This window comes from Nocardioides sp. zg-1230 (assembly GCF_013155335.1).
GTDB lineage: Bacteria > Actinomycetota > Actinomycetes > Propionibacteriales > Nocardioidaceae > Nocardioides.
In genome coordinates, this window is record NZ_JABJQZ010000005.1 from 454,665 (window position 1) to 511,526 (window position 56,862).

At 70.6% G+C, this 56,862-nt stretch carries 54 protein-coding genes and 1 pseudogene (1 of these 55 cut by a window edge); 32 read left to right on the top strand and 23 right to left on the bottom strand.

Translation table 11 applies throughout. The features are described 5' to 3' along the window. The 3 genes from HOO61_RS17975 to HOO61_RS17985 all read right to left on the bottom strand — a co-directional run. Positions 1-76, bottom strand: partial view of a helix-turn-helix transcriptional regulator gene (locus tag HOO61_RS17975; protein WP_172260913.1) — the start only. 557 nt of this gene lie to the left of the window's left edge; only the first 76 of its 633 coding nucleotides appear in the window; the start codon lies at positions 74-76; the stop codon falls past the left edge of the window. Between the two features lie 465 nt (positions 77-541). Further along, positions 542-874, bottom strand: coding sequence for a DUF4235 domain-containing protein (locus HOO61_RS17980; protein ID WP_172260915.1), 333 nt, complete (start codon positions 872-874; stop codon positions 542-544). A 9-nt stretch (positions 875-883) separates the two neighbouring features. Beyond that, on the bottom strand, positions 884-1,342 hold the full coding sequence (locus tag HOO61_RS17985) for a DUF3093 domain-containing protein (RefSeq protein ID WP_172260917.1): 459 nt from the start codon (positions 1,340-1,342) through the stop codon (positions 884-886). A 27-nt stretch (positions 1,343-1,369) separates the two neighbouring features. Between HOO61_RS17985 and dut the strand changes: the two genes are divergently transcribed. From dut to HOO61_RS18005, 4 genes are read left to right on the top strand one after another with little or no spacing between them, the layout of a single operon-like run. After that, positions 1,370-1,840 (top strand): dUTP diphosphatase, encoded by a 471-nt coding sequence (gene dut, locus HOO61_RS17990; RefSeq protein ID WP_367650237.1) that lies wholly within the window; start codon positions 1,370-1,372, stop codon positions 1,838-1,840. A gap of 46 nt (positions 1,841-1,886) precedes the next feature. Beyond that, positions 1,887-2,543: a DUF3710 domain-containing protein gene (locus tag HOO61_RS17995; protein ID WP_172260919.1), complete on the top strand. Its 657-nt coding sequence runs from the start codon at positions 1,887-1,889 to the stop codon at positions 2,541-2,543. A gap of 3 nt (positions 2,544-2,546) precedes the next feature. Further along, a complete protein-coding gene (locus HOO61_RS18000; RefSeq protein WP_172260921.1) occupies positions 2,547-2,909 on the top strand; it encodes an OB-fold nucleic acid binding domain-containing protein in 363 nt (120 codons plus the stop codon). Further along, a complete protein-coding gene (locus tag HOO61_RS18005) occupies positions 2,906-3,634 on the top strand; it encodes a DUF3159 domain-containing protein (RefSeq protein ID WP_367650238.1) in 729 nt (242 codons plus the stop codon). Before HOO61_RS18000 ends, HOO61_RS18005 begins: the two co-directional genes overlap by 4 nt. A 25-nt stretch (positions 3,635-3,659) precedes the next feature. On the opposite strand, the gene HOO61_RS18010 is transcribed toward HOO61_RS18005, so the two are convergent. Together HOO61_RS18010 and HOO61_RS18015 are read right to left on the bottom strand one after the other, a co-directional pair. Further along, positions 3,660-4,331 (bottom strand): TrkA family potassium uptake protein, encoded by a 672-nt coding sequence (locus HOO61_RS18010; RefSeq protein WP_172260923.1) that lies wholly within the window; start codon positions 4,329-4,331, stop codon positions 3,660-3,662. Positions 4,332-4,345: 14 nt separating this feature from the next. Further along, positions 4,346-5,008 (bottom strand): TrkA family potassium uptake protein, encoded by a 663-nt coding sequence (locus HOO61_RS18015; protein WP_172260925.1) that lies wholly within the window; start codon positions 5,006-5,008, stop codon positions 4,346-4,348. 55 nt (positions 5,009-5,063) lie between these two features. On the opposite strand from HOO61_RS18015, the gene HOO61_RS18020 reads away from it, so the two are divergent. Further along, complete coding sequence (locus tag HOO61_RS18020; protein WP_367650239.1) at positions 5,064-7,106, top strand: APC family permease; 2,043 nt, start codon at positions 5,064-5,066, stop codon at positions 7,104-7,106. Further along, the gene (locus tag HOO61_RS18025) at positions 7,103-8,329 is read left to right on the top strand and encodes a class I SAM-dependent RNA methyltransferase (protein ID WP_172260929.1); all 1,227 of its coding nucleotides are present in this window, start codon (positions 7,103-7,105) and stop codon (positions 8,327-8,329) included. The genes HOO61_RS18020 and HOO61_RS18025 overlap by 4 nt, the downstream gene beginning before the upstream one ends. A gap of 394 nt (positions 8,330-8,723) precedes the next feature. On the opposite strand, the gene HOO61_RS18030 is transcribed toward HOO61_RS18025, so the two are convergent. Both HOO61_RS18030 and HOO61_RS18035 read right to left on the bottom strand, forming a co-directional pair. Then, the gene (locus HOO61_RS18030) at positions 8,724-12,149 is read right to left on the bottom strand and encodes a heavy metal translocating P-type ATPase (RefSeq protein WP_172260931.1); all 3,426 of its coding nucleotides are present in this window, start codon (positions 12,147-12,149) and stop codon (positions 8,724-8,726) included. Positions 12,150-12,212: 63 nt separating this feature from the next. After that, positions 12,213-12,443 (bottom strand): heavy-metal-associated domain-containing protein, encoded by a 231-nt coding sequence (locus HOO61_RS18035; RefSeq protein WP_172260933.1) that lies wholly within the window; start codon positions 12,441-12,443, stop codon positions 12,213-12,215. A gap of 221 nt (positions 12,444-12,664) precedes the next feature. Between HOO61_RS18035 and HOO61_RS18040 the strand changes: the two genes are divergently transcribed. Next, positions 12,665-13,780: an ATP-binding protein gene (locus tag HOO61_RS18040; protein WP_172260935.1), complete on the top strand. Its 1,116-nt coding sequence runs from the start codon at positions 12,665-12,667 to the stop codon at positions 13,778-13,780. A gap of 274 nt (positions 13,781-14,054) precedes the next feature. Here HOO61_RS18040 and HOO61_RS18045 read toward each other — a convergent pair whose 3' ends face one another. Beyond that, the gene (locus tag HOO61_RS18045) at positions 14,055-14,882 is read right to left on the bottom strand and encodes a hypothetical protein (RefSeq protein ID WP_172260937.1); all 828 of its coding nucleotides are present in this window, start codon (positions 14,880-14,882) and stop codon (positions 14,055-14,057) included. Here HOO61_RS18045 and HOO61_RS18050 point away from each other — a divergent pair. The 6 genes and pseudogenes from HOO61_RS18050 to HOO61_RS18070 all read left to right on the top strand — a co-directional run bounded on the left by HOO61_RS18050 (position 14,881) and on the right by HOO61_RS18070 (position 19,691). After that, positions 14,881-15,471, top strand: coding sequence for a helix-turn-helix transcriptional regulator (locus HOO61_RS18050; protein WP_172260939.1), 591 nt, complete (start codon positions 14,881-14,883; stop codon positions 15,469-15,471). The genes HOO61_RS18045 and HOO61_RS18050 overlap by 2 nt on opposite strands. A gap of 137 nt (positions 15,472-15,608) precedes the next feature. Next, entirely contained in the window at positions 15,609-16,241 is a 633-nt protein-coding gene (locus HOO61_RS18055; RefSeq protein ID WP_172261088.1) for a DJ-1/PfpI family protein, read from the top strand. A gap of 170 nt (positions 16,242-16,411) precedes the next feature. Continuing rightward, positions 16,412-17,620 (top strand): FAD-dependent oxidoreductase, encoded by a 1,209-nt coding sequence (locus tag HOO61_RS18060; protein ID WP_172260941.1) that lies wholly within the window; start codon positions 16,412-16,414, stop codon positions 17,618-17,620. Positions 17,621-17,885: 265 nt separating this feature from the next. Further along, positions 17,886-18,419: pseudogene (locus tag HOO61_RS25000) on the top strand (MFS transporter); the annotation flags it as partial. Between the two features lie 172 nt (positions 18,420-18,591). Beyond that, a complete protein-coding gene (locus tag HOO61_RS24285; RefSeq protein ID WP_253942532.1) occupies positions 18,592-19,233 on the top strand; it encodes a hypothetical protein in 642 nt (213 codons plus the stop codon). Positions 19,234-19,514: 281 nt separating this feature from the next. Next, the gene (locus tag HOO61_RS18070) at positions 19,515-19,691 is read left to right on the top strand and encodes a hypothetical protein (RefSeq protein WP_172260945.1); all 177 of its coding nucleotides are present in this window, start codon (positions 19,515-19,517) and stop codon (positions 19,689-19,691) included. Positions 19,692-20,190: 499 nt separating this feature from the next. On the opposite strand, the gene HOO61_RS25005 is transcribed toward HOO61_RS18070, so the two are convergent. The 4 genes from HOO61_RS25005 to HOO61_RS18085 form a co-directional block, all read right to left on the bottom strand. Continuing rightward, positions 20,191-20,508, bottom strand: coding sequence for an isochorismatase family protein (locus tag HOO61_RS25005; protein WP_367650245.1), 318 nt, complete (start codon positions 20,506-20,508; stop codon positions 20,191-20,193). Beyond that, the gene (locus tag HOO61_RS23800; protein ID WP_216659054.1) at positions 20,463-20,780 is read right to left on the bottom strand and encodes an isochorismatase family protein; all 318 of its coding nucleotides are present in this window, start codon (positions 20,778-20,780) and stop codon (positions 20,463-20,465) included. Before HOO61_RS23800 ends, HOO61_RS25005 begins: the two co-directional genes overlap by 46 nt. Positions 20,781-20,842: 62 nt before the next feature. After that, a complete protein-coding gene (locus HOO61_RS18080) occupies positions 20,843-21,766 on the bottom strand; it encodes an alpha/beta fold hydrolase (protein WP_216659055.1) in 924 nt (307 codons plus the stop codon). Between the two features lie 29 nt (positions 21,767-21,795). Then, positions 21,796-22,158 (bottom strand): hypothetical protein, encoded by a 363-nt coding sequence (locus HOO61_RS18085; RefSeq protein ID WP_216659056.1) that lies wholly within the window; start codon positions 22,156-22,158, stop codon positions 21,796-21,798. Between the two features lie 71 nt (positions 22,159-22,229). Between HOO61_RS18085 and HOO61_RS18090 the strand changes: the two genes are divergently transcribed. The 4 genes from HOO61_RS18090 to HOO61_RS18105 all read left to right on the top strand — a co-directional run bounded on the left by HOO61_RS18090 (position 22,230) and on the right by HOO61_RS18105 (position 25,381). Then, a complete protein-coding gene (locus HOO61_RS18090) occupies positions 22,230-22,826 on the top strand; it encodes a helix-turn-helix domain-containing protein (protein ID WP_172261090.1) in 597 nt (198 codons plus the stop codon). After that, the gene (locus tag HOO61_RS18095; RefSeq protein ID WP_172260949.1) at positions 22,826-23,704 is read left to right on the top strand and encodes a CPBP family glutamic-type intramembrane protease; all 879 of its coding nucleotides are present in this window, start codon (positions 22,826-22,828) and stop codon (positions 23,702-23,704) included. The genes HOO61_RS18090 and HOO61_RS18095 overlap by 1 nt, the downstream gene beginning before the upstream one ends. Before the next feature lie 32 nt (positions 23,705-23,736). Continuing rightward, positions 23,737-24,693, top strand: coding sequence for a CPBP family intramembrane glutamic endopeptidase (locus HOO61_RS25010; RefSeq protein WP_172260951.1), 957 nt, complete (start codon positions 23,737-23,739; stop codon positions 24,691-24,693). A gap of 172 nt (positions 24,694-24,865) precedes the next feature. After that, positions 24,866-25,381: a GNAT family N-acetyltransferase gene (locus HOO61_RS18105; protein WP_172260953.1), complete on the top strand. Its 516-nt coding sequence runs from the start codon at positions 24,866-24,868 to the stop codon at positions 25,379-25,381. Between the two features lie 177 nt (positions 25,382-25,558). Here the strand turns inward: HOO61_RS18105 and HOO61_RS18110 are convergent, their stop codons facing one another. From HOO61_RS18110 to HOO61_RS18145, 8 genes are all read right to left on the bottom strand, one after another. Continuing rightward, positions 25,559-26,101: a cysteine hydrolase family protein gene (locus HOO61_RS18110; protein ID WP_216659058.1), complete on the bottom strand. Its 543-nt coding sequence runs from the start codon at positions 26,099-26,101 to the stop codon at positions 25,559-25,561. A 359-nt stretch (positions 26,102-26,460) separates the two neighbouring features. After that, positions 26,461-29,202: an AAA family ATPase gene (locus tag HOO61_RS18115; RefSeq protein ID WP_367650240.1), complete on the bottom strand. Its 2,742-nt coding sequence runs from the start codon at positions 29,200-29,202 to the stop codon at positions 26,461-26,463. 91 nt (positions 29,203-29,293) lie between these two features. Beyond that, positions 29,294-29,524: a hypothetical protein gene (locus tag HOO61_RS18120; RefSeq protein ID WP_172260959.1), complete on the bottom strand. Its 231-nt coding sequence runs from the start codon at positions 29,522-29,524 to the stop codon at positions 29,294-29,296. Further along, positions 29,524-30,912, bottom strand: coding sequence for an alpha/beta fold hydrolase (locus tag HOO61_RS18125; protein ID WP_172260961.1), 1,389 nt, complete (start codon positions 30,910-30,912; stop codon positions 29,524-29,526). The genes HOO61_RS18120 and HOO61_RS18125 overlap by 1 nt, the downstream gene beginning before the upstream one ends. Then, a complete protein-coding gene (locus HOO61_RS18130; RefSeq protein WP_172260963.1) occupies positions 30,909-31,406 on the bottom strand; it encodes a GNAT family N-acetyltransferase in 498 nt (165 codons plus the stop codon). Before HOO61_RS18130 ends, HOO61_RS18125 begins: the two co-directional genes overlap by 4 nt. A 181-nt stretch (positions 31,407-31,587) precedes the next feature. Beyond that, entirely contained in the window at positions 31,588-34,119 is a 2,532-nt protein-coding gene (locus tag HOO61_RS18135; protein WP_172260965.1) for an ABC transporter permease, read from the bottom strand. Between the two features lie 3 nt (positions 34,120-34,122). Then, positions 34,123-34,983 carry an ABC transporter ATP-binding protein gene (locus HOO61_RS18140; RefSeq protein ID WP_172260967.1) on the bottom strand — a complete coding sequence of 287 codons (861 nt, stop codon included), beginning with the start codon at positions 34,981-34,983 and terminating at the stop codon, positions 34,123-34,125. A 125-nt stretch (positions 34,984-35,108) separates the two neighbouring features. After that, complete coding sequence (locus HOO61_RS18145; RefSeq protein WP_172260969.1) at positions 35,109-36,608, bottom strand: MFS transporter; 1,500 nt, start codon at positions 36,606-36,608, stop codon at positions 35,109-35,111. 286 nt (positions 36,609-36,894) lie between these two features. Between HOO61_RS18145 and HOO61_RS18150 the strand changes: the two genes are divergently transcribed. The 8 genes from HOO61_RS18150 (at position 36,895) to HOO61_RS25015 (ending at position 48,118) form a co-directional block, all read left to right on the top strand. Continuing rightward, the gene (locus tag HOO61_RS18150) at positions 36,895-38,325 is read left to right on the top strand and encodes an MFS transporter (protein ID WP_301539079.1); all 1,431 of its coding nucleotides are present in this window, start codon (positions 36,895-36,897) and stop codon (positions 38,323-38,325) included. Positions 38,326-38,402: 77 nt separating this feature from the next. Beyond that, positions 38,403-40,712, top strand: a complete 2,310-nt coding sequence (locus HOO61_RS18155; protein ID WP_172260973.1) for a UvrD-helicase domain-containing protein — start codon at positions 38,403-38,405, stop codon at positions 40,710-40,712. Positions 40,713-40,873: 161 nt separating this feature from the next. After that, positions 40,874-41,548 (top strand): N-acetyltransferase, encoded by a 675-nt coding sequence (locus HOO61_RS18160; RefSeq protein WP_172260975.1) that lies wholly within the window; start codon positions 40,874-40,876, stop codon positions 41,546-41,548. A 346-nt stretch (positions 41,549-41,894) separates the two neighbouring features. Continuing rightward, entirely contained in the window at positions 41,895-43,409 is a 1,515-nt protein-coding gene (locus HOO61_RS18165; protein WP_172260977.1) for a hypothetical protein, read from the top strand. Positions 43,410-43,427: 18 nt separating this feature from the next. After that, positions 43,428-43,784 (top strand): hypothetical protein, encoded by a 357-nt coding sequence (locus HOO61_RS18170; protein ID WP_172260979.1) that lies wholly within the window; start codon positions 43,428-43,430, stop codon positions 43,782-43,784. A gap of 250 nt (positions 43,785-44,034) precedes the next feature. Beyond that, positions 44,035-46,869: an aconitate hydratase gene (locus HOO61_RS18175; protein WP_172260981.1), complete on the top strand. Its 2,835-nt coding sequence runs from the start codon at positions 44,035-44,037 to the stop codon at positions 46,867-46,869. Continuing rightward, entirely contained in the window at positions 46,866-47,462 is a 597-nt protein-coding gene (locus HOO61_RS18180; protein WP_172260983.1) for a hypothetical protein, read from the top strand. Before HOO61_RS18175 ends, HOO61_RS18180 begins: the two co-directional genes overlap by 4 nt. Before the next feature lie 17 nt (positions 47,463-47,479). Continuing rightward, positions 47,480-48,118, top strand: coding sequence for a DUF3105 domain-containing protein (locus tag HOO61_RS25015; protein ID WP_172260985.1), 639 nt, complete (start codon positions 47,480-47,482; stop codon positions 48,116-48,118). Between the two features lie 16 nt (positions 48,119-48,134). On the opposite strand, the gene HOO61_RS18190 is transcribed toward HOO61_RS25015, so the two are convergent. Next, positions 48,135-48,971, bottom strand: a complete 837-nt coding sequence (locus HOO61_RS18190) for an alpha/beta fold hydrolase (protein ID WP_172260987.1) — start codon at positions 48,969-48,971, stop codon at positions 48,135-48,137. Positions 48,972-49,119: 148 nt separating this feature from the next. Between HOO61_RS18190 and HOO61_RS18195 the strand changes: the two genes are divergently transcribed. From HOO61_RS18195 to dxs, 7 genes are read left to right on the top strand one after another with little or no spacing between them, the layout of a single operon-like run. Further along, positions 49,120-49,425: an MTH1187 family thiamine-binding protein gene (locus tag HOO61_RS18195; RefSeq protein WP_172260989.1), complete on the top strand. Its 306-nt coding sequence runs from the start codon at positions 49,120-49,122 to the stop codon at positions 49,423-49,425. Then, positions 49,415-49,819, top strand: a complete 405-nt coding sequence (locus HOO61_RS18200; protein ID WP_172260991.1) for a YjbQ family protein — start codon at positions 49,415-49,417, stop codon at positions 49,817-49,819. Before HOO61_RS18195 ends, HOO61_RS18200 begins: the two co-directional genes overlap by 11 nt. A gap of 3 nt (positions 49,820-49,822) precedes the next feature. Beyond that, the gene (locus tag HOO61_RS18205; RefSeq protein WP_216659059.1) at positions 49,823-50,407 is read left to right on the top strand and encodes a GNAT family N-acetyltransferase; all 585 of its coding nucleotides are present in this window, start codon (positions 49,823-49,825) and stop codon (positions 50,405-50,407) included. A 34-nt stretch (positions 50,408-50,441) separates the two neighbouring features. Continuing rightward, positions 50,442-50,858 (top strand): hypothetical protein, encoded by a 417-nt coding sequence (locus HOO61_RS18210; RefSeq protein ID WP_216659060.1) that lies wholly within the window; start codon positions 50,442-50,444, stop codon positions 50,856-50,858. A 20-nt stretch (positions 50,859-50,878) separates the two neighbouring features. Further along, positions 50,879-52,156 carry an NUDIX domain-containing protein gene (locus tag HOO61_RS24300; RefSeq protein ID WP_253942534.1) on the top strand — a complete coding sequence of 426 codons (1,278 nt, stop codon included), beginning with the start codon at positions 50,879-50,881 and terminating at the stop codon, positions 52,154-52,156. Then, positions 52,153-53,094 carry an SMP-30/gluconolactonase/LRE family protein gene (locus HOO61_RS18230; RefSeq protein ID WP_172260993.1) on the top strand — a complete coding sequence of 314 codons (942 nt, stop codon included), beginning with the start codon at positions 52,153-52,155 and terminating at the stop codon, positions 53,092-53,094. The genes HOO61_RS24300 and HOO61_RS18230 overlap by 4 nt, the downstream gene beginning before the upstream one ends. Positions 53,095-53,110: 16 nt before the next feature. After that, complete coding sequence (gene dxs / locus HOO61_RS18235) at positions 53,111-55,015, top strand: 1-deoxy-D-xylulose-5-phosphate synthase (protein ID WP_172260995.1); 1,905 nt, start codon at positions 53,111-53,113, stop codon at positions 55,013-55,015. 20 nt (positions 55,016-55,035) lie between these two features. Here dxs and HOO61_RS18240 read toward each other — a convergent pair whose 3' ends face one another. Beyond that, positions 55,036-55,164 (bottom strand): methionine/alanine import family NSS transporter small subunit, encoded by a 129-nt coding sequence (locus HOO61_RS18240; RefSeq protein WP_172260997.1) that lies wholly within the window; start codon positions 55,162-55,164, stop codon positions 55,036-55,038. Then, positions 55,164-56,711: a sodium-dependent transporter gene (locus HOO61_RS18245; protein WP_367650241.1), complete on the bottom strand. Its 1,548-nt coding sequence runs from the start codon at positions 56,709-56,711 to the stop codon at positions 55,164-55,166. The genes HOO61_RS18240 and HOO61_RS18245 overlap by 1 nt, the downstream gene beginning before the upstream one ends. Between the last annotated feature and the right edge of the window lie 151 nt (positions 56,712-56,862).

The window sequence follows — 56,862 nt, forward strand, 5'->3', positions numbered from 1 at the left end:
GCCACTCGAGCTCCGCCTCGCTCAGGTCCGCCGGCCTGGCCACCCCCGTCGTCGCCCCCGTCGTCGTACCGCTCATGTCCTGTCCTCCCGTGCTCGCCTGTCTGTCGTACGACGAGCGAACCGCGGGGTCCCGACAGCCGCAGCAGCTCCTCCACAGCGGGACCTCACCGGGCCCCGGACACCCACCCCGTGGACGTTTGGTGGCAGATCTCGCGCCGGGCGCTGCTCGAACCCCCCACCCGCACCATGGCCAGTGAGTCGGTGGACGAATCACTGGCCATTTACCGGGCTCACCGGTGGGCAGGCGCCCCTGAGTCACCCAGCGACTCACGGGACAGCGTCCACCGAGGCGCCGTCGGCAGCGTCGGTGAGTCGCTGGGCGACTCACTGGCCATGGTCGGCGAGGTGCGCTGCAGGGACCGTCTGAGGCGCGCGAACGGGGAGACCGGCCTGTCGGGGACGCCCCGCGACCTGGCCCCCGACCTCCGGCGGGGCCAGCGCCGGGGACGGGTGGGCTCTGTGGAGCTGTGAGTCGTCCGGGTCAGGACTGGGCTGCGGGGGCCTTGTCGGCGTCCTGGTCGTCCTTCTTGAGCTGCGGGGGGAGGTGGCCGGTCGACTTGGCGTAGTAGTGCGCCGCGCGGCGGGTGGCGAGCATGCGCGCGACGCCGATCAGGGTGCCGCTGACGGCGGCCCACATGACGGCCTCGCCGATGCTGACGTCGGGGTCGGCCGGGTTGGCGGGCGGGTTCTTCCCGGTGGCCGCGCGCCAGGAGGAGTTGAGGCCCTTCTTGGCCACGGCTGCAGCGCCGAGGGCGGCGACGAGGGAAAACGCTGAGTAGAACTTGCTGGAGCTGTCCGCTGTGGAAGAGGCCATGGACGCACCCTATCCAGCAGCCTGGCGCGTCCGCCCCGCCTCCAGGGCTGAGACGAGGGCGTCGGGTCGTCGCGAGCTGACCAGCCAGTAGGGCGTCGGGTCGGCGGGGTCGGCGATGTCCACCCGCACGCCACGCTTGAGGTACGGGCGCAGCAAGAGGTACGCCCTCGCGTCGGCGTCCACGCCCGCCTGACGGCGTACGCCGTCCGCGTCGAGCGCGGTCGCAGGACCGACGAGCTCCAGGGGGATGTGCGCGCGACCGGCGCGAAAGGTCGTCCCGTCCACGGACACGCGCGGTCGGCCGTAGCTGACGAACAGCGCCACCAGGACGGCCATCGCCACCGCAGTGACCGACCACGCCACGGTCTCGGGCGTGGCGGCGAGCACGGCCAGCCACAGCGACGCCACGAACATCGTGCCCTGCACCCACCAGCGCAGCGGAACGGTGAGGCGTTCGGCGTAGTCCACGGCGCAGAGCCTATAGATTCACTCCTCGTGCCCGACCACGACCCAGCCCCCGACCTGGACGTCGCCGTCGTCCGCCTCGACGCTGACCTCCCGCTCCCGTCGTACGCGCACCCGGGCGACGCCGGCGCCGACCTGCACACCACGGTCGACGTCGACCTGGCACCCGGCGAGCGGGCCCTGGTGCCCACGGGCATCTCGATCGCGCTGCCGGACGGCTACGTCGCGCTCGTGCACCCGCGCTCGGGTCTCGCGGCCCGCCACGGCCTGTCCATCGTCAACACCCCCGGCACGATCGACGCGGGCTACCGCGGGGAGGTCAAGGTGCTCCTGATCAACCACGACCCGGTCGAGTCCGTGACGCTCCGCCGCGGCGACCGGATCGCCCAGCTCGTCGTGCAGCGGTTCGAGCGGGCGCGGTTCGTCGAGGTGGGGGTGCTGCCCGAGTCGATCCGGGGCGCCGGGGGCTACGGTTCTACAGGTACCGGTTCGCGTCCTTGAACCGGAAACGCGTTCGCAGGAGCGCGCTGATCGAAGGAGTGCTGACGTGAAGTTCCGCCGCAAGGCAGACACGACCCCGGCGACGGCGGACACCTCCGCGGAGGACACCGCGAGCGCCGCGGACGACACCGCTGGCGCCACCGCGCGTCCTGCCGCGGGCACCGGCCCCTTCGACGTGTCCCAGGTCGAGGGCGACGGCATCGAGCGGGCCGACCTCGGCTCGGTCCTGGTGCCCGCGATCGCCGAGCGCGAGCTCCGGCTGCAGGTCGACGAGCAGAGCGGCCAGGTCCGCGCGGTCATGCTCGCCGGCTCCGACGGAGCCTGCGAGTTCCAGGCCTTCGCCGCCCCGCGCAACGGTGACCTGTGGTCCGAGGTCCGGCCGCAGATCGCGGAGGACATGGCGCGACGCGGAGGTCAGGCCACCGAGCGCGAGGGCCGCTGGGGCACCGAGCTGGTGTGCCAGATGCCGGTCCGACGCCCCGACGGGACCACCGCCACACAGCCCTCCCGCATCATCGGCGTCAACGGCGACCGCTGGATGCTGCGCGCCTCGTTCCTCGGCAAGCCGGCCGTAGACCCCGACGCCACGACCGAGTGGGAGGACGCGCTCGCGCAGATCGTCGTACGCCGCGGCGACCAGGCGATGCCGGTCGGTGAGCCGCTGCCGGTCACGCTGCCGGACGACGCCCGCCGGGTCAGGTGAACCGTGGGCGAGAAGAGCCGGCTGCGTCAGGCGCTCTCCCGCTGGGCCGACAGCTCGGAGGCCCACCAGCGCGACCTGCGCCAGTCCCACGCCACGGACGAGGCCCTGGCCATCGCCGACGCCCCGGAGCGTGAGCACGTCGTCGTCAACGGCGTGCTGCGCACGGTCACGCTCCGCCCGCGCGGCGGCGTCCCGGCCCTCGAGGCCGAGCTGGACGACGGCTCGGGCGTCATCACCGTGGTGTGGCTCGGCCGGCGCCGCATCACCGGCGTCGACCCCGGCCGGTCGGTGACCGTCGCCGGCTGCATCGGCCGCCAGGGCGGCGTACCGATCATGTTCAACCCGCGATACGAGCTGCGCCCGTGACCGACCCCACCAGTGAGCACGCGAGGCACGTCGCCCCCACCACCGACACGGTCGAGGCGGTGGTGCGCGGCCAGCTCGCCAAGGCGCTCGGCGGCCGTCGGGGGATGGCCGAGGCCGCGGTGCCGACCATCCTGTTCACCGTCACCTGGCTGACGATGCGCGACCTCAACCTCGCGCTGTCGATCAGCATCGGGGCGGCGCTCGTCCTGCTGGCGATCCGGCTGGTGCAGCGCTCGACGGTCCAGTTCGTCGTCAACGCCCTCTTCGGGATCGGCATCGGCTGGTACTTCGTGTACCGCGCCGCCGAGTCCGGCGGGTCGGAGCAGGAGCAGGCGCTCGCCTACTTCCTGCCGGGCCTGCTCTACAACGGCGGGTACGCCGTCGTGCTGGCGTTCACCTGCCTCATCGGCTGGCCGCTGGTCGGCTTCATGGTCGGCAGCATCACGGGGGACCCCACCGCTTGGCACTCCGACAAACAGGTCGTGAGGCTGTGCAACCGGCTCACCTGGCTGCTCGTCGCCCCGTGCCTGCTCCGCGTGGCGATCCAGGGCCCGATCTGGCTGGCCGGCAACTCCGGCTCGATGGACCCGGACGCGGCGGTGGCTGCGCTCGGCGTGCTCAAGATCGCGCTGGGGTGGCCACTGCAGCTCGCCGCGCTCGCCTCGATGATCTGGCTGCTCTCCCGCAACAGGACCCCGGTCGCGGAGGACCCCGCGACCGCCTGAGACGACCCCTTGCAGCCTCGGGCGCTCAGCGGTGGTGCTGGATGGGGGAGAGCAGCTGCTCCAGCTCGGACTCGACCTCGGCCGGCACCACGAACAGCAGTTCGTCCCCGGACTCCAGCGGCTGCTCGGCCTCGGGCGTGTAGACCTGACCGTCGCGCAGGATCGTCACGAGGGCACAGTTCTCGGGGAACGGCACCAGGCCGGCGGGCGTGCCGACGTAGGGGGAGTCGGCCGACAGGGTGAGCTCGACCAGGTTGGCGTTGCCCTGGCGGAAGGTGAACAGGCGCACCAGGTCGCCGATCGACACCGCCTCCTCGACGAGCGCCGACATGATGCGCGGCGTCGAGACGTTGACGTCGACGCCCCAGGCCTCGGTGAAGAGCCACTCGTTGTTGGGGTGGTTGACCCGCCCGACGGTGCGGGGGACCCCGAACTCCGTCTTGGCGAGGAGCGAGGTGACCAGGTTGGCCTTGTCGTCACCGGTCGCGGCGATGACCACGTCGCACTTGCCCAGCTGCGCCTCGGCGAGCGAGGAGAGCTCGCACGAGTCGGCGAGGAGCCACTCGGCGTTGGGGACGCGCTCGGGACGGATGGCTGACGGGTTCTTGTCGATGAGCAGGATCTGGTGACCGTTCTCGATCAGCTCCCGGGCGATCGATCGACCCACGGCTCCGGCTCCGGCGATGGCGACGCGCATGTCTCAGGTGTCCTTCAGTCGTCTTCGGGGCCGGCCTCGAGCACGGCGTACGCATGGGCGGCGTTCTCCTCGCGGATCACGATGTGGAGCATGTCGCCCTCCTGCAGCACGGTCTCGCGGGTGGGGAGCATGCCCTCGCCGAGCCGGTCGATCCAGGCGATGCGGCTGCGTGACTGCATCTGGAACTCGACGGTCCGGTTGCCGATCCAGACCTCGGGGACCGGGATGTGGTCGACCCGGATCGTCCCCGACGGGTCGCGGAAGTCGGGCTCGGCGCCGGCGGGCAGGATGCGGCGCAGGACCTGGTCGGCCGTCCACTTCACCGTCGCCACCGTGGTGATGCCGAGGCGCTGGTAGACCTCGGCGCGGCCGGGGTCGTAGATGCGGGCGACGACCTGCTGGAGGCCGAACGTCTCCCGGGCGACGCGCGCGGCGATGATGTTGGAGTTGTCACCGCTGGAGACCGCGGCGAAGGCGTCGGCGCGACGGATCCCGGCCTTCTCCAGCACCTGCTGGTCGAAGCCGTAGCCCGTGATCTTGTCACCGTTGAACTCCGGGCCCAGACGGCGGAAGGCGTCGGGCTCGCTGTCGATGACGGACACGGTGTGGTTGCGGTCCTCGAGGCTACGGGCGAGCGTCGAACCGACGCGGCCACAACCCATGATCACGACGTGCACGCCAGAACCGTATCCCAGCAAGGATCTGGATCGCTGCGGGTCTAGGCTCGCGCCCGTGAGTGTCGGCGACGTGTCCAAGCGGATCCTGCTGGGCCGCAAGCTGCGCAGCAGCCAGCTGGGGGAGACGCTCCTCCCCAAGCGGATCGCGCTGCCGGTCTTCGCCAGCGACGCGCTGTCCTCGGTGGCCTACGCCCCGGACGAGGTGTTCATCATGCTCGCCGTCGCCGGCGCGTCGACGTACGTCTGGTCGTGGAAGATCGGCCTCGCCGTCGCGGTGGTGATGCTCACCGTGATCGCCAGCTACCGCCAGACCGTGCACGCCTACCCCTCCGGCGGCGGCGACTACGAGGTCGCCACGGTCAACCTCGGCCGCAACGCCGGCGTCACCGTCGCGAGCGCGCTGCTGGTCGACTACGTGCTCACCGTCGCCGTGTCGATCTCGTCGGCCTCGCAGTACGCCGCCGGGGCGATCCCGCCGCTGATCGGGCACGAGGCGACGGTCGGCGTCATCGCCGTGGCCCTGTTGACGGCGATGAACCTGCGCGGAGTCCGCGAGTCGGGCGCGTTCTTCGCCGTGCCCACCTACCTCTTCATGGTCGCGATCCTCGGCATGTGCGCCTACGGGCTGCTGCGCCTGGTGGCCGGCGACCTCCCGGACGCGGAGAGCGCGAACCTCGTCATCGAGCCGCAGCCCGGGTGGGAGGAGCCGCTGACCCAGATCGGCCTGATGTTCCTGCTGGCGCGGGCGTTCTCCTCGGGCTGTGCCGCCCTGACCGGCGTCGAGGCCATCAGCAACGGCGTGCCTGCCTTCCGCAAGCCCAAGAGCCGCAACGCCGCCACGACGCTGCTCATGCTCGGCCTGATCGCGATCACGATGATGATGAGCGTCATCGTCCTGGCCAAGCAGATGATGATCCGCTACGTCGACCCGCACGAGCTGGACCGCCTCCGCACGTCGTCGGGTGGTGCGGTGCCGGAGGGCTACGACCAGCACCCCGTGATCTCGCAGATCGCGGCGGGGGTCTTCGACCACTTCCCGCCGGGCTTCTACTTCGTCGTCACCGTCACCGGCATCATCCTCGTGCTCGCGGCCAACACCGCCTTCAACGGCTTCCCGGTCCTCGGCTCGATCCTCGCCCACGACGGACTGGCGCCCCGGTCGCTCGGCTCGCGCGGCGACCGGCTCGCCTACAGCAACGGCATCGTCTTCCTCGCGGCCCTCTCGATGCTGCTGATCTGGGTCTTCGACGCCGAGACCACCAAGCTGATCCAGCTCTACATCGTCGGCGTCTTCGTCTCCTTCAACCTCAGCCAGCTCGGGATGATCCGGCACTGGACGCGCCACCTGCGCACCGAGCGCGACCCGGCCGTACGTCGCCGGATGATGCGCTCGCGGGCCATCAACACCTTCGGTCTCGGGATGACCGCGGTCGTCCTGGTCATCGTCCTGATCACCAAGTTCCTCGCCGGCGCCTGGATCACGATCCTGGCGATGGGCTTCTTCTTCCTGGTCATGCAGGCCATCGGGCGCCACTACGCGCGCGTGGAGCTCGAGCTCGCGGCCGACGAGCAGGACAAGGTCATGCCGACCCGGGTGCACGCCATCGTGCTCGCGTCCAAGCTGCACAAGCCGACGCTGCGCGCGCTCGCCTTCGCCCGCGCCACCCGGCCCAACGTGCTCGAGGCCATCTACGTCAGCGTCGACGCCAAGGCCACGAGCCGGCTGCTGGAGGAGTGGGACGAGCGGCACCTCGACATCCCGCTCAAGGTGCTGCACTCGCCCTACCGCGAGGTCGTGCGGCCGATTGTGGAGTACACCCAGGAGATCCGCCGGGCCAGCCCGCGCGGCGTCGTGGCGGTCTACATCCCGGAGTACGTCGTCGGACGCTGGTGGGAGCAGCTCCTGCACAACCAGACGGCGCTGCGGCTCAAGGGAAGGCTGCTGTTCACCCCGGGCGTCATGGTCATCTCGGTGCCCTACCAGCTGCGGTCCTCGCAGGCGGCCGAGGAGCGGCGCCGCGACGACGTACGGGTGCACGCCGGCGACCTGCGCCGCGGCCGCGTCGCCTCGCGCGGCGATCGGCAGGACGAGAGATGAGCCGCCACAACAGAGCCCGCCGCGCCCGCGGCCGCTCGCGGGTGGGGGAGCGCTTCGAGGTCGAGGTGGGGCCCGTCGCCCACGGCGGGCACTTCGTCGCCCGGCTCGCCGATCCCGAGTCCCGGGTCGTGTTCGTCCGGCATGCCCTGCCCGGGGAACGGGTGGTCGTCGAGATCACCGAGGGCACCGACGGCGACCGCTTCTGGCGCGCTGACGCCGTGCGCGTCGACGCGCTTTCAGGCGACCGCGTCGAGGCGCCGTGCCCCTACGCCGGTCCCGGGCTGTGCGGTGGCTGCGACTTCCAGCACGTCGCCCTCCCGGCGCAGCGTGACCTCAAGGCAGCGGTGGTGCGCGAGCAGCTCGTCCGGCTCGGTCGCCTCGACCCGGCGTCCGAGCTCGTCAGCGGCCTCCGCGTCAAGGCGGTACCCGTTCCCGGACGACCCGACGACGGCCTGCGGTGGCGCACGCGGCAGCGGTACGCCGTCCTGCCGGACGGCCGGCCCGCCATGCGGGTGCACCGCTCCCACGACCTCGTGCCGGTCGACGACTGCCTCATCGCCGCCGAGGAGGCGCGTCCCCGCCCGGACGCGCGGCCGGGACGTCATGGCGAGTGGTCACCCGGCGAGCCGGACGCCCTCACCTCCACCCACGACGTCACGGTCGGCTCCAGCACGCACCCTTTCTCCGTCGCGTCCGACGGCTTCTGGCAGGTCCACCCCGAGGCGCCGCGCGTCCTGGTCGAGGCGGTGCTCGACCTCCTCGACCCGCGACCCGGTGAGCGGGCGCTCGACCTCTATGCCGGCGTCGGCCTGTTCGGCCGGTTCGTCGGGGAGCGGACCGGCGCGCGGGTCGTCGCGGTCGAGGCCGATCGCGCGGCGTGCCAGCACGCGCGCGGCAACCTGTCGGCGCTGAAGGGCGCCGTCGTCGAGTGCGGCCCGACCGACCGGGTGCTGCGCTCGGGCCTCGACGAGCCGTTCGACCTCGTCGTCCTCGACCCGCCCCGCGAGGGCGCCAAGCGTGCCGTCGTGGAGCAGGTCGTCGACCGACGCCCCCGCGCGGTGGCGTACGTCGCCTGCGACCCGGCCGCGCTCGGGCGTGACGTCGCGATCTTCGCCGAGCACGACTACGAGCTCACGGCGATCCGCGCCTTCGACCTCTTCCCGATGACTTCACATGTTGAGGTTGTGGCGCAACTTGTGAAATGCGGTTCTGAGGTGCGGTGATGCGATGCGGGTCCTCGGCGTCGGACCCTCCGAATGAAGCATCCCGGAGTGTCCGGCGAGCCCGGACACCGTGTCCGGAGCACCGGGTCCGGCTCCGTACTGGTTGTATGCGTGATCGTGTTCATGTGGATCACCGCCTTGTTGGATATGACCGCCTCGCATCTTGCTTGCCCCCGACTGTCCTGCCGCTGTCCATCACGACCGGCATCGGTACGTACAAGTCCACCGACAACGGGGCGACCTGGCGCTGGTCGCGGGCAAAGGGACCACTGAAGCGCGCCCAGTGCCCGTGGGGTGGGCAGAGAGATGGCTCGCTCAAGGACTGGGTTGAGTTGAAGCCTTCGCGGTCCGGGGACCGCGAGCAACCTTCCCGCACGCGCGAGGAGAGGCCCGGTCAGTGGGGATCAGGGTCGCCTTCGCTGTGCGGTGCGTCGGTGTGGATGACGAACGGGACGGTGATGACATGGTCGTCGGCGAGCCGGAACTGGGCGAACAGCCGGTAGGCGCCGGGCTCCTCGAACCGGACGTGTAGCCCCAGGTCGGGACCGAACTGGGTGCCGGGGACGGCGAGAACCGGCCGGCCCTGGTCGTCGACGGTTTCCGCGTGCCGGTGCGAGAACCGTGTGCCGTCGGCGGAGATGACCGCGACGTGCCCAGCGGCGCCGAGGTAGGGCTGGAGGTCGTCGGCCGGCTCACCGGTGGTCGCGTCGGTGAACTCGAAGTGCAGGTCACTCACGTCGACGAGGACGGCGTCGCCGTGCAGGTCGACTCGAACTCCCGCCTCCACCTGAGTGCGGACGTCATCGGTCGGCACCCGCACCGGTGCCGGGGCAGTACCGGCGACCTGCAGCGGGCTCGTGGCGAGCACGTCAGTCATCTGGCCTTGCTGCCGGAACTCGATGTGCGCGGTGTAGTCGCCCCCGGTCGGGAACTCAGCGGTCACGGCGAACACTCCCGGCGTGCCGGTCGGCTCGGGGTGGATGTGCGCGAACGTGCCGAGGTCGGCCCGCGTCAGGATGAGGTGCATCCACACCTGGTGGGTGCGGACCAGGTCCTCGATCGGCTCGCCGGTCTCGGTGTCGCGCACCGACACGGTCAGCGTGGTCGGCTGGCCGGGCACGATCGGGGACGGACCGTCGACGGTCACGCTCAGGCCGGCGTCGTTGGGCGTGATCGGCTCGACTTCGGTCTCCTCCATGACTGACATGGCGGGCCGCATGGGCATGCCCATTCCTTCGGACCAGGCGAGCAGCCCGTTCATGCCGCGCTCGGCGGCGTCGGTGCGGGACGCGGCGGTGAACCCGGCGCCCAGGGCGAGTGCGAGGACGGCGACGGTGGCCAGGTAGGCCCACTGGCTGGCCCGGGCGCGCAGGGGCGGGTGCTCGAGCTCGGCCACGGTGGCGGGCGGGGTGAAGCGGCGCAGCCGCAGCGCGTTGGTGACCACGCTGACCGAGCTCATGGCCATCGCGGCCGAGGCCAGCACCGGGTCCAGGAGCAGGTCGTGCCACCAGTACAGGGCGCCGCCCGCGACGGGGATGAGCAGCACGTTGTACGCGAATGCCCAGGCCAGGCCCTGCTTGATGGTGGCGACAGTGCGCCGGGACAACGCGATGGCGGAGACGATGGTGCGCAGGTCCCCGCCGACCAGCGTGATGTCGGAGGCGGCGATGGCGACGTCGGTGCCGGTGCCGATCGCGATGCCAAGGTCGGCTTGGGCGAGGGCCGGGGCGTCGTTGATTCCGTCCCCGACCATGGCGGTGGTGTGCCCGGCGGCCTGGAGGGAGGCGACCCGGTGGGCCTTGTCTGCGGGGAGCACTTCGGCCATCACGTGGTCGATGCCGACCTGGGTGGCGATGGCGTGGGCGGTGCCGGTGTTGTCGCCGGTGACCATCCACACCTCGAGGCCTAGCGCTTTGAGCTGGGCGATCGCGTCGGCCGACTCCGGCTTGATCGGGTCGGCGACCACGAACAGGCCGGCCAGCTGCCCGTCGACGGCGGCGTACATCGGGGTGCCGCCCTGAGCAGCGGCCTCCGCAGCGGTCTCGGCCAGCGGCGCGGTGTCGATCTGCTGGGCCCCCATGTGGGTCTGGTTGCCGACCAGGACCTGCGGCTCGCCCTCGGTGGTCCGCAGTGTCGCGATGATGCCATGCCCGGGGACGGCCTCGAACGACGTCGTACGGATGCGCCCGTCGTGCGATCCGTGGTGGGTGGCGTGGGCGGTGATGGCGGCGGCGACGGGGTGCTCGCTGCCGGTTTCGGCTTCGCCGACCAGGGCGATGAGTTCGTCGCGGCGGTGCGCCCACGAGGTGGTGGTGTGCACGGCGGTCAGGTCGGGGCGGCCTCGGGTGATGGTGCCCGTCTTGTCCAGGACCACGGCGGTGACTCGGCGGGTGGTCTCCAGCGCTTCGCCGTCTCCGATGAGGATGCCGAGCTCGGCGGCCTTGCCGGTGCCAACCATGACCGCCGTCGGGGTGGCCAGACCGAGCGCGCAGGGGCACGCGATGATGAGGATCGCGACGGTGGTGTTGATGGCCAGGGTGAGGGACCCACCGGTCCCGGTTCCGGCCAGCGTGGCCCAGAGGACGAAGTTCGCGGCGGCGACCAGCAGGACCGCGGGGACGAACCAGGCGGCCGCTGTGTCGGCGAGCCTCTGCATGGGGACCTTCGAGCCCTGGGCGTTCTCGACCAGGTGGACGATCTGCGCGAGGGTGCCGTCGGCGCCGGTGGCCGTGACCTCCACCAAGAGGCTGCCGGTGCCGTTGAGGGTCGCGCCGATGACCGTGTCGCCGGCGGTCTTCGTGACGGGCACGGACTCCCCGGTGAGCATCGATTCGTCGACGCTGGAGGTGCCCTCGACAACCGTGCCGTCGAGGGGGATCTTTTCTCCGGGTCGGACCCGGACGACCGCCCCGACCCCCACCTCGTCCAACGGCAGGTCGGTCTCGGTGAGGTGTCCGTCGGGGTGGCGGGTGACGATCCGGGCGGTGGTGGGGACGAGCCCGACGAGCGCCTTGATGGAGGCGGCGGTGCGCTTCTTGGCGCGCAGTTCGAGCCAGCGGCCCATCAGGACGAGCGCGACAATGACCAGGGCCGTTTCGAAGTACACGTGCAGGGGCAGGCCCCACTTCTCGGCGAGGCCGGGCCACAACGTGACGAACGCGGAGTAGCCGTAGGCGACGCCCGTTCCGAGCGCGACGAGGGTGTTCATGCTGGTGCCGCGGTGCTTGGCCACGGCCCAGGCGGCCTTGTAGATGTCTGCGCCGGCCCAGGCCTGCACGACCGTGGCGACCACGAAGATGGCGGGCATGAGCCAGTCCATGGTGTCCAGGTGGATCGGCACGTACATGATCGCCATCAGCCCCAGGCCAGTGGTGAGCGCGACCTGCCAGCGCCTCTTCAGTGCGGCGATCTCGTGGTCGCGGCGCCGGTCGAGTTCGTCGACCTGGTCACCCGCTGCACCGGACTCGGGTCGCGTCGCAGGGGCGCTCTGGGAGGCGGGGGAAGCGTTCGTGTCGGCGGAGGCCGAGGCGTTGGCGGTGGGTCGCGGGGTGCCGGTGTAGCCGGCCTTCACGACCGCCTCGGTCATCGTCTGGGTGGACGTGGTCTGCGGTTGGTAGGTGACCACCGCGGTCTCGTTCGCCAGGTTGACCGTGGCCGTGACCACCCCGTCGACCCTTTTGAGGGCCTTCTCGACGCGGCCCACGCAGGAGGCGCAGGTCATTCCGCCGATGTCGAGGGTGCACTCGACGGTGGTGTTCTCGCTGCCCGGGGCCGGGGTGTTGGTCCCAGGGTGGGCGCTGTTGGGGGTGGTCACGGTCATGGTGTGCTCCGTTTGTGGCGGGGGATGCGGTGAGCTGCGAGGCCCTCGGAAGGGCGTGATGCGTCAGGAGACGAGCTGGTAGCCGGCCTCGTCGATCGCGTGGGCGACCTGCTGCGGGTCCAGGGGCTGGTCGTGGGTGACCGTGACCTCACCGGTGGGCAGGCTGACCTGGACGGTCTGGACGCCGGGCAGGGCGTCGAGTTCACGGCCGACGGCCATGGCGCAGTGGTCGCAGGTCATGCCGGCTACCTGAAGGCTGGTCGTGGTGCGGGTGTCGGGGCTGGAGGTCGTCATGCGCGTGTCCTGTCTGTGCGGGGCTCCGCCCGGGTGGCGAAGTGACAGCACTGATGCTGCGCCGGCGGGTGATGGGGTCGCACCGGCTGAATCACCGGGTTCGTCACCGGGTTCCTCGTCCGTCGCGCCGGTGACGCGGCGGGCCTCTGCGTCGACGCCGGTGGCGGCCGATGCCACGTTCGGTCCGGCGCGATGTCGCGCGATGGAGGTAACCTCGCGCCGTGCGGATCCACGGGCGGGGGGTCGAGCAGGCGCAGATCGGTGCCCTGCTTGAGTCGGCACGTGCGGGGACCGGCGGCGTGCTGGTCGTGCGCGGCGAGCCGGGCGTCGGGAAGTCCGCACTGCTGGCCGACGCCGTCGCCCCTCTGCTGGTCGACCCGAGCGTAACGGTGCTCCGCACCCAGGGCATTGAGTCCGAGGCGCCGCTACCGTTTGCCGCGCTGCAGCGGCTGTTGCGGCCGCTGATGCGCCGGCATGCGGATGACATCGCGGCGCCGCAGGCCCACGCGCTGCGGGTGGCGTTCGGGGAGGAGGTCCACGATCAGGACGGCTCTCCGAGCGCGGCCGATGGTGACCGGTTCCGGGTGTTCCTGGGCACTCTGAACCTCGTCTCGGCCGCGGCCGAGACGCAACCGGTCGTCGCCGTCATCGACGACGCCCACTGGCTGGACGAGGCGTCAGCCGCGGCCCTGCTGTTCGCGGCCCGGCGTCTGAACATGGAGCGCGTCGCGCTGCTGTTCGGAGCCCGAGACGGGGACGTGCGCACCTTCGACGCCGGAGACCTGCCCACTCTCCTGCTGGGCGGCCTCGATCGGACGGCAGTGGGCGACCTGCTCGCCGACCGGTCTGGGGGTGTCGTATCCCCGGAGGTGTCCGCGCAACTGCTCGCCGCGACGGGCGGGAACCCGTTGGCGCTCGTGGAGCTGCCCGAGGTTCTCACGGCCGGCCAGCTCGAAGGCAGCGCGCCGCTGCCTGGGCGGCTGCCGGTCACGGGCGGCGTCGAGCGGGTGTTCGCCGAGCGCGCCGAGCGTCTCGGCTCGGACGCGCAGCGTCTGCTTCTGATCGCGGCCACCGACGACTCGACCGAGATCGCGGTCATCCGCGCCGCGGCCCGTGCGCTGGGCGTGGACCCTGACGCCCTGGACGAGGTCGAGCGGTCCGGGCTGGTCACCGTGACGGACGGGGTGCTGGAGATGCGGCATCCCCTGGTGCGTTCGGCCATCTACACCGGCGCCACCACGGTCGCGCGTCGGGCCACACACCAGGCTGGCCGACGCGCTGACACCCGACCCGGTTGCCGCGTCCCAGGCTTCAACGGCGGTGTCGGGACGTGCTGATCCCGACCGGCGCGCTTGGCACCGCGCCGCCGCCGCGGACGAACCTGACGAGTCCGTGGTCGCTGACCTCGACGAGGCCGCCGCACGCGCACACCGCCGCGGTGCGCACGAAGCCGCCGCCCGGGCCTACGAACGCGCCAGCGAGCTCACCACCGACACGGAGGGTCGAGCCCGCCGGCTCTACCTCGCTGCCCGGTGCGCCTGGCTGACCGGACAACCCGTCCGGGCTCGCGGCCTCAGCGAGGCGGCGCTCGTCCACGTCACCGACCCCGGGTTACGTGCCGACATCGCGAGGCTTCGCGCGCGGGTGGAGTGGAACACCGGGTCCGTCCAGCTCGGCCACCGGATGATCCTGCAGGCCGCCGCAGAGGTCGCTAGCCATGACCCGGCCCGGGCCCGGGAGATGGCGATGTTCGCTGCCGCGATCGCCGCGTTCGGTGGGGACTCCGGCATCGACGTCCGGCCTCTCGACTTCGCCAACCCACCCGGCCCCGGGGCCCCCGCTCGCGAGCAGGCATTCGCCGACCTGTTGATCGGGCTCGACCACGTCGTGCACGACCGATGGAACGACGCCGCAACGGTCATGGAGCGGCTGTTCGCCACCGCCGAGGTCCTCGACGCTGATGACCAGGACCTGCTGCCCAACCTGGGCATCGCCGCGTTGCACGTGGGCGACGACGCTGCCGCCTCCGAGTACCACCGCCGGCTGCTGTCGCGAGCCCGGGACACCGGCGCGATGGTGATGGTGCTGTACGCCCAGACCCGACTCGCGCTGACCGACGTCGCCACCGGAGCCTGGTCGTCGGCCGAAGCACGTTGCGCCGAGGCCGTCGCTCTGGGTGAGGAAACCGGCCAGCCAGTTCTTGCGACGATGCCGAAGGCGTTGCAGCTCCTCATTGCCGCACGACGCGCCTCGGGGGCCTACGAGCCGCTGCTGGTGGAGGTCGAGGCAGCGCTGGGCGCGCAGGCCGTCGGCATCCTGGACGGGATCTGCCGCGATCTGGTGAGGTGGGCGAAAGGGCTCCACGCGTTGGGTTCCGGCGCCAAGCCCACCGCCGCGTTCCACCAGTTCGGTCAGATCTCGCGACATCACCAAGCGCATGGCCGGCGTCGACCGGGTCGAAACGGCGGTGGCCGCGGGTCAGGACGCGGCCGCGCGTTTGTGGGTCGAGGATCTCGCCACGTTCGCCGACGCGACCGGTCAAGCGTGGGCCCGTGCTGCTGCGGCTCATGCGCTCGCCCTCGTGGACCCCGACAGGGCCGAGGAGCACTTCGAGGCCGCGTTGGCGGCGCACCCGAACTCCGGCGGGCGGGTGTTCGACCGGGCCCGAACCCATCTCGCCTACGGCGAGTGGCTACGCCGCAACCGCCGACGCGTCGACGCCCGCGAGCAGCTTCGCGTCGCGCTGGCCACGTTCGAGGACCTCGACGCCAAGTCCTGGGCGGACCGCGCGGCCGCCGAACTCCGAGCATCGGGGGAAACCGCTCGCAAACGCGACGACTTCGAGCCACTCAAACTCACCGCGCAGGAACTCGCCGTCGCCACCCAGGTTCAACAGGGCCTGTCCAACCGTGAAGTCGCCGCGCAACTATTCCTCTCCCCGCGGACGGTGGACTTTCACCTGCGGAACGTGTTCGTCAAGACCGGCGTCACGTCCCGGGTCGAGCTTGCTCAGCTCGCCCTCACCTGACGATCCGGACACGCGGTCCCGCAGAACCCGGCGATTTCACCGGCGCGACCCGGTCACGTCGGTTCGTAGCGTTTGTCGTCCCAGCCACCGCATCCCGCGGCGGCCGTCAAGGCGAGGAGCCTGCCGTGCAGACCACGATGAGCGTCGCGATCTTGCTGTTCGACCGGGTCACTGCCCTTGATGCGGTTGGGCCCTACGAGGTTCTCTCGCGTCTGCCGGGCAGCCGCGTCACTTTCGCCGGCGAGCGTCTCGGCCCGGTTCGTACCGACACCGGCCACCTCGCGTTGCACGTCGACGCCACCCTCAAGGACGTCGAGACCGCCGACGTCCTCGTCATCCCGGGCGGCATCGGGCAGCAGGCTCACATGGCTGCTGGGGCGGTCCACGACTGGGTGCGCCACCTCGACACCACCACGACCTGGACGACGTCGGTGTGCACCGGGTCGCTCATCCTGGCCGCAGCCGGCCTCCTGCGAGACCGATCGGCGACCAGCCACTGGATGCGTCGCGGGGATCTTGCCCACTACGGCGCCACTCCGACCGACATGCGGGTGGTGTTCGACGGTAAGTACGTCACCGCCGCTGGCGTATCAGCCGGTATCGACATGGCCCTCACGCTGGCAGACAAGATCGCCGGCTGCCGCGCCACTGAAGCCATCCAGTGCGGCATCGAGTACGACCCGCATCCGCCCTACGACGCCGGCCACCCCGACAAGGTCGATCCCGGCATCGTCGCTGGCCTGCAGACCCTCAAGAACGTCCTCTTCTAGCTTCCACCAGCACCACAACCCCACCCGCACCCCGGCCCCAGCCCCAGCCCCAGCCGAGGTTCCCCACAGTCGGGTCCGCGGGCCGCAGGGACCCCCCAGGCGTGCCCCCGACGCCGCACCCGCGGCCCGCGGACCCTTTCCACCCTTCGTCTCGAACCAGGAGCCGCACCGTGACCACACCCGCCGCCCCGCACACGCCGGACAACAACCCTGGCCACGCGGAGACACCCGTCGACGCTCGGAAAGAGCAGGACGCGCTCGATGTCATCGTCATCGGAGCGGGCCAGGCGGGCCTCGCCGTCGCATGGCACCTGACCCAGCAGCACGCCCGGTTCGTTGTACTCGACGCGGCCCCGCAACTCGGCCACTCCTGGCGCACCCGATGGGACTCGCTGCGACTCTTCTCCCCGGCCCAGTACGACTCACTGCCGGGCATGGACTTCCCCGCCGCTCGGGACACCTACCCCGGCAAGGACGACGTCGCCGACTACCTCGCCGGCTACGCCGAGCAGTTCCAGCTGCCCATCCTCCTCGGACATCGCGTCACCCGGCTCCAGCATCACCCGACCACGAACGGACAGCCGCCGGTGTTCACGGTGCACACCAGCCACGGGCCGCTTCGCGCGCGACAGGTCGTGGTGGCCACAGGCGCGTTCCAGAAGCCCCACCGACCCAGCTTGGCCGACGCCCTCGACGACCGAGTCGTGCAGGTGCACTCCGCGCACTACCGCAACCCCGACCAGCTTCCTCCCGGGCCCGTGCTGGTCGTCGGAGCCGGTAACTCTGGCCTGCAAATCGCTGAGGAGCTGGCCACCCACCCCACCCCCGCCGGCAACAACATCAAGGACGGCGATCCTGAACGCCCGGTGCACCTCGCGGTCGGCACGACGCCGCCACAGCTGCCGCAACGGTTCGCGGGCCGTGACCTGTTCTGGTGGCTTAGCAAGACGGGCGCAATCCACAAGCCGGCCACCTCTCTTCTCGCCCGACGCATGCGGGCCCGGGGAGACGTGGTCATCGGCACCAGCCTGTCCCGGGTCAAGAGCTTGGGCGTCAACGCACGCTCGCGGGTGACCGGGGCCGGACCGCACGGCGTCGAGTTCGCCGACGGCACCCGGCTCGCCCCGGCGAGCGTGATCTGGTCGACCGGGTTCACGGCCGACTACACCTGGATGGACGTGCCCGGCGTCATCACCGACACACCTCGCGGGGGCACCGTGGTCCATGAGCGAGGCGTCACTGCCGTTCCCGGGCTGTACTTCATCGGGCTGCCTTGGCAGCACTCTCGCGGTTCAGCGCTGCTCGGATTCGTCCGACACGACGCGGCCTGGCTCGCCGACCGGCTGTACGCCGACCGCACCCAGCTCGCCGGTCTGTAGCGACCAACGCGACCCGCCTGACCCGGCCAATCTGCGTGACGGAGTGGGTGGCGCGATGGCCCGAACGGGGCGTTGACGACGCCGATGCCGCCGCGTAAATCTGGAAGGTATGGGAGGACCGGAAGGTCGCACGGAAGCTGCCGTGGGGACAACGACACAGGACCGGTTTGAGGTGGCGTGGGCGGGTCAGTGGCGGGCGCTGCGCCGCACCACCGGACGCCAGCGGCGTGCGCTCGGCTCCAGCTGGGTGGGGTTCTTCGTGGACATGGTCGACATCTACTTGCCCGTGATCGCCCTCGCGCCGGCCATCGCGTACTTCCAACCCGAGACACTCGCCGCCGGCCAGGCCGGCACATTGTTCTTCGTCACGTTCGCTGCCACCCTCCTGGGGCGACCCGTCGGGGCACTGATCTTCGGCCACCTCGCCGACACCATCGGTCGCCGGCGGGTCACGCTCGCCTCGATCGCCGGGTTCAGCGTCTGCACAATCCTCATCGGCCTACTGCCCGGTCACGCCACCTGGGGACTAGCGGCACCGGCCGCGCTGATCGGCCTGCGCTTCCTCGACGGCATCTTTCTCGGCGGCGAGTACACCGCGGCCACACCCCTCGCGTTCGAGCATTGTCCGCCCCGCGCCCGCGCCCTGTTCGGTGGCCTGCTGATGAGCGCCTACGCGGCCGCGTACGCCGCTGTTTCCGCGCTCGTGCTTGTCCTTCTCCTTGTGCTGCCCGCCGGTGCCTACCAAGCATGGGGGTGGCGCGTGCCGTTCCTTGCCGGCGGTCTGGCCGGGCTGGTGTTCCTCCTGTGGAGAACACGCGTCCCGGAGTCGCCGCTGTGGGAGGCATCCGCGGCTTCGCGTCAGGGATACGAAGGTTGCGGCGACGCCGGGGGAGACCTACGGGCTTTCGCACGGCAGGCTCCCGTGCAGGTGCTTCTGTCCGGCGTCACGGCGCGACTTCGTTCAGGTTCTCGTGCTGATGGTCGGCCTGTGGCTGGTCGCCACCAGCGTCGTGTCAGTGCTGCCGCAGCGCCTGCTCGCGCACATTGGCCAGTCCCCGGTCTGGGTCACCACGGTGCTCCTCGCCGCGCAACCGGTCGTGATCGGTGGGTTCGTAGCGGCTGGTATGACCAGCCAGAAGGTCGGACGTCGTCGTGCTCTCGCCCTGGGTGCCACGGTGTCCGGGACCGCCGGCTTCACCTGCTACGTCCTTACGTTGACGCTTCCGGTTGCTGGCTGGCTACTCGCCGTCCTGGTGGTGGCGACCGAGCTGACGACCCTGGCGGTGTGGGGAGTAGTCACCTCCTACGTCAACGAGCGCTTCGCCACGAACGTCCGCGCCACGGGGTTCGGCATGGCGTACAGCCTGGCGCTCGCCCCGGCCAGCTTCTATGCGTTCTACCTGACCGGGCTCACCCGGCTGATGCCCGAACGTCTCACCCAGCTCATGCTTCTTGGTGTGGGCAGCCTGATGGCGTTCGGCGGAGCCTGGTGGGGCCCGGAGACACGTGACGTCGACCTCGCGAGGGTCGGTGCGCCGCAAGCGATCGACGCCCCCGCGGACGTCACAAGCACTGGCGTTGCCCCCGCCACGCCCTTGCGGCAAGACCAGTAGCGGTTGCGCGATTCAGCCACGCGCAGCAGGCACCAGGTAGAGGCCCACGGTGGGGCAAACCCGTGCCTAGGAGGTGCGCCCTGCGCCACGACACCTCCCGGGCCAGCCGGCCGCCGTCAGGCGGATGCGCCGCGGCGCCGTGCGGCGCATCCGCTCCCGCGGACCACCCCCGAGCAGAACCCGGCAGTCTCACCGGCGCGACCAGATGGCCTCCAAGGCAAGTGTTGTCTCCATCAGCATCCCGCCCACGCAGCAACCTGAGACAGCAGGAGGTGGCCGTCATGGCCAAGCAGAGAATCCTCGAGGAGGAGTCCGGAGTCAGCACCACAAGCCACCCGCGCCACCCGCACAACGGCTACTACGCCGGCGACTTCACCGACGTGCCGTTCCGTAGCCCCCGTGCCGCCAAGGGCGCGCAGATGTTCGCGGGTGTTGCCCGCTCCCACCCTCGCCCCTGAGCACGCGCGGGGCCCGGACGGCAGCCACGCATCGTGCTGTTCACACCCCACACACGGCGCGGGCGTGGGCACGATTTCCCGGCGTGTGAAGAGCGCCGGAATGAGGCTCGATTGGGGTCGCGCTTGGCTGCAGGAGAAGGACAAGACGCTTCACCAGAGATCGGCACGACCGGCGGGGCCGGCATACGGCACCGCATAGACCGGCCCGTGAAGCGGCGAACCGACGCAGCTTTGACGAGACCGGGCTGCGGGTGCTCCGTGACGCTGGGCCACCCACTACAGGGTGTGTTCCGCAAGGACTCGCCGCCGCCCTATGCGATTGCGGTGTGACAGCTCAGCGGTACGTCGTCGCGCGGATCGCGGCAGACATCCGGACGATGTGTGTCCCAGTTGGGATCCCTGGCTGATCGCAGCATCGCGTCACCCGGGGGTATTGGACTCCTCAGCGGCGGTACTCCGTCAGGGCGCTGGTAGCGCGGTCGCCGTTGTTCCGCTCCGGCTAGGCGTCGGGGGCTACCTCCAGCAGTTGTTGGGTGTTAGCCAGCGTTGCGAACTCTCCGTGCAAGTTCGTGGCGGTTACCGCTGCGAGCTGGTCCGCGCTGACGAGGGTCCCGTCTGGCGCCCGGCGGTCGAAGGTGTGGGTTGCGTCCAGGGCAAAGACGACGTGGTGTCCGAGGTTGGCACCGACGCGGGCGGTGGTCTCGCAGCAGTGGTTGGTAGTGATGCCTGCAACGACGAACCCGTTCAGTTTCTGGTCGTGCAGCCACCGATCTAGGTCAGGCTTGCCGTGAAAGCAGGAGTTGACCTGCTTGGTGATGGCAGGTCGGGGGTGCCGTTGACGACGTCCTTGAAGTCGTTTCCTGGCTGCCCGGGTCGTAGCGGTGAGTGGGGGTCGGTCGAGTTATGGCGGACGAACACCACGGGTCGGTGGTGGGCGCGCCACTCGGCCAGGAGGGAGGCGATGTTCTGCTCGCAGTGGGGGTTGTTGCGGGGTCCCCAGTAGTCGGCGTCGTCGAAGGCGCGCTGCACGTCCACGAGGAGCAGGGCGAGGCGGTCCAGGTCCGCGAGGTCTGGGGCGGGGATGTCCACGGGTGACAGTGTGGAGGAGGTCGGGTTCTCGTGGGCGGTCCTGCGCCGGGGCGAGGTCTGCTTCACCGGGTGCCGCCCACGTGTGCGCTGACCCAGTCCACGACGAGGCCGACGAGCTCCGCGTCGACGGGTTGGCGCATCTCGCGCCTGTATCCGGACAGGGACGCGGGTCCGGGCTGGGCTCGCAGGATGTGGCTCAGGTCGGCGAGCTCATGCGTCTCCACGTCGGCGGGGATGAGGTCGCGGATCGTGGCAAGGTCGGCGGCCGGGACCTGGAGGTCCTTTCCGCCGGTGACGGCGAGGACGGGCACGGTGATGCGGGTGAGGTCGGTGCGGGGGTCGTGGGCCATGAACTCGCGGTGCCAGCGCGCGTTGATCTTCGCGCCCTCAATGCGGGCCGCATCGGTCGTGGTTTCCTTGATCTTGGTGTGGGTCTTTGCCGTGCGCGCCTCCAAGTCGGTGCGCAGGAGCCGCAGCAAGCCACGGATCGCCCGGGGCAGGGTCGGTGCGATTTGCGCGGACTGCCAGCGCAGCAGCGCCTCTCCCGGCATTGCGGAGCAGCTCAGCAGGATCAGGCCTGATGTGGGTGCGCCAGCGGCGGCCAGGCCGGCGGCGTGGAGCGCGCCTTCGGAGTGGCCGAGGACGACGATCCGAGTTGGATCCACTTCGGGACGCGCGGCGAGGAACTCGAGGGCGGCTGCGGCGTCGTCGCGGTTGTCGTAGAAGCCGGCGGTGTGCCAGCTGCCGGTGCTCGCGCCGACGCCGCGTTTGTCGTAGCGGAAGGTCGCGACCCCTACCGTGCCGAGCGCATCCGCTAGCTGGCCGGTGATGCCCAGTGGCATGCGCTTGTGGTCGGAGTTCCGGTCGAGCGGTCCGGACCCCGGCAAGAGCAGGACGCCAGGGAACGGGCCCTCGCCACGAGGGACCGCGAGGGTGCCGGCAAGGGTCTTCACGCCGGACCGGAAGGTCACGGCGTGCTCGGGCACGGGAGCCTCCTGGGCGCGGTCGAGGGTGGTCATCGTGCGTGGTCCGAGGGGTGCGCTTCGAGCTCCTGCTTGAGCTTCTCGGGGGTGTCGGTGGTGATGAGCATGGTGGCGTAGCGGTGCCCCGAGAGTGTCAGCCGCACGGCCGGGCCGTGGCCCTGTACGGCAACCAGCGTCTTGCCGGTGCGCGAGCGCCAGGTGCCGAGCTTTCGCCGTCCTGGCAGGCCCAGACCGGGGGCGCGCAGTCCCTCCGCTGCCGCAAGCCCGTCTGGGACCACCTCGACGGTCGAGACGGCGGTGAGCGGGATGTCCTGGTCGCGGAGAAGTCCGGCGATCTTCTCGGCGCGGGTGAACGTGACGGTGAGCGTGGCGCCGTCCGCGGTGATCGTTGTCATGATTGACATTGTTATCACTCGTGGGAATGATGTCAATCATGACTCCTCCCCCCGATCAGTCTGAGCGACGCATGCGACCGGCTGACGTCGTACTGCACCCGGTCCGCATGCGGATCGTCCAGGCGTTCCTGGGCGACCGGGAGTTGACCACTAGCGACCTGCGCGCGGAGATCGCCGATGTCCCGAGCGCCACCTTGTACCGCCAAGTGGCCGCCCTGGCTCGAGGCGGAGTCCTCATCGTCGTGGACGAGACGCGCGTCCGCGGAGCCGTGGAACGCACCTACCGGCTGCGTACCGGCACGACGCTTGTTGACGGAAATCAGGCACGAGAGATGACTGTCGAGGAGCACCGACAGATGTTCTTGACCTTCGTCGTCGGGCTGCTCGCCGACTTCGACCACTACCTCGACCGCGGCGACGTCGACATGGCCCGCGACCTCGCCGGGTTCCGGCAGAACGCCATGTACCTGACCGACGAGGAGATGGCCGCGGTCGTTACCGAACTGCGAGCCGTCCTGGACCCCCGCATCGCCCTCCCGCCGGCGCCCGGGCGCACTCGGCGACTGTTCTCCACCGTCCTGATGCCCGACGCCAACGCACCGACCACCACCTCAACCACCACGCCCGGCAACGCCGGGCCGGCACCATCTCCGAAGGAACACGACTGATGAGCATGATGCAGACGGGCACCGCGCCCGCCGCCGGCCACCAGATGCCGGGCAGGAACCGCGGCACCCTGGTCGTCTTCTCCGCCGTCGCTTACGGCCTGTCCTGGGCCGTGTGGGGCACCGCGCTTGTCCAGCAGGCCGGGTGGATCGGCTGGTCCGTTCCTGCCGAACCGTTCGCGTTCCTGGCAGTGTCGGTTGCTGCGGTCGTCTCCACCGCCGTCTTCGGCGGACGCCCAGCCCTACGGTCGCTCGGGGCACGTCTGGTCCTGTGGCGGGTGCCGGTCCGCTGGTACGTCGCCGCGGTCGCCCTGCCTGCCCTCCCGGCGGTCGCCGCGCTCGGTCTCCACCTCGCGCTCGGCGGCCAGCACGACGTCCACGCCCTCGTGCCGTTGGCCGCGGCACTGCCGCTGTTGTTGAGCCAACTGGTCCTTCACCTGCTGACCGAGGAGGCCGGCTGGCGCGGTGTGGCCCTGCCGCACCTGCGCGCCGGCTTTGGCTCCTTGCCCGCTGGGCTACTCCTGGGTCTGCTGTGGGCCGGATGGCACATCCCGATGTTCCTCCTCGACGACACCCGCCAGACCTACCCGTTCGCCGGCTTCCTGGTCATGGTCGTGTCCATCAGCGTGGTCATGACCTGGGTGTGGGACCACACCGGCGGCAGCGTCCTGATCGTCGCACTGTTCCACGCAGCGATGAACACCGCCTGGGCCGTCCTCAACATCCTGTGGGGCGACGACCGCTTGTTCTGGCTCTGCGTCGCCTTCACCGTGACCCTCGCGGCTGTCGTTGCCGTCCGGCAACTTCGGGACACCACCGCGGCACCAGTGCCCGCACCTGGTGTCGCCACCCCCACCGCCGGCGCGGCCAGCCGCGCCTGACACCACCCCACAGCCAAGAAGGGCGCACCGTCGTGTCCCACACGCTGAAGGTTTACCTCGCCGTCGTTCTCGGGTGGGCGGCCCTCGCCGGAGCGCTGCTTCGGATCACCGGCATCGACCTCGACTCCCTCGCGGGGGCGGCAGTCATCGCCGTGCTTTACATGCCCTCACCGATGGTGGCGGCGCTGGTCGCGGAACGCGGACTTTGCCGCGACCGCTTACGGCTGCCCCGCCGCGGGGTGAGCTCAGTCGCCGCGTACCTGCTGCTGCCGGCCGGTGTCTTGGTCGCGTTCGTCCTGCTGTTCCTCGGTGCCGTGTTGGTCGGGGGCGATGTGCTCGGCCTCGACGCGATCGGTCGGCTCGCCCTGACTCAGGGGCAGATCATGGACGGCGCGGCCTCGCTCGTCGGGCAGGACGCGGTGGATGCAGCCGGTGCACCGCCCCCCGTCGCCGTGCTGCTGCTGGCGGGCCTGTGGGGTGCCCTAGTGGCCGGGTGGACGATCAACGGTGTCTTCGCGATGGGCGAGGAGTACGGATGGCGGGGCCTGATGTGGGAGGAACTCCGGGCCGCTGGACCGTTGCGCGCCAACCTGCTCATCGGCCTCGCCTGGGGTGTGTGGCACGCCCCGCTGATCGTCCAGGGCTACAACTACCCCGGGTTCCCCGGGCTCGGCGTCCTGGCGATGGTGGCGTTCTGTACCGGCATGTCGTTCGTCCTCACCGCGGTGCGCCAGCTGACCGGCAGCCTGATTCCCGTCGCCGCCACGCACGGCATGTTCAACGCCATCGCACCCATCCTGCTCATCCTCACCCCGGATGCCCACCTGATCCTCGGTGGTCCGCTCGGGCTGCTCGGTGCCGCGATCTTCGCTCTCCTAGGGGCAGCGGCCTGGGCAGTGACGCGTTGCGGGATTGCGCACGGCAACCTGGTATCCCATAACCGCTCGGGACGCTCCACTGGACCCGCAACCGCAGACAGCAGGCGGTGACCGGCGCGTCCCCGTCCCCAACCCCGGCGTCTCGCCCGACCCACTACTTCTCACCTGACGCCTACGCGGACATCGGCATGCGCGTACGTCTCGACCCCAGCGAATCACACCGCAATCGCATAGGGGGACTCGCTCATTGCTCGTTGACGGCTGCCGTGGCCATCATGGGCGCGTGCTTGATACCGGTGGCGTTGTGGTGGTCCGCGATCGCGATCCCTCCAGCCAGTGGGCGGCGGCCCGGATCTGGGCTGTCGCCACCGCTGAGCGCGACAACAAACCGGAACCGGCTCCGGTCGAGGCGGCGTTGCCCATCATCGAGAGAGGGCTGCGACCTGACGACGCGACGCTCCACCTGGCCTACCTGCGCGACGAACCCGTCGGGTTCGCCGTGGTCGTCGTGCAGCCCGGCGGCCTGGAGATCGTCTTCCTGGGTGTCGACCCTGACGCGTGGGGACGCGGTATCGCGAGCCGGCTCCTGTCCGACGTCACGGACTACGCAGCAGAGACATCGCGACCCGAGGTCGAGCTGTGGGTCTACGACGACAACGCCCGGGCCGTCGAGTTGTACCGGCGAGCGGGTTGGTCTGCTACCGACGACGTTCGAATCCACCCGACATCAGGTCGGCTCGAGCGACGCCACGTCCGAAGCGTTCTGGGAACGACTCGAGGGGTCGTCCCTCAGCAGTAGAGCCAACCATGAGCGGCCACGGCACCTCGGTCACACGTCGTCCACCTCGTCATTGTGGACGCGTAATAGGTCGACCGCCGCTGCCGCCTCGATGACCGACGTCGACGCGTCCGTTTGCAGGAGACACAGGCGGATGGGCGTCCTGGGGCGCGCTCGACGATCCTGCGCACACGTCAGCTACGGGGTAGGAGCGCCCGCAGTGACGGTTCGGGTGGTGACCACCGTGGCGAACTCGTCGTGCAGGTTGGTGCAGGTGGCGTGCGCGAGCTGGTCTGCGGTGAGCTCTCGGCCGTCGGGGCCCGTGCGGTCGAAAGTGTGTGTTGCGTCGGCTGCGAACAGCACTCGATAGCCGAGGTTGCCGCCGACGCGTGCCGTGGTCTCGCAGCAGTGGTTGGTTGTGATGCCGCAGATCACCAGCCCGTCGACCTGTCTCCGTTGCAGCCATCGGTTCAGGTCGGGGGTGCCGTGGAAGCTGGAGTTCACGCTCTTGCGGACCACCAGGTCAGGCTGGGCGGTGTCGAGGTACTCCTTGAGGTGGTTGCCTGACCGGCTCGGGTGAAGCGGACTGTCCGGGTTGGTCGAGTCGTGCTGCACGAACACCATGGGCAGGCCCGCCGCGGTGAAGGCGTCAACCAGTGAGGCGATGTTGCGGTCGGCATCAGGATTGTCGCGTGGCCCCCAGAAGGCCGAGTCGTCGAACCCGCGCTGCACGTCGACCACGATGAGGGCGGTCGTCGCTGCGAGGAGCCCGGAAGGGGTCGCCGCGGCTCGTGTGGTGTGTGGCATGTGGTCTCCCGTGTGAGGTGGGTGGTCGGGGGGTTAGCGGGAGCCCTGCGGGCGAGTGGGCCAGCGGCGGGGCCCTCGGGCGAGGCGTGCGAGGCGGTCATTCTCAGCGGCTCGCAGCCGGCGCTGGATCTCGTGGTCGGCAGCGGCTTGGTAGAACAAGTAGGTGGTCATGGTGATCTCCTCAGGTGCGGTGGGGGAGTCACCATCGTGTTCTCGACGGCGGGGCGGTCGCGCCGGGGAAATCGCCGGGGAGATTGCCGGGTCGGGGGTGACCTGGCCCTGCCGGGCCTGGGTCAGGCGAGGTCACCGGCGAGGGCCGCGAGTTCGGTGCGCGATGTGATGCCGAGCTTCGAGTACACGTTGCGCAGGTGGAAGTCGACCGTCCGGGGGCTGATGAACAGACGAGTGGCGACGTCCTTGTTGCTCAGCCCTTCCCGTACGAGGCCGGCGATCTGTGACTCCTGCGGTGTGAGGCCGGTGGCGACGAGGTTGGCGCCACGTCGGGCGGTCTCACCGGAGGCTCGTAGCTCTTGTCGGGCCCGTTCGGCCCAGAACCCAGCGCCGAGGCTCTCGAACGTGTCGAGGGCTTCGCGCAGCGGCACTCGCGCGTCGGTGCGACGGCGGCGACGGCGCAAGTGCTCTCCAAGGGCCAGCTGGGTTCGGGCGCGGGCGGGGAGGCGAGGCGACTTGGCGTGCCATTCCAACGCCTTGCCGAAGTTCTCCTCGGCGTCACCGTCGCCGACCAAGGCTTGCGCGTGGTAGACCGCGGCCCAGGCCCATGCCATGTCGGTTCCCTCAGCGAAGGCGCGGAGCTCGTCGAGCCACTCCTTGGCGAGGTTCGCCCGATCGGCGCGCACGGCGGTCTCGATGCGGTCGAGCGCGGTCAACCACCGTGCCACGGGTAGGTCGATCTGTTGCAGGTGGTGCAGAGCTGTGGCAGGTGTGACGTCGGACTGCCGAGCAGCGGCCCAGTGCGCGAGTCCGCGCACGATTCCCGCGACCGCGCCGTGAGGCGGACGCTGTTCGAGTTCGACGTCGAGTTCGCGCAGGTGTTGCGGGGCAGCCGCGTCGCCGCGCAACGCCGAGATGACGGCGAGCTCGGCAAGAGGTAGGGCGACGAGCTCGTGCAAGCCGAGGTTGCGGTCGAGCAGCAATGCTTCCTGGGCGGCCGATGCGGCTTCGCTCCACGCGCCGGTAGCGATGCGGAACACGACGCCTCGGGTGAGGGCGTGCTCGATCATGTTGACGGCGGAGGCGTCGCGGGCGTGCTGAAGCTGAAGGTCGTGCAGCCGGATTGCCCGCTCGTCATCGCCCAGGTGCATGGTCGCGATGGCGAGGTTGGCGTGGAGCAGCGGTGGTGCCGTCAGGGGCAGCGGGATGTCCCAGGCGCGTCGCAACGCCGTGGCCGCGGTCGCCCAGTCGTTACGGATGACGGCGGTGAATCCGTCGAGCAGCAAGCCGGCGACAAGTTCCTCCGGTGCTGCCTGTGGTGCGGGCGGCTCGACGATGGTGGAGGGGTCGGGAGCGTCGGCCGAGCGGGCGCCGAAGGATGCCAGGGCTGCGGCGAGCATGGCGAGGACCCGCGCGTGCGCAGGATCGTGGGGCGCTGCGGTCGTGGCTGCGTGGCACACGATCCGATAGCCCTCGTCGAGGGATCGGGTGTTCCACTCGACCTGGCCTTGAAGCTGAAGGAGTTCCGCGCGCAGGAGCGGGTCGTCGGCGTCCACGAGTGCGGCCCGGGTAAGGAGGTCGGTCTCAAGCGGGCGGCCGGCGGCGAGGTTGGCCCCGGCTGCGGCCAACAGGCGTTGGGCGCGCTCGTGGGGGTCGAGGGTGAGCTCGGCGGCACGGGCCCATGCGGCGGCGGCTGCTTCATGGCCGCCGCGGCGACTCGAGCGCTGGGCGGCCTCGTCGAGCGCTGCGACGACGTCGGGGTCAGGGCCATCGACGGACGCAGCCAGGTGCCAGGCGCGGCGGTCCTCGTGGGCGGTTCCGGCGAAGGCGTCGGCAAGCGCCCGGTGGGCCTGCCGGCGCCGTGAGCTCGTGGCGGCTCCGTAAATGGCGGACCGTACGAGCGGGTGGCGGAGCATGAGCCCGTCCGAGTCGATGCGGAGCAGCCCTGACTCCTCGGCAGTGTCGAACGCGTCGTCGGGTGCGCCGAGGGTGGCGGCAGCCCGGCCGACGGTGGCGGGGTGGCCGGAGTCGTCGGCGGCCACGACCAGGAGCAAAGTCTGGGCTGCGGTATCGAGCTTGCGGAAGCGGTCGAGGAAAGCGCGCTCGACACGTTCGGTGAGCGGAAGCCGTTCGGGGAGACGGTGTTGTCCGGTCAGCTGGTCGGCGGTGAGCGCGCCGCTCAGCTCGATGAGGCCGAGCGGGTTGCCGTCGGTGACTTCGACGAGTTCTTCGAGCACATGGGCAGCAATCGGAGCAGCGGCTTGGTCGGCGATGAGCTCGCCGGCAGCGGCAGCTCCGACCCCGCTCACGGTGAGGGTCGCGAGGTCCCGTGTGTCGAAGGCTCCGGACTCGTCGTCCCGGATGGCGAACATCAGTGCGACCGCTTCGCCCTCGAGTCGTCGCGCCACGAACAGCAAGGCTGCGGCGGAGGCGTCGTCGAGCCAGTGGGCGTCGTCGATGACCCCGAGGACGGGTTGGTCTCCGCCGACCTCGGAGAGCAGGTTCAGCGTGGCGAGGTAGACCAGGTGTCGGTCGCCGGCGGTCGCAGTCTCTTCGCCAAACGCAGCGCGCAGCGCTCGGGCCTGGGGCTCCGGGATCTGGTCGAGGCGGTCGAGCACCGGGCGGAGCAGACGGTGCAACGCCGCGAAGGGCAACGGCGCCTCGGACTCGACACCCCGCGTGCGCAGCACGGTCACACCAGTACCTTCACCCGCGTCCCGGGCAGCCGCGACCGCGTCATCGAGCAGGGCGGACTTCCCGACGCCCGGCTGGCCTCGCAGGACCAGCGCGGCTCCGTCGCCGGTTGCGGCGCGCTCGATGAGCGCGCGCAATGCTGCCTGCTCGGCCTCCCGTCCCCTCAGCACGGCGGCACCCTATCGAGCCGAACCGACACCAGAACAGAGCCGAAGTCGCGGCCTTCGCCCGGTTCGGTGACGGGCCCCGCGGCCGAGTCGGTCACTGGGCCGCCCGGCAATCGAGCCGGTCCAGGACGGTCAGCACGTCGGCGCGCTCCACGGGTTCTCGGGCGGTGACGATGAGCAGGCCGGCAGCCTCGTCGACGTCGCAGAAGCTGACACCGGGCAGGTTGCCCACCTGTCGCTCGACTGCTTCGCCGACACCTGTGGCCGGCGGGTCTTGGAGGCGGAACATCACGGTCCCGACGAAGGCCCGCGGGGTGTTGCGCATCATTGCGACCCTCCGCGCTGGTGCGGGTCGGCCGTCCGGGCGTTGTGGGTGAGGGCGGTGATGATGCGTGGCCAGGCGGCAGGGGGCAGGTCGTGCCCCATCCCTTCGACCAGCTCGAGTCGTGCGCCGGGGATGGCGGCGGCGGTCGCCCGCCCGCCGGAGGGGTGGCACATGCGGTCGGCGGTGCCGTGGATGACTACCGTCGGAACCGTCAGGCTCGCGAGCGCGGAGGTGCGATCGGACGCGGTGCGTACCGCTCGGTGCTGCCTGGTCCGTCCGTCGCCGGCGTCGGGGTCGCGACCGAACGCCGCTCTCGTCGCCCGACGAACTTCGTCGAGGTCCTGGTCGAGACCGGTAGACCCGACAGTCTCGAAGATTCGCACGCGGCGTTCGACGGCTTCCTCCTCGGTGCGCGGCCGGCGTGCGATGAGGTGGCGAAGGAGCACGGGCGAGGTGCGCCCCTTCCCGCGCTGCCCGGTGGTGGACATCATCGAGGCGAGTGAGGCCACGCGGTTCGGGTGCCGAATCGCGATCAGTTGCGCCACCATGCCCCCGAGCGAGGCACCGACGACGTGTGCGGTCGCAACGCCGAGGTGGTCGAGGAGCCCGACTGCGTCGTCGGCCATGTCGTCGAGGGTGTACCTGGCACCGGGCAGGTGGGTGGACCGGCCAGCGTCGCGGTTGTCGAACCGGACGACGTGGAACCCGTGATCTGCCAGCTGGCGGCAGAACGCGTCGGGCCAGTGCACCAGCTGGAAGCCCAGCCCCATGACGAGCAGCATCGTGGGTGACGTCGGGTTGCCGAAGGTCTGGTAGCACACGGTGACGTCTCCGACGTCTGCGAAGCGCTCCGGGCTGGGACCGTTGGGGAGCTCGCGTCTCCAGGCCAGGGCGGTGGTCGGCTCGTCGCCGGCCAGGTAGGGCGTGGCGGTGTCACTCGGGTGGTAGCCCAGTGCAGTCCAGAACGGGTCGGCGAACGTGGCGTTGGTGGCCACGATGGTGGCCCGCAGCCGCTGCACCTCGGGCCAACGGGCCACCCATTCGAGCAGCAGCTCGTGCGTGCGACGGCCGATCCCGCGTCCCTGGTAGGCCGAATGGGTCTGCAGGAGTCCGATGTGTGCGGTGTGGTCGTCCGGCCAGCCGCGGAGGACGTCGACGACGGCTACGAGCGCACCCGTGTCGTTGTACGCCCCGAGCACCGCCTTGTGCGCGGCGGGTAGCCCGGGTGGGCGGGTGGTGAGCAGCTCGGCTGCCGCGTGCGGGGGTGTCGCTGTGCCCGTGACGCGGCGTGCATAGTGCGGGTCTGCGTCCAGGAGCGCCTGCACGGCCTGGGTGTCGCGCTGGTCGAGCTGTCGCAGGGTCAGCTGCGGCTTTTCGGTGGCGGTCATGCACGGTCCTGGAGGTAGCGGGTGTAGGCGTCCGGTCGCCAGGCGGCGACCATCTTGGTGCGAAGCGTGGCTCCCAGGCGCTGGTAGAAGCGCTGGCCGGCGTCGTTGTCCTGGTTCACGCCCCAGGTGATGAGTGACTTGTCGGGGCGCACGTGCTCGGCGAGGGCCGTCATGAGCATGCCGCCGATGCCGCGGTCGCGCACCTGAGGGCGGACGTAGAGGTCGTCCATGGCGAAGATGTCGTGGCCCTGCCACAGGTTGAGCTGCCGGGTGCCGCTGACGTACCCGAGGGGCTGCTCGGCTGCGACGGCGAGGAGGACCACGACCGACGGGTCGGCGAGCATGCGCCGCCAGTCCTCGAGGCTGGCGTGGACGGCGTCGGCGGAGTTCTCGTGCGTGGCGAGCTCGAGGAGCAGGGTCCGAACGTCGTGGGCGTCCTCGGGGCCGGCGCGGCGGATGGTGATGGTGGCGGTGGCGTCCGACTGGTTGGTCATGGCTGTGCTCCTGTGCAGTGTGTGGATGTCGGGGTTGGATCGGGGTGGTGTCGACTCAGGGTGGTGTCGACTCTGCGTGAGGTGGGCCTGGTGTGGCGCCTGGAGGAACGCCGGGTTCTGCACCCGTGGGGGCATGTGCGGTGGGTGCAGAACCCGGCTGCATGGGGGCTGGCGGGCGCGGTCATTCGCGGATGGCGGTCAACACCTCCAGACGGGCTGCGCGGCGTGCGGGCGCCAGTCCACCGACGACGCCGACCACGAGGGCCACGGCGGCGACGAGCGCAAGCCCGGTCGTGGGAACCTGCAGGTGCAGGTCACCGCCTTGGGCGATGGCGCGCACGAACAGGGCACTGGTGGCGACTCCGACGGTGGTCCCGACGAGCAGCCCGGCGACCGCGATGAGCAGGGACTCGGTGCGGATCATGGTGCGCAACTGCCGACGGGTCATCCCGACGGCACGGAGCAGGCCGAGCTCTCGGGTGCGTTCGATGATGGACAGCGCCAGCGTGTTGGTGATGCCGAGCATGGCGATGAGCACGGTGAGCATCAGCACGGCGGTGATCAGCGTGAGGATGCCGTCCAGGGACGCGGTGCGGGCCTCGGCCGCGCTGGCCTGGTCGCGTACTTCGACCGTCGGCATGGCCTCGAGCGCGTCCTCGAGCGCGGTCTGCGCCTCATCGACCGTGGTGCCCGAGCTGGGGCGCACGAGCAGGGTGGCGTCCACGCGCTCGGTGAACCAGTCGCGGTAGCTGGCGAGCGAGACGAGGTAGTCGGTGCTCAGCGCCTTCGCGTCGTCGTCGTCGATGAGCCCGACGACGGGCACCTCGACGGTGCCGGTGCGGGCGAACGTCATGGCGAGGCTGTCGCCGACTCCGAGGCCGCGCTCGGCCGCCTGGCGCTCGGTGATGACCACTCCGTCGGTCAGGCCGGTCAGGCTGCCCTCGACCATGTCGACATCGGTCACGTCACCGATCGTCGCGGGGTCGAGCGCGGTGAGCGCGCGGGTGGCGCCGGCGTCCTTCCAGTGCCCGAACCGCAGCGGCGAGACCGTGCCGACCTCATCCAGGCCTTCGATCTTCTTCAGGGTCGCCGGCTCGAGGCCGCCGAGCATCTCACCGCGTGCGCTCTCCACGACCAGCTCGGCCGTGATGGCCTCGTCGAAACCGGACTGCAGAGCAGCGCGGACCGAGGCTCCGACGACGGAGACGAACACCACCAGCGCGAGGCTGAGCGCCAATGCCATCACGGTCGCTCCGGTGCGTCGCGGTGCTCGTCGGGCAGCTTCTCGAGCCAGGCCAGCGGGCACCCCACGGCCGGTGAGAGCGCTCAGCCCGCGCCCGATGTGGTGCACCACGGCGGGCGCGACCACCGGGGCGAGGGCGACCAGTCCGGCCACCAGGGCGGCCGTGCCGGCGCCCAGTGTCGGCATCGACTCGGTGGCCCCACCGACGCTGAGCGCGGCGACTCCCACGGCCGTGAACGTGACGCCCACGCCGGCGCGGATGCGGCCCCGACCGCCGGTGGTGCCGAGGGCACCCTCGCGCATGGCCATCACAGGTGAGATGCGGGATGCGCGTCGGGCGGCACCGAACGCGGCGATGAACGTGACGACCACTCCGACCGCCAATGCGACGATCAGGGTGCGGGCCGACAGAACGGTGGGGCCGTCGGGGACGGTGGCGCCGGCGGCGTCCAGCAAGGCGCGCAGCCCGATGGCGGCCACGAGTCCGGCTCCGGTCCCGGCAACGGCTCCGGCCACGCCAAGGACGGTGGCCTCGCCGAGGATGGACGTCATGACCTGACGGCCGGTGGCTCCGGCCGCACGCATGACCGCAAGCTCCCGGGTGCGTTGTGTGACCAGCACCGAGAACGTGTTGGCGATGAGGAACGCACCGATCACCAGCGCGGCTCCGGCCAGCGCGAGCAGTGCGCCGGTGATGAAGCCGAGCTGAGACTTGGCGGCCGCCGCACTGGCGGCGGCCGTGTCCTGGCTGGCGGCCACGTCGACGTCCGTGCCGAGCTTGGCGCGGAGGTCCTCAGCCACACCCGAGGTTGCGGTGGCGTCGGCTGCGATGACGTCGATCTGGGAGATGCCGTCACCGAGCCGCAGGAGACGCTGCGCGGTGGACAGGCTGGTGAGGGCGACGGTGGTGTCGGGCAGCCCGTCTGCCTCACCGAAGCCGACCAACCCGACCACGCGAAGGTCGGCCTCACGGTCGGCCTGGACGCGAACCGTGTCACCGACGGTGATGTCGTGCGCGGTCGCGGTGGCTGCGTCGATGACGACCTCGTCAGACTGCGCGGGTGCGTGACCGTCGCGGAGGGTGAACCCGTCGACTCCGGTCCACGAGGTGAGCATCGAGGGACCTGCCGGAACGATCGCCTTGCCGTCAGCGATGAGGAGTCCGGTTCCCTTGACGACGGGGATGGCGCGACCGACGCCGGGAAGCGAGGCGGCGCGGGTCGTCAGCTCGGCGTCGAGGGGGTCGCGTTCGACCTCGACGCCCATGGCGGCGTCGAAGGCGACGGCGTCGCGGATGACGATGTCAACCTCGGTGCTGGCGTCGCGGAACTGGTCGTCGAACACCTCTCGGGACGTGTCCGTCAGCACGAGGGTGCCGACGACGAAGGTGACGCCGAGGGTGATGGCAGCGAAGGTGAGCAGCAGCCGCCCGCGGTGGGCCATCGTCTGCTTGACGACGAGTCGGAGCATGGGTCAGCCCTCCTGGATGGAGCCGGAACCGAAGTCGGAGCCGGCGTGGGGATCGGGGTTGGCGTCGGGGTGGGGGTGCTCGTCGGTGTCGAGCTGGAGCATCCGGTCAGCGATGGCGGAGGCTGTGGGGTCGGTGATCTCTTCGATGACGCGTCCGTCGGTGAGGAGCACGACCCGGTCGGCGTGGGCGGCGGCCAGCGGGTCGTGGGTGACCATGACGATGGTCTGGCCGAGGTCGTCGCAGGCGTCGCGGAGGAAGCGCAGCAGAGCCTGCCCGTGCCGGGTGTCGAGGTTTCCGGTCGGTTCGTCGGCGAACACGATCTCGGGGCGGGTGACCAGGGCCCTGGCGACGGCGACTCGCTGCTGCTGACCTCCGGAGAGCTCGGAGGGGCGGTGGTGCAACCGCTCCCGCAGTCCAAGGGTGTCGACCAGTCGGGCCATCCAGTTGGGGTCTGCGCGCCGTCCTGCCAGGTCGAGCGGGAGGGTGATGTTCTCCTGCGCGGTGAGGGCGGGAAGCAGGTTGAAGCTCTGGAAGACGAACCCGAACCGGTCGCGGCGCAGCAACGTGCGCTGCCGCTCGCCGAGGGCGGTGAGGTCGGTGTCTCCGATGAGTACCTGCCCGGCGTCGAGGACGTCGAGACCGGCGAGGGCGTGCATCAGGGTCGACTTGCCGGACCCGGACGGACCCATGATGGCGGTGAAGGTTCCGGTGCGGATGTCGAGGTCGGCACCGTCGAGCGCCTTCACGGCCGCCGGTCCGGTCCCGTAGGTCTTCACGAGGCCGCGGGCGCGTACCGCTACCGACGCGGTCGGGGCAGCGGCTTGGTCGGCTTGGGTGGCGCGGGTGTTGAGCAGGTTGGTCATGGGTGGCTCCTTGGTTGGTGGCCGGGTGCCGGCCGGGTGAGGACGTCGCAGGTTCGGGGGCCTCAGCCTCGGTTTCCCCGGCGCCTGGTCGCGCCGGGGAAATCGCCGGGTCCGTGGCTTCCGGCTCAGTGGCCGTGGCCCTGGCTGATGGGGGCCTGCTCGGGGTCGTGGGCGGGCAGCCGGAAGGTCGGGATGAGCAGGACAACGAGACCGATGGCGACGGCGAGGAACGCGTCCTGGCTGCCGGACGTGATGCCCGCGCGGGTGGTGAGGTCGCCGGCGACCGCGGTCAGGGATGCCACACCGAGCGCGGCACCGATCTCGTGGCCGGTCATCATCAGTCCCGACGCGAGACCCGACTGCTCGGGCGCGACGTCGCTCATCGCCGCAACGGAGATGGCGACGAACATCGGACCGACGCCGAGGCCGAGCAGCGCGAAGCCGGGAAGCACGTCGCTCAGGTAGGAGGGGTCGGAGTCGACGAACGAAAGGACCAGGGCCCCAGCGGTGGCGATCAGCAGGCCCACGCCAATGAGCTTCTTTGCCCCGACGTGCGGCAGGACCTTCGATGCGACGGCCGCGCTGACGGTGATGAAGGCAGCCAGCGGGAGGAACTGCAGGCCGGTGACGAGGGCGGACGAGCCGAGCACCTGCTGCAGGTATAGCGAGCTGAGGAAGATGGCACCGACGACGGCTCCGGTGACGCCCGCCATGACGGTGGATGCCGACACCAGGGACCGGATGTGCCACGTGGCGGGCGGGACGATGGGGCTCTCGACCTTGCGCTCGTTGACGATGAACCCGGACAGCAGGAGACTCGCCAGGCCAGCGGCCGCGAGCGTGTGAGGTGCCGTCCAGCCGTGGCTGGTGGTGGACTCCACCGCGTACACAAGGGTGAGCAGGCCGCTCACCAGGAGCGCTGCTCCGGACAGGTCAAGCTGACGGCGCCCGGCGGCAGCGGTGGGCGCGAGACGGACCTTGGCCAGGACACCGGCGGCGACGGCGACGCCGATGGGGACGTTGATGAAGAACACGGCGCGCCAGTCGAAGGCGGTGGTGAGGATGCCGCCGAACAGGACACCGGCGGCGATGCCCATGCTGGCGACGGTGCCCCACAGGGCGAGGGCGGTGGCCCGCTGGCGGCCTGAGTAGGTGGCCATCACGATGGACATGGCTGCCGGGGTGAGCAGGGCCGCGCCAGCGCCTTGGGCGCCGCGGGCCGCGATGAGGGTGAGTGCGGTGTCGGCGAAGCCGGCGGTGAGGGAGCCGGCGGTGAACAGGGTGAGGCCGTTGAGGAACACGCGGCGTCGGTTGAAGAGGTCGGCGACGCGTCCGCCGAGCAGGAGGAACCCGCCGCTGAGCAGGACGTAGGCGCTGATCAGCCACTGGTAGTTGCTCGAGGACAGGTGCAGGTCGGTGGCGATGCTGGGCAGGGCCACGTTCACGACGCTGACGTCGAGCACGACCATGATCTGTGCGGCCAGCATGAACGCGAGCACCGTCCAGGGCCGCCGCACAGCTGGTGCGTCGTGGTCGGGGGCTTCGTGGTGTGGGCTGGCGTGGTGGCCGGCTTGCGCGTCGTGTGCGGGCGGCGACGCCGTCGTCGAGTGATGCGAGTGGCTCATGGCGTTCTCCTCGGGAAGGTGATGCCGGCTCGGTGATGCCGGCGACCCGAGCGTCCTTCCGGAGGCGGGTGGCTCGCGCCGGGAGTTCCGCCGGGTTGTCTCGGGTTGGGGCGCCGGCACCGACGCCGGCGTTCAGAGCCCCACGCGAGCTGACGGCCTAGCGAGGAGCGTCAGCGGGGGTGCGCCGCGGAACGCCAGGGGCGCAATCCCGGCGATCTTCCCGGTGCGACGAGGGGCCCTCGCCGCGATCGTTGACGAAGACGACTCCACGACCGAGGTGACAGCCATGACCACCAGCACGACCCGTCCCGCCACCTCCCCCGATGCACCTCTCACCAGCGGGGGCTCTAGCCCGAGCACTCGCCGCGGCGGGCCCAGCCGGTCCCGCCGGAGGGCCGCCCTAGCGTTGCTGGTCTCGGCCCAGTTCGTGGTCATGCTCGACACGTCGATCGTCAATGTGGCGCTGCCGTCGATCCAGGCGTCGCTGTCGCTGAGTGCGAGCAGCTTGAGCTGGGTGGTGAACGCCTACGTGCTGACCTTCGGCGGGCTTCTCCTGCTCTGCGGCCGCGTCGCCGACCAGGTCGGCAGGCGGCGCATGTTCACCATCGGATCGGCCCTGTTCACCGTGGGCACACTGGCCGCAGCGACCGCTGCCGGCGAGTGGATGCTCGTCGCCGGCAGGATCGTGCAGGGTGCTGGAGCAGCGTGTCTGAGCCCGGCTGCGATGGCGCTGCTCCTCGTCAACTTCCCGGGCGCGCACCGGGCACGGGCGATGAGTCTGTGGGGCGCCGCATCGACGCTGGGTGGCGCCACCGGAGTCGCCGCAGGCGGACTGCTGGCCGGCACGTTCGGCTGGTCATCGGTCTTCCTGGTCGCCGTCCCGGTATCCCTGCTGGCCGTCGTCATGGCCGGGCGCGTCCTCGACGACAGCCAGCAGCGCGCCAGCCACGACTTCGACCTCCGTGGTGCCGTGAGCATCACCGGAGCCGTCGTCGCGCTTGTGCACGGGGCACTCGCCCTCGCGTCGGGCAACTGGAAAGAGTTCGTTACCGTCGGAGTTGCAGTTCCCGTCGCGCTCGCGGCCGTGTTCATCCGAGCAGAGCGCCGCGCACCCGAACCCTTGGTGCCCCTCGACCTGTTCAGCTCCCGGACGCTGAGGATCGGCGTCGCCCTCGCCGTCTTCGGCGGAGCCGCCCGAGCTTCGACGTTCGTACTCGTCGCGCTCTACCTCCAGCAGGCACTCGCGATGTCTCCCGAAGCCGGTGGACTGGCCATGGTCCCCACGTCCCTGACCGGGTTCGTCGTGTCGCTCGTGCTCTTGCCCCGCGTCCTGCGTCGATTTGGGCCCCTCTGGAGCCTGGTCGCCGGGCTTCTGGTTCTCGCGATCGGACACCTGTGGCTGGCTCTCGAGCCTGCCGGGTCCGGCTACGCGGTTGGCGTGTTGCCCGGGCTGCTGTTCGTGGCGACCGGCGTCGCCCTCAGTTTCACCCCCACCACCATGGTGATCGCGGCCGCCATCAGCGAATCGCACTCCGGCCTCGCTTCGGGTCTGGCCAGCAGCGCCACCCAGGTCGGCGCCGCACTCGGCACAGCGGCGTTTACCACCATCGCGTTGGAGAATCGGAGCTCCGGGTTTCCCGCCGCCTTCACCGCCGCCGCGGTCGTCGCGCTCACCACCGCGTTACTCGGCGCCCTCGCACGCGAGAACCGCCGCTAGCCCTCGCCTGTCGCCTGACCACCCGAACGGGTCGCGACGACCCGCACCTGTCCGCATCGCCGACGAGGACCACGCCTATGCCCCAGCCACCGAGTCACCAAGCCGTCTCCGATCCCTCGAAGGAGGACACTGCGGACAGCCCCCTGGCCGGACCCGACGAGGCTCGCACCAAGCCGCGTTCGCGGATCATCGCCGCGGAGCAATCTGCGATCGACAACGCCTACCGACTTCTCGACGAACAGCGTCACATCGCCCGACACGCGCTAGCCGCGTCCCTGCTCAACCGCGGCACCGGCACTCCGCAGTCGCTCACCGAACGTGACGCCATCGTGTCCCAGCAGGAGGCCCGTGTTCGCACGCTGGAGGCTATGGAGCACCAGCTCGTGTTCGGAAGGATCGACCGACCTCACGCGCGCAGCTACATCGGGCGCATCGGGTTGCGAGATTCGCGACGCGACAGCGCCGTGCTTGACTGGCGTGCCGACGCTGCCGCACCGTTCTACGCCGCTACGGCAGCGGATCCGCAGGGGCTGCTGCTTCGCCGTCGGCTGCGCGTCGTGGACCGAAGCGTCACCGACGTCCACGACGACATCGTCGCGCCCGGCCACGAAAAGCGTGAGGACGTCCTCCCGGACGCCGCCGACGCTGCGATCCTGGCCGCAGCCCAACGACCACGCACTGGACGAATGGCTGACATCGTCAACACCATCCAGGCCGAGCAGGACGCCGCCATACGTGCCCCACTGGCCGGCATCCTCGTGGTCGACGGACCACCCGGAACTGGGAAGACGGTCGTGGCACTGCACCGGGTCGCGTACCTGCTGCACCGTCACCGCGACTACCTCGAACGACACGGCGTCCTCATCGTCGGCCCCGGATCGAAGTTCCTCGACTACATCTCTCACGTCTTGCCCGGACTCGGCGAGACCAGCGTCACCGCTGCGACCGTCCAGGACCTCTACCCCGTCCGCGAGCCTCTCGGCGACGACACAGCCCAGGTGGCCGCTCTCAAGGGAAGCGAGGAGATGATGCCGGTACTGCGGGCCGCCGTCGACAGCCAGTACCGGGTCCCCACCGCACCCATCCCGCTCGAGGTGGACGGCACGACCGTGTGGCTGCGCCCCGACGCAGTCCGCGCCGCTCAACAGCGAGCCCGGGACACCGGCGAGCCCCATAACCAAGCACGCGACCAGTACTCCAGCGCGGTCTTGGACGATCTGATCGACCAGATGCGCAGGTTGGACGAGCCAGTCGGCGGTGACGCCCGCGTGCGTCGTCTCCTCGCGGCGTCCCCAGACGTACGCCGTGAGGTGAACCTGTGCTGGATGCCCCGCACCCCAGAACAGCTCCTCGAGCGGCTGTACGCCGACGAAGGCTTCCGCAGGGACTGCACCGACTCATGGACGTCCGCGCAGCGTGTCCTCCTGCACCGCCCACGGGGTCGGTCGTGGACCCTCGCCGACATTGCACTCCTCGACCACCTCGCCGAGCTCCTTGGGCCGCTGCCGGCCACTACCGCCGAAGCTGCCGCCGCGCATGAGGTCGACACCGTCCGCGAAGAACTCACCGCCTACGCCGCGGACACGCTCCGTGTCGCGAACCTCGACGCAATGCTCACACCCGAGATGTTGGCTGCGCGCCACGCCCCCTCTCCGAGGCAGACGACCACAGACGATCCGGTGTGGGACACCTTTGGACACGTCGTCGTGGACGAAGCGCAAGACCTCTCGCCGATGCAATGGCGCATGATCGCCCGCCGATGCCCGTCCAAGTCCATGACCATCGTCGGCGACCCGCACCAGACAACCTCGCCGGCCGCGAGCAAACAATGGGTCCCGCTGAACACGTCGGCTGCCGGCCGGACGCGGCGACACCGCCTGAGCGTCAACTATCGCGTCCCCGGCAGGGTGATGGATGCGGCGATGCAAGTACTCGCAGCACACGTTCACGCTCCTGAGAAAGTCCGGTCCCTTCGCCCCGGCACGCCTCCGCGCTATGTGGAATGCCGGGGCTGCGATGATGCGGCGCTTGTGCGCCGAGGCGCTGACGTGGCACAGCGGTTGGCACGTACATCGCCCGGAAGCGTCGCCCTCGTGTTGCCGCCCGGCCTCGCCTGCACCGACGAGACTCTCACCACCGAGGGCGGCAGCCACCTACCCAACGTGAGCCTGATGTCGGCAACTGAGGTCAAGGGGCTGGAGTTCGACCACATGGTCCTGGTCGAACCTCACCTCCTCGCGCACGATCCGGCACTACGCAGCCGCATGCTCTACATCTGCCTGACCCGAGCCACCCAAACTGTCACCCTCGTCCACCGTCGACTACTCCCCGCAGAACTCCTCACCGCCGGGAACAGACACACCCAGTTCCTCGACGTCCCCCAGTGACGACATCTACCCACGGAAAGCCTGACGTGACCTCACGACCTCACATCCCTGCCATGCCTCCGGTGCCGGCTCACGAGCCCAGCCCCACATGTCGCGACGGGGCACTGCAACACCTCATCGAACGCGGGACGCCTAGCGACGCTGACGCGATCGCCACGGCCTTGGCTGATGCGTTCCTCAACTACCCGTTCACCGACTGGATGGTTCCAGCCGACAACAGGGAGGGGCGCCTACGCGGGTTGTTCTCGCTCACCGTCGGCCGCGTCGGCATCCCCTACGGCGACACCTTCGTCGCACGGTGTGCAGCTCAGGGGCGAGGGCGCGAGATCGTCGGCGCCGTGGTGGGGATTCCCGCCAGCGGTGTGCCTGACGAGGTCTGGGCTTCCATGGCACCCGCCGAGGAAGCGCTGCTCGCACACCGTGCCGAGGCGAGCGCCCATGCCGACCAAGCAATGCGCCGCCTACGTCCGACCGAACCTCACTACACAATCGCCACCATCGGCGTCGCCGGCCACCACCGGCGCCGGGGTCTTGCCGAGGCCCTGCTCGAGCCGGTGCTTGCCGCAGCGGACGACCAGGCGCTTCCGGCCTACCTGGAGACCTCGAGCGCCAGCAATGTCAGGTTGTACGAGCGCGTTGGTTTCACCGTGCTGGACGTAGTAGATCTGCCGGACGGCGGCCCGACCGTATGGGCCATGGCCCGCCACTCGGACGAATCCAGGTCACATGGCAACTGGAAACGTCCCAAGACCACCGATGGTGCATTTGGGACGATTGCGCAGCTCAGACGCGGAGCAACGGGCACAACGCCGTGGTCGGCTCTGAACGAGCGCTAAGTTCTAGTAGAGCTCAACCTGGCGCCGAGCGGTCACTGTGGTTCGCGATGCCAGTGCGGTTGGCCGCAGTCGTTTGCGACCCTCGGAGGCCGATTGCAGGAGGGCGCGGTTTGGGCGCGCTTTGATTAGCAACGGCCCGCAATCGGCCCCCGACGCCAGCAACGCCTGAAGTCGGCATCGCTGCAGGTCAGCGGCCACTTTCGGCCGATGGCCACAGCCGGCCGCAAAGTTCCGCAATCCCGCCTAACGTCGCCGGTGTGTTCCCGATGACGCACCACGTCGAGTGCGTGGCCCTGCTCGAGAGAACCGGCCCCGGGCAGTCCTGACGTCGAACTAGGATCGCGCGGTGCGCCTGGTCTCGGCAGTCCTCGGCTTCGCCCTGAGGAAGATGGGTGCGCTCCTCGCGGTCGTCCTGGCACTGTTCCTCGGCTTCCTGCTGGTCCAGGCCGCGGTGCCTGCGATCAAGGAGGCCGTCACTGACCGCGAGCGGCTGCAGCAGGTGGCCTCCGAGCGTGCCACGCTCGAGGGCGACCTGCAGGAGCTCAGGGCCGACCTCGCGGAGGCCCAGCGCGAGGAGGTCGCCTCGGTGCAGGCCACCCTCGACGCCGAGGTCGTCGCGCTGGGCGACCGGGTGTCGGACCAGCGGTCCGACGTCGAAAGCAAGCTCGAGGAACGTGACGAGTGCAGTCGCCTCCGAGAGCTCGTCGAGGACCTGCCCCTGGTGCCCAACACGTGCGACCTCAAGGAGCGTGCCGCTGAGTCGGCACAGGAGGCACTGGAGACGCTCGAGGCGAGCCTCGCCCGGGCGGAGGCCAGTGCGGCGGTGCTGCGCGATCCCGACCTGACTCCCCAGCAGAAGCTGGAGCGGGTCGGCGCCAACGGTGCCTTCTCATCGTCGGAGCGCGAGATCGACGCCACCGAGTCGGAGCTCGCCCAGAAGCAGGCGGAGGAGCGCAGCCTGGAGCAGACGCAGGGGTCCGGGGTCGGGTGGGTCGTCGACCAGTGGGCCCGGTCGTGGCGGTGGCTGGCTGCCATCGCCCTGCTCGTGCTCCTCGTGCCCCCGGTGCTGAAGACCGTCAGCTACTTCCTGCTCATGCCGATCGTCCACCGGGCGCACCGGCCGATCCACCTGGCCGACGACAGGGATGGCGCCCCGGAGGGCGACGCCGGCGTGCTTCGGACCTCGGACGCCGAGCGGACGCTGACGGTGGAGCTCGGCCCCGGTGAGGTCCTGTCCGCGCGCTCGGAGCACGTGAGGCCGGTGCAGGGCCGGATCCGCAGCCACCTGCTCTACGACTGGTCGTCGCCGTTCATCAGCTACGCGGCCGGGCTCCACGGCCTGAGCCGGGTCACGGGTGGCGAACGCGTCACCACGGCGACGCTGGCGACCCCGGACGACCCGGACTCGTACCTGATGCGCATCGACTTCTCCGACCATCCGGGTCTGGTCATGCGGCCGCGACACGTCGTGGGCGTGATCGGGACGCCGCAGCTGGAGACGCGGTGGCGGTGGGGCATCCTCGCCCTCGCCACGTGGCAGGTGCGCTACATCATGTTCGCCGGCACGGGCAGCCTGATCGTGCAGGGCAGTGGCGATGTCAAGGCCGACAACCCTCGGGGCGGGACCACCCGGATGGAGCAGCACCTCGTGATGGGCTTCGACTCCCGGTTGACCGTGGGCGTCAACCGGACCGAGGTGTTCTGGCCCTACTTGTGGGGCCGGACACCCCTGGTGGACGACGAGTTCGCCGGCTCGCACCCGCTCTTCTGGCAGAAGGCCAGCACGCAAGGTCCCAGCAACCCGGTCGCGCGGGCCTTCGACGCGTTCTTCTCGGCGTTCGGCAAGCTGCTGGGCTTCTGAGTCTGGCAAGGTGGCCGCATGGCCACCTACACGGTCAACCCGGCGGCCGTCGCGCACGCCCGCAAGCTGATCGACGCACGGCAGTACGTCCTCGACAGCGACTGGGGCGAGGTCCAGCCCCGGGCCGAGGCGGAGAACGCCTACCTCGAGCGTCACTCGTGGGACGACTACGCCGCGTGGCACCTCGGCCTGACCGAGGGCGCCAACGATGCGACCAAGGCGCGCTACGCGTTCGTCTACGGCGACCTCAGGCGCGTGCACCGCTCCGGCCTGATCGCCTGCGTCTACCGCGCGTCCGAGTGGCGGCACAAGGCGGTCGAGCTGGCCGCCCACGACCTGCTGCAGCGCCTCGACCAGATGGCCGGCATCGACTGACGGCTACGCCCGGACGAGCGTGCCCCTGCCTCCCGTTGAGGTGCAGGAGGGTGGGCACCGCCGGAGCCTACGGCCGCACGGGTGAGGACGCCGGGACACGCGGCGACGTACGGTTGGACCACCCCTCGACATCGTGTATCTTGACGTCGAGACAAGTTGACGCCGGAACTAAGGGTCCCCGCCTTCCCGCGCCTCAGGGTGCGACGGCAAGATGGATGCGAACCCGCGAACTCCCGAGGAGATGTGGCTGATGGCCAGTCAGGACAGCTTCGGTGCCAAGGGCACCCTGGACGTGGACGGACAGTCCTACGAGATCTACCGCCTCGACGCGGTGAAGGGTGAGGGCCTCGACGTCGAGAGCCTGCCCTTCTCGCTCAAGGTGCTGCTGGAGAACCTGCTCCGCACCGAGGACGGCGCGGACATCACCGAGGACCACATCAAGGCGATCGCCGGCTGGGACGCCAGCGCTGCTCCCGACCAGGAGATCCAGTTCACGCCGGCGCGCGTGATCATGCAGGACTTCACCGGCGTCCCCTGCGTCGTCGACCTCGCCACCATGCGCGAGGCGATGGCCGAGCTCGGCGGCGACGCCACCAAGATCAACCCGCTCGCCCCGGCCGAGATGGTCATCGACCACTCGGTCATCGCCGACGTCTTCGGCTCGGCCGACGCGTTCGAGCGCAACGTCGAGATCGAGTACGAGCGCAACCGCGAGCGCTACCAGTTCCTGCGCTGGGGCCAGGGCGCCTTCGACGACTTCAAGGTCGTCCCCCCGGGCACCGGCATCGTCCACCAGGTCAACATCGAGCACCTGGCCCGCGTGGTCATGGTCCGCGACGGCGTGGCCTACCCCGACACCTGCGTCGGCACCGACTCCCACACCACGATGGTCAACGGCATCGGCGTGGTCGGCTGGGGCGTCGGCGGCATCGAGGCCGAGGCCGCGATGCTCGGCCAGCCGGTGTCCATGCTCATCCCGCGCGTCGTTGGCTTCAAGCTCTCGGGCGAGCTGCCCGAGGGCTCCACCGCCACCGACCTGGTGCTGACCATCACCGAGATGCTCCGCGAGCACGGTGTCGTCGGCAAGTTCGTGGAGTTCTACGGCGAGGGCGTCTCCGCGCTGCCGCTGGCCAACCGCGCCACCATCGGCAACATGAGCCCGGAGTTCGGCTCGACCATCGCCGTCTTCCCGATCGACGACCAGACCGTCGACTACCTGCGGATGACCGGCCGGTCCGAGGAGCAGCTCGCGCTGGTCGAGGCATACGCCAAGGAGCAGGGCCTCTGGCACGACCCGAGCGCCGAGCCCCGCTACAGCGAGCGGCTCGAGCTCGACGTCTCCACCGTCGTCCCGTCGCTCGCCGGCCCGAAGCGTCCGCAGGACCGCGTCGAGGTCTCCGTGGCCAAGGACTCGTTCCGTGCCGCGCTGAAGGACTACGTCGACGAGGGCGACAACGACCCGGACGACGCCGCGAAGGCCTCGGGCTACGACGAGGCGGTCGAGGAGTCCTTCCCGGCCTCCGACTCGCCGAGCCACGAGGGCGGCAACGGCAAGCCCGTGCACGTCGACGCGCCGCACGACGCGGGTCGTCCGAGCAAGAAGACGAAGATCTCGCTCGACGGCCAGGAGGTCGAGATCGACCACGGTGCCGTCGTGATCGCCGCGATCACCTCGTGCACCAACACCTCCAACCCGAGCGTGATGATCGGTGCCGCGCTGCTGGCCAAGAAGGCCGTCGAGAAGGGCCTGTCCCGCAAGCCGTGGGTCAAGACCTCGCTCGCGCCCGGCTCCAAGGTCGTCTCCGACTACTACGAGCGTGCCGGACTGACCCCCTACCTCGACAAGCTCGGCTTCAACCTCGTCGGCTACGGCTGCACCACCTGCATCGGCAACTCCGGCCCCCTCATCCCCGAGGTGTCGGCGGCGGTCAACGAGGCCGACCTCGCGGTCGTCTCGGTGCTGTCCGGCAACCGCAACTTCGAGGGCCGGATCAACCCCGACGTGAAGATGAACTACCTCGCGTCCCCGCCGCTGGTCGTGGCCTACGCCCTCGCCGGCTCGATGGACGTCGACCTGTTCGGCGACCCGCTGGGCCAGGACACCGACGGCAACGACGTCTACCTCAAGGACATCTGGCCCAGCCCCCAGGAGGTCGAGGAGACGATCGCCCAGGCGATCACCTCCGACATGTTCGGCTCCTCCTACGCCGACGTCTTCAAGGGCGATGAGCGCTGGCAGTCGCTGCCCACCCCGGAGGGCAACACCTTCGAGTGGGACGCCGAGTCCACCTACGTACGCCGTCCTCCCTACTTCGACGGCATGCCGCAGGAGCCGGAGCCGGTCTCCGACATCGTCGGGGCCCGCGTCCTGCTCAAGCTGGGTGACTCGGTCACGACCGACCACATCAGCCCGGCCGGCGCCATCAAGAAGGACAGCCCCGCCGGGAAGTACCTGGCGGAGCACGGCGTCGAGCAGCGCGACTTCAACTCCTACGGCTCGCGCCGAGGCAACCACGAGGTCATGATCCGCGGCACGTTCGCCAACATCCGCCTGCGCAACCAGATCGCGCCGGGCACCGAGGGTGGCGTGACCAAGGACTTCACCAAGGACGGTGAGGTCACCAGCGTCTACGAGGCCAGCCAGAGCTACCAGGAGGCCGGCACGCCGCTGGTCGTCCTGGCCGGCAAGGAGTACGGCTCCGGCTCCTCGCGCGACTGGGCCGCCAAGGGCACCGCCCTGCTGGGTGTGAAGGCCGTCATCGCCGAGTCCTACGAGCGCATCCACCGCTCCAACCTGATCGGCATGGGCGTCATCCCGCTGCAGTTCCCCGACGGCAAGACCGCCGACGACCTGGGCCTCACCGGTGCCGAGATCATCTCGATCAGCGGCATCACCGAGCTCAACGACGGCAGCACGCCGAAGACCGTCACGGTCAAGGTGGAGCCGGCGCCCGGCACCGACCAGGCGCACGGCGAGGCCAGCGAGTTCGAGGCCACCGTCCGCATCGACACCCCGGGCGAGGCCAACTACTACCGCAACGGCGGCATCATGCAGTACGTCCTGCGCAACCTGCTGCGCGGATGACCGACCCTGCCGCCGACCCGGCGCAGGTGTGGCGCGGCCGCGTCCAGGGCCACCTGGACGCGGCCGGCCGCCCGCCGCTGGGCGGCATGGCCGACTGGGAGGTCTTCCCCTTCGAGCGCGACGGGCTCACCCCGAAGCCGCTGAGGGAGCGCGTCGTCCCCGAGCCGTCGCGCGACCGGTCGCCGGACGCGTGCGGCACCTGCAGGGCCCTGGGGCGTGACGAGCTCGTGCTGCACACCGGGTCCCGCCTCGCGGTGATCCGGCCCGGCGGCACCAGCCTGATGTTCGTCGCCAACGTGGTCGCCCGCCAGCACGAGCGGCTCGACGACCTCGACGAGGCCGCCGACGAGGAGCTCGGTCGGCTCGTCGCACGCACCTACCGCGCCCTGCGCGCCCTCCCGGGCGTCGGCAACGTGCAGGTGAGCAAGTGGGAGAACGGCGGCGGGCACCTGTCCGTCAACGTGCTCGCCCGCCCGCTCGGCGTCCTCGAGCTGCGCGGCTCCAACCTCCCGGTCTGGGCCGACATGCTGCCGAACATCCCGCAGGACGAGTACGACGAGCGCGCGGAGGCCGTGCGCACCGCGTTGTCGTGACTGGCTAGCCTGACGCGGTGAGCGACGCCGACACCCCGCCCGAGGCGTCGTACACGCCCGTCGAGGAGCGCCCGCGGCGCAGCCTGCCCCTGGTGCTCGCAGGCGTCGCCTCTGCGCTCGTGCTCGGCGCAGCGCTCGTCGCGCCGCTGGTCGACCGGGTGGTCCGCGGCGAGGAGCGGGCACAGCGCGCGCTCGACCTGACCCTGGTGGAGACCTGGGAGATCATCGACCGGTCCCACACCGAGGACGACCTGACCTACGAGCAGGACCCGCCGGCAGGGGGCGCCCACGCACCCGTCTGGCTGGCGTGCGGTGTCTACGACGAGCCGGTGCGCGAGGAGAACGCCGTCCACGACCTCGAGCACGGCACCGTGTGGATCACGCACGACCCCGAGCTGTCCGAGGACGACCGCGCCGCGCTGGCCGCGCAGCTGCCCGACAACGGCATCATGTCGCCCCGCGACGACCTGCCCTCGCCCGTTGTCGTGACCGTGTGGGGCGCACAGCTGCGGCTCGACGGCGCGGACGACCGGCGCCTCGGCCTGTTCCTCGAGGAGTACGGCGACGGGCACACCGCCCCGGAGTACGGCGTGAGCTGCCAGGGCGGCACCCCCGACCCCCAGGGCGGGGTGCCCGAGCAGGGCACCGACGCCTGAGAGCCGGGGCGCAGCCTCAACGCGCGAGGAACTCCAGGAGCGCCCGGTTGAACTCGTCGGCGTGGCTGACGTTGAAGCCGTGCGGCGCGTCCTGGACGACGACGAGCTCCGAGCCCGCGATCGCCTCGTGGGTGCGCTTGCCCGAGCCCTCGAACGGGACTGTGGCGTCGCTGGCGCCGTGGATGACGAGGGTGGGGACGGTGACCTGCGTGAGGTCGTCGCGGAAGTCGGTCGTGCCGAAGGCCTCCATGCACCCCAGGGCGGCCGTCTGGTCGCTCTGGTGGCACAGCGCGATGGCCTCCTGGCGCTGCTCCTCGGTGACCTTGAGCTCGCCGTCGGCAGAGAAGAAGTCCTGCGTGAAGCCGTCGAAGAACGTCGTCCGGTCCTCCTCGAGACCCTTCGTCATCTCCGCCGCGGCCTCCTCGGTGAGGGGGCCGTCGGGGTTGTCGTCGCTCTTCATCAGGTACGGCGGGACGGCGGCCGCGAACACGACCGAGTGCAGCCGGTCCTGTCCGTGCCGGGCGATGTAGCGGGCGACCTCACCGCCGCCCATCGAGAAGCCGACGAGCGTGACGTCGGCGAGGTCGAGCTCGGAGAGGATGCCGTCGAGGTCGTCGGCGAGGGTGTCGTAGTCGTAGCCTTTGGACGGCTTGTCACTGCGCCCGAAGCCGCGGCGGTCGTAGGCGACGACCCGGTAGCCGGCCGCGCTCAGCGGGCCGACCTGCTCGCTCCAGGACTCGCCGGACAGGGGCCAGCCGTGGATGAGGACGACGGGTCGGCCGCTGCCGCCCGAGTCCTCGACGTGGACCTTGGTGGAGCTCAGCAGGCCGGAGCTTGCGGTGACGTCAGGCACGCGGTGTCCCTTCGTTGGGGCCCTCTGCGGGAGGACCGTTCCCTTGTCCTTCGAACGTAGGCACGGGCTCAGATGGGTCGTTCCACCCGTCGGGGTGCCCCAGTGGGCAGGACGGAGCGCCGCACGCGGCGTGCCCTAGCGTGGCAGCATGATCGTCGCCTTTTCCCTCTCGCCCATGTCCAGCGACCCGACCGGCTCGGTGACCGACGCGGTGGCCGCGGCCGTCCGCGTCGTACGCGAGTCCGGGCTGCCCCACGAGACCAACGCGATGTTCACCAACATCGAGGGGGAGTGGGACGAGGTGATGGCCGTGGTCAAGCAGGCCGTCGACGCGGTCGCGGCCGTGTCCCCGCGGGTCGGACTGGTGCTGAAGGCCGACATCCGCCCCGGGTACGACGGCCAGCTGACCGCGAAGGTGGAGCGGATCGAGGAGGCGCTGCGCGATGCACAGTGAGACCCGCACCTACCGCACCGGCGGGGAAGAGGTCGTGCTCGACCTGACCCAGGACGCGGTCGAGTTCGTCGACGGACGTGGCGACGGCCTGCTCCAGGTCTTCGTGCCCCACGCGACCGCCGGCATCGCGGTGATCGAGACGGGTGCCGGGTCGGACGACGACCTGCTGGCGACGCTGCGCGACCTGCTGCCCCTCGACGACCGGTGGCGCCACCGCCACGGCTCGCCGGGCCACGGTCGTTCGCACGTCATGCCCGCGATCGTGCCGCCGCACTGCACCGTCCCGGTGCTCGGTGGCCGGCTCGCGCTCGGCACGTGGCAGAGCATCTGCCTGGTGGACCTCAACGTGGACAACGACGAGCGCCAGGTGCGCTGGTCGTTCCTCGCGGGGTGAGCGGTGGCCATCGAGATCGAGATCCGCGAGGCCGACGACGTCGACACCCCGGCCGTGGAGGCGGTCGTCGAGGCCGCCTTCGGAGAGCAGGGCACCGCGGTCAACGACGTGATGGCGCGGCTGCGCGGCGTCGACGACATGGCCGTGGAGCTCGTGGCCGAGTCGGACGGCGAGGTCGTCGGCACGGTCGCCCTCTCCCGGGCCTGGCTGGACGCCCGGGAGCGGCTCGTCGACGTCCTCGTCCTGAGCCCCCTTGCGGTGGCGCCCGACCACCAGCGGGCGGGGATCGGCGGCCGGTTGCTCGCCGAGGTCCCGGCCGCGGCCGAGGAACTCGGCGCACCCCTGGTCTTCCTCGAGGGCGCCCCTGGCTACTACGGTCGTCACGGCTGGAGCGCGGCATCGGCCCACGACCTCGAGCGTCCGTCGCGTCGGATCCCCGAGCCCGCCTGTCAGGTGCTCCTTCTGAGCGGGCACGAGCCGTGGATGACCGGTCGGCTGGTCTACCCCGACGTCTGGTGGAGGCTCGACCTCGTCGGTCTGCGCGACCCCGACCTCGCCGAGATCGAGGAAGCACTCGGCTCGGCTTGACGCAGGTCGAACACACGTTCGATAGACTGGACGGGTGTTCCCCGCCCCGCAGCCCCGCCAACGGCCCACCCCGCCGCCGGGGCACCGCGGCGTCGCGCCCCCCGGCTGGCCGCGCCAGGTGCGGCCGCCGGAAGCGCCCGACTGGGAGGCGACCGCGGCCAGCTGGCTGCTCGACCTGTGCCCGCCCGACTATCGCCGCTTCTCCGGCCTGCGGCGCCACGTCGTCGTCCTGGCCCGCTTCGCCGTGCTCCACGTCGAGGCCCAGCAGCTGGCCACCAGGCGCGGGCTGAGCGAGATCCGCGGCGACCTCAAGGACGTGGCCGACGAGGCGGTCGTCCTCGCAGCGGTGCAGACCTTCCAGCTCGAGGACGCCCGCCTGATGGCCGTACGCCGCGAGGTGGGGCTCGTCGAGGACGCGCTACGCGGTCGGCGCTACCGGGTGCGGATGTGAACGCTGGCTAGGGTCGCCGGATGCACCGCTTCGCCGCCGTCGCCGTGATCGACGCCTTCGGGCGCCTGCTGATGCAGGAGCGGGGCGACGACGCCCTCCACGACCCGGGACGCTGGGGCCTTCCCGGCGGCGATCTCGAGGACGGGGAGGACTTCCGCACGGCCGCCGTCCGCGAGCTCGCGGAGGAGACGGCGCTCGTCGTCGGGCCCGAGGAGCTGGAGTCGCTCGGCGTCCACCGCTTCCGCAGCGAGTCCTGCGGCGGTGACGACGAGCTCGAGCTCTTCGCCGTGCGCCTCGACGTGGGCGACGACGACCTCGTGTGCGGCGAGGGACGGCAGGTGCGGTTCCTCGACCCGCTGGTCCTGCCCGACGCCGACCTCCACCAGGCGCTCCGCCTGACCCTGCCGCTCGTCCTCGACTGGCGCGCCGGTCAGGAACGGGGCGACTACGTGTGCCTGACCCTCGTCGACCCGCGCGGCTGGTTCCTCATGCAGGAGCGGGACGAGCACGCCCCCGTCTGGCCGGACACGTGGTGCTTCCCCGGTGGCGGGCTCGAGGCCGGGGAGACGCCGCGCAAGGGCGCGGTGCGCGAGCTCGCCGAGGAGACGGGCATCGCGGTCGCGGCCGACGACCTCCACGACCTCGGCGAGTTCCACGTCGAGAGCCCGAACGGCCGCTTCCGCTACCACGCCTTCGCCGCGCCGACGTTGCTCGGGGACGGCGACGTCGACTGCCAGGAGGGTCGGCAGATCGTGTTCGTCGACCCGGCCACGATCCGTGATCTTCCGGTCGTGGCGTCCACGGTCCGGGTGCTGGACGCGCTGACCGAGTGGGCCGTCGACCACACGCCCGTGCCGCCGGACGACGCCCGCGGCTTCGCCGGGGTGGTGCTGGTCGACCGCCGCGGCTGGATCCTGCTCCAGGAGCGCGACGAGCACCCACGCATCGACCCCGACTGCTGGGGGCTCTCCGGCGGGCACCTCGAGCCGGGGGAGACGCCGCTCGAGGGTGCCGCGCGCGAGCTCGAGGAGGAGACCGGCGTCCGGGTCGACCCCGCCTGCCTGACCGAGGTCGGGGCGTTCGCCAACGACCACCGCGCGTCCTACGGCACGTGGGACCGGATGTGGGTCTATGCCGCGGCAACAGACCTCACCGACGCCGACATCGACTGCCGCGAGGGCCGCCGGATCGTGTTCGTCGACCCCGCCACGGTCCCGTCCTTGGAGGTCACCAAGGGCGCCGAGGGGATCCTGCCGGCCTTCCTCCGCAGCGACGTCTACGCCAGCATGGCGCCATGAGCGCCGCCACCCACTCCCTCGCCGTCCATCCCGTCCCGTCGATGGGCGCCGAGGACGTCGTCGTCGCCCCGGACGGCACCGCGTTCACCGGCACCGAGGACGGCGCGATCTGGGCGGTCGACCCGGCCACGGGCAGCACCCGCCGGGTCGCCGACACGGGTGGGCGACCGCTCGGCCTGGAGCTGCTCCCCGACGGCGACCTCGTCGTCTGCGACGCCCGGCTCAGGCTGCTGCGCGTGGATCCGGCGTCCGGGGAGGTGGAGGTCCTCGTCGGTGAGGTGCACGGCGAGCCGATGCGGTTCTGCAACAACGCCGCGGTGGCCGCGGACGACACCGTCTGGTTCAGCGACTCCTCGCTCCACCACGGGATCGAGCGGTGGAAGGACGACTTCGTCCAGCACACTCGCACCGGCCGGCTGCTGCGCCGCGACCCCGACGGCACGGTCGAGGTCGTGCTCGAGGGCCTCGCCTTCGCCAACGGCGTCGCGCTGGCCGCCGACGAGTCCTACGTCGCCGTCGCCGAGTGCCGCGGGCGCACCGTCGTACGCCATTGGCTGAGCGGTCCCCGCGCCGGGGAGCGGGACCACCTCGCCACCGACCTCCCCGGCTATCCCGACAACATCAGCCGGGGGAGCGACGGGCTGATCTGGGTCGCGGTGGCGAGCCCGGTGGACGGCCTCGTCGAGCGGCTCGGGTCGGCCCCGATGGTGCTGCGCAGGGCGATCACCAAGATCCCCGAGGCGCTGCAGCCCAAGCCGGCGCAGACGATCCGGGTCCAGGCGTACGACGACGAGGGACGCCTCGTGCACGACCTCGACGTCGACCGGCCCGACCGGGGACCCGGCTTCCACATGGTCACCGGCGTCCGCGAGCACGGCGGCCGCATCTGGCTGGGAAGCCTCCACGAGCCGTCGGTGGCGGTCCTCGACCGCCCATGAAATAGACTCCTGCCCCATGGCTCTCCTCGACTCGATCGACTCTCCGCGCGACCTCCGCGGGCTCTCTGCAGAGCAGCTCGACGAGCTCGCCGCCGAGATCCGTGACGTGATGATCCGCACGGTCGCGACCAACTCGGGTCACCTCGGTCCCAACCTCGGCGTCGTCGAGCTGACCCTGGCGATCCACCGGGTCTTCGACTCCCCGCGCGACCGGGTCGTCTTCGACACCGGGCACCAGTCCTACGTCCACAAGCTCGTCACCGGGCGGCACGCCGACTTCGCCACCCTCCGCAAGGAGGGCGGGATCAGCGGCTACCCCAGCCAGGCGGAGTCCGAGCACGACATCGTGGAGAACTCCCACGCCTCCACCGCCCTGTCCTACGCCGACGGGCTGGCCAAGGCGTACGCCATCCGCGGCGAGGACCGGCACGTCGTGGCCGTGATCGGCGACGGTGCCCTCACCGGCGGCATGGCCTGGGAGGCCCTCAACAACATCGCGATCGCCAAGAAGAGCCGCCTGGTCATCGTCGTCAACGACAACGAGCGGTCCTACACACCCACCATCGGCGGCCTCGCCACCGCGCTCACGTCGCTGCGCACCAACCCGCGCTACGAGCAGGTGCTCGACCTGGTGAAGAAGCGGCTCAACGCCGTCCCGGGCGTCGGGCACGCGGCCTACGACGCCCTCCACGCGGTCAAGAAGGGCATGAAGGACGCCCTCGCCCCGCAGGGACTGTTCGAGGACCTCGGCCTCAAGTACGTCGGTCCGGTCGACGGGCACGACCGCGCGGCCATGGAGCAGGCGCTGACCAACGCCAAGCGCTTCGACGGCCCCGTCATCGTCCATGCGCTGACCCGCAAGGGACAGGGCTACGACCCCGCGCTGCGCCACGAGGCGGACCAGTTCCACGCCCCCGGCCCGTTCGACGTGCAGACCGGTGCGGAGAAGCCGAAGGGCAAGATCTGGACCGACCACTTCTCCGAGGCCATCGTCGACCTGGGCGCCCGCCGCGAGGACGTCGTCGCCATCACCGCCGCGATGATGCACCCCGTCGGCCTCGACGTCTTCGCGGAGAAGTTCCCCGAGCGCACGTTCGACGTCGGGATCGCCGAGCAGCACGCCGTGACCTCCGCAGCCGGCCTGGCGATGGGCGGCCTGCACCCGGTCTTCGCGGTCTATGCCACCTTCCTCAACCGCGCCTTCGACCAGGTCCTGATGGACGTCGCGCTGCACAGGTGCGGGGTCACCTTCGTGCTCGACCGCTCCGGAGTCACCGGCGACGACGGTGCGAGCCACAACGGCATGTGGGACATGTCGATCCTGCAGGTGGTCCCGGGCCTACGCCTGGCCGCCCCCCGCGACGTCACGCGGCTGCACGAGCTGCTCGACGAGGCCGTCGAGGTCGACGACGCCCCGACGGTCGTCCGGTTCCCCAAGGGTCCGCCGCCCGAGGACGTGCCGGCGATCGACCGCGTCGGCGGCGCCGACGTGCTGGTGCGCTCAGGTGATCGTGACGTGCTGATCGTGGCCGTCGGCTCGATGGCGACGACCGCGGTCGAGGTTGCCTCGCGCCTGGCCGACCAGGGCATCGGCGTGACCGTGGTCGACCCGCGGTGGGTCAAACCGGTCGACCCCGCGATCATCGACCTCGCCCGCGAGCACCGGCTCGTGGTCAGTGTCGAGGACAACGGCCGCGTGGGCGGGTGCGGCGCGACGCTGCTGCAGACCCTCAACGACGCCGACGTGCGTACGCCGTTCCGCCTGCACGGCATCCCGCAGGAGTTCCTCGACCACGCCAAGCGCGACGTCATCCTCGCGCGCATCGGCCTCGACGCGCAGACCCTCGCGCGCTCGATCGTCGAGGACATCACCGCGCTCGACGGCGGGACCGCCCTCGTCGAGGTCGACCACACCGCCTGAGCCAGCTCCGGGCGCGCGCGTCAGAGGTCGCGGTGGACCTGCTCGGGCTCCTCGCCCTGGTAGCGGTTGATGTTCCAGATCGAGACGGCCAGACCTCCCCAGAGGATCAGCATCGCGATCAGCATCATGACGATGGCCGAGGTGGACATCAGTTGCTCCTCTCGTCCTGCTGGGCCTGGAGCTCGGGATCGCCGAGGAAGGTCGCGTCCCGCCACGGGAGGCGGGCCGCCACGAAGCCGAGCACCAGCACGGCCGCCGCGAGACCCCAGCCCAGGGTGTTGAGCATCCAGGTCGGGTAGCCCTCGTAGGGCTCCTGGAGGTTGTCGATGAGCTCGTTGGCGAGGATGAACGTCAACGCGGCGGGGGCAACGATGCCGATCAGCCACTCCCACCAACGGCCGATCGTCACCGAGCCGTCGCGGTTGAGGTGCTCGCGCAGCAGCCCCGTCCTCCGGAAGACCCACGACAGCGCGAGCATGCTGACCACGGCCACCAGGAGGATGCCGAAGCGGTTGATGAAGTGGTCGATGATGTCGAGGACGTAGACGCCGGTGGTGGTGCCCAGCAGGGTGATGCTGATGACCGCGGCAGGGACGCCCACCGCCATGGAGGCGCTGACCCGCGACATCTCGAACTTGTCGCGCACCGCGGAGATGACGACCTCGATCACGCTCACGAGCGAGGTGACACCGGCGATGACGAGCGAACCGAAGAACAGCACCCCGATCAGGGCGCCGGCGGGCGCTTCGTTGATGATCGCCGGGAAGGCGATGAACGCCAGGCCGAGACCGTCGGTCGCCACCTCGTCGACGCCCACGCCGGCCGCTGTCGCCATGAACCCCAGCGCGGCGAAGACCCCGATCCCGGCGAGCAGCTCGAAGCCCGAGTTGGCGAACCCGACCACGAGCCCGGACCCGGTCATGTCGCTGCGCCGACCGACGTACGACGCGTAGGTGATCATGATGCCGAAGCCCACGGACAGCGAGAAGAAGATCTGGCCGTAGGCGGCGATCCAGACGCTGGTCTCGCCCAGGGCTCCCCAGTCCGGCGTGAACAGCGCATCGAGTCCCACCGAGGCCCCGTCGAGGGTGAGTGCCACCACGACCAGCGCGATGAAGGCGATGAAGAGGACGGGGATGAAGAACACTGACGCGGCGCCGATGCCCTTCTGGACACCGAGCGCCATGATCGCCAGCACCGCGACCCAGACCAGGACCAGCGGCACGGTGACGCCGCTGACGAAGTCGAGGCTGATGCCGGGGTCGCCGGCCTGCAGGTAGGAGCCGAAGAGGAACCCCTCGGGGTCGTCACCCCACGCCTTGTCGAAGGAGAAGAACGCGTAGCGAGCGGCCCAGGCGATGACCGCGGCGTAGTAGACCGCGATCACGAAGCAGATCCCCACCTGCCACCAGCCGAGCCCCTCGGCCGCGCGGTGGGTACGACGGAACGAGAGCGGCGCGGACCCGCGGTAGCGGTGGCCGAGGCCGTAGTCGAGGAGCAGGAACGGCAGGCCGGCCGTCAGGAGTGCGATGAGGTACGGGATGACGAACGCGCCGCCGCCGTTCTCGTAGGCCACGTAGGGGAAGCGCCAGATGTTGCCCAGGCCGACCGCGGAGCCGATGGCGGCGAGGATGAACACCTTGCGCGAGCTGAACGCGCCCCGGTGCTTCTCGGAGTGTTCCACTGCTTCCGTCACGGTGCCCTCCCTGAGTACGACGGCGGGGCACCCAGCATGGCAGAGATCGGGCCGCATGCGACCCGGCGCGTCCTGGGCCCGAAATGACGTCGAGTCGGGGCCACCGGCTGGAGGGTGGGGCGCCCAGCCCTGCGGGTAGGGGGAGGGCAAG

Coding starts and splice junctions, on each gene's coding strand:
- HOO61_RS17980 (WP_172260915.1), bottom strand. CDS start 874: ATGGCCTCTTCCACAGCGGACAGCTCCAGCAAGTTCTACTCAGCGTTT.
- HOO61_RS18010 (WP_172260923.1), bottom strand. CDS start 4,331: ATGCGCGTCGCCATCGCCGGAGCCGGAGCCGTGGGTCGATCGATCGCC.
- HOO61_RS18025 (WP_172260929.1), top strand. CDS start 7,103: ATGAGCCGCCACAACAGAGCCCGCCGCGCCCGCGGCCGCTCGCGGGTG.
- HOO61_RS18030 (WP_172260931.1), bottom strand. CDS start 12,149: ATGACCGTGACCACCCCCAACAGCGCCCACCCTGGGACCAACACCCCG.
- HOO61_RS18035 (WP_172260933.1), bottom strand. CDS start 12,443: ATGACGACCTCCAGCCCCGACACCCGCACCACGACCAGCCTTCAGGTA.
- HOO61_RS18050 (WP_172260939.1), top strand. CDS start 14,881: ATGGCCGGCGTCGACCGGGTCGAAACGGCGGTGGCCGCGGGTCAGGAC.
- HOO61_RS18045 (WP_172260937.1), bottom strand. CDS start 14,882: ATGCGCTTGGTGATGTCGCGAGATCTGACCGAACTGGTGGAACGCGGC.
- HOO61_RS18055 (WP_172261088.1), top strand. CDS start 15,609: ATGAGCGTCGCGATCTTGCTGTTCGACCGGGTCACTGCCCTTGATGCG.
- HOO61_RS18070 (WP_172260945.1), top strand. CDS start 19,515: ATGGCCAAGCAGAGAATCCTCGAGGAGGAGTCCGGAGTCAGCACCACA.
- HOO61_RS18085 (WP_216659056.1), bottom strand. CDS start 22,158: ATGACAACGATCACCGCGGACGGCGCCACGCTCACCGTCACGTTCACC.
- HOO61_RS18090 (WP_172261090.1), top strand. CDS start 22,230: ATGCGACCGGCTGACGTCGTACTGCACCCGGTCCGCATGCGGATCGTC.
- HOO61_RS18095 (WP_172260949.1), top strand. CDS start 22,826: ATGAGCATGATGCAGACGGGCACCGCGCCCGCCGCCGGCCACCAGATG.
- HOO61_RS18120 (WP_172260959.1), bottom strand. CDS start 29,524: ATGCGCAACACCCCGCGGGCCTTCGTCGGGACCGTGATGTTCCGCCTC.
- HOO61_RS18125 (WP_172260961.1), bottom strand. CDS start 30,912: ATGACCGCCACCGAAAAGCCGCAGCTGACCCTGCGACAGCTCGACCAG.
- HOO61_RS18130 (WP_172260963.1), bottom strand. CDS start 31,406: ATGACCAACCAGTCGGACGCCACCGCCACCATCACCATCCGCCGCGCC.
- HOO61_RS18135 (WP_172260965.1), bottom strand. CDS start 34,119: ATGCTCCGACTCGTCGTCAAGCAGACGATGGCCCACCGCGGGCGGCTG.
- HOO61_RS18140 (WP_172260967.1), bottom strand. CDS start 34,983: ATGACCAACCTGCTCAACACCCGCGCCACCCAAGCCGACCAAGCCGCT.
- HOO61_RS18145 (WP_172260969.1), bottom strand. CDS start 36,608: ATGAGCCACTCGCATCACTCGACGACGGCGTCGCCGCCCGCACACGAC.
- HOO61_RS18150 (WP_301539079.1), top strand. CDS start 36,895: ATGACCACCAGCACGACCCGTCCCGCCACCTCCCCCGATGCACCTCTC.
- HOO61_RS18155 (WP_172260973.1), top strand. CDS start 38,403: ATGCCCCAGCCACCGAGTCACCAAGCCGTCTCCGATCCCTCGAAGGAG.
- HOO61_RS18170 (WP_172260979.1), top strand. CDS start 43,428: ATGGCCACCTACACGGTCAACCCGGCGGCCGTCGCGCACGCCCGCAAG.
- HOO61_RS18175 (WP_172260981.1), top strand. CDS start 44,035: ATGGCCAGTCAGGACAGCTTCGGTGCCAAGGGCACCCTGGACGTGGAC.
- HOO61_RS18180 (WP_172260983.1), top strand. CDS start 46,866: ATGACCGACCCTGCCGCCGACCCGGCGCAGGTGTGGCGCGGCCGCGTC.
- HOO61_RS18195 (WP_172260989.1), top strand. CDS start 49,120: ATGATCGTCGCCTTTTCCCTCTCGCCCATGTCCAGCGACCCGACCGGC.
- HOO61_RS18200 (WP_172260991.1), top strand. CDS start 49,415: ATGCACAGTGAGACCCGCACCTACCGCACCGGCGGGGAAGAGGTCGTG.
- HOO61_RS24300 (WP_253942534.1), top strand. CDS start 50,879: ATGCACCGCTTCGCCGCCGTCGCCGTGATCGACGCCTTCGGGCGCCTG.
- HOO61_RS18230 (WP_172260993.1), top strand. CDS start 52,153: ATGAGCGCCGCCACCCACTCCCTCGCCGTCCATCCCGTCCCGTCGATG.
- dxs (WP_172260995.1), top strand. CDS start 53,111: ATGGCTCTCCTCGACTCGATCGACTCTCCGCGCGACCTCCGCGGGCTC.
- HOO61_RS18240 (WP_172260997.1), bottom strand. CDS start 55,164: ATGTCCACCTCGGCCATCGTCATGATGCTGATCGCGATGCTGATCCTC.